Raw genomic sequence first — 57,671 nt, 5'->3', positions numbered from 1 at the left:
ATCGACGTCGCGGTCGAGGCGGGCGAGGGGTTCGCGGCGGCCGGCGGCCGCGCGGGGGTCGTCGTGCTGCACACGGCGCTCACGGACGCGCTCCGCGACGAGGGGCTCGGCCGGGAGATCCTCTCGCGGGTGCAGGGGATGCGGAAGGAGCTCGACCTCGGCTTCACCGAGCGGATCCGGCTCGCGCTCGACGGCGGCGAGCGGGCCCGCAAGGTCGCCGAGGCGGCGCGCGAGATGCTCATGCAGGAGGCGCTCGCCGCCGAGCTCGTCCTGGGCGCGGCGCCCGCGGCGTGGGGGCAGGCCGAGCGGCGCGAGGTCAACGTCGACGGCGAGGCGCTCGCGATAGCGCTCGCGCGGACGGCGTGAGGGTACGTGGACGAGCTCTCGCCATGAGCCAGCCATGATCACCAAGGTCTTCGCCAGAAACTACCGCAGCATCGGCGAGGTGGAGCTGCCGCTCGCGGAGCTCACGACGCTCGTCGGGCCGAACGCCTCGGGGAAGAGCAACATCGTGGACGCGGTGCGGTTCCTCGCCGATTGTCTACGGGCGCCGCTCGGCTTCGCGATGACCATGCATCAGCGGCAGGGGTTCGGATCGCTCCTGCATCAGGGCGACACGGCGTCGTTGGGGCTGACCGTCGGTGCGGAGGTATGCACTGACGGCGGCTTGGGCGTCTGGGCCTTCACGCTCCAGCCGGCAGGCGGCGACGGCGGTTTCGAAGTGAAGAGCGAGCGAGCCGCGTGGGTGCAAGGAGGAGCACCTGGCACGTGGGCAGGTCAGGAGCTGGAGAGACTGCTGCGCTTGGAGGACGTGCCCGATCTACAGGAGGCCTTGAGGAGCCAGCACGGCTCCGGTTTTGTTCGGTTCGGAGGACTTCATGTCAGCAAGGTCGGCGACATCGTCGGGCTGCTCTCCCCGCCCACCCAGACGGCGCTGGCGCTGCCTCAAGTCTCGCACGAGGCTTTGAGGCCGCTCGCAGACGAGCTCAGTCGGGTGGCGATGTACTCGCTGTTTCCTAACGAGCTGCGCCCGCCGCGTGCGCCGAATCCCGAGAGGCCGATGATGGCGAACGGCGAGAACTGGGCCTGGACGCTCTCGTCTCTGGACAAGGAACGCTGGGGTGACGAGCTTCTTTGTTCCTTGAGCCGCATCGCCGGGGATGTCGACGACTACCGTGTCATTCGTGCCGGGGGGTTCTTGATCCCAGAGTTCCGCCACGGCGTCGACGCGTCGGGCGATGGGCGCTGGCGCGGCGCCGCGCAGGAGTCGGACGGGACGCTGCGCGTAGCGGCGATCCTCACGGCTCTCTTCCAGGAGCCGCCGTTGTCGCTCGTCGGCGTCGAGGAGCCGGAGCTAGCCGTCCACCCTGGCGCCCTTCCGGTGCTCTTCGATTTTCTGAGCGAGGCCTCACGCCGCAGCCAGATCCTCCTCACGACGCACAGCCCTGATCTCCTCGATCTGCTGCCTGTCGATAGTCTTCGCGTCGTGGAGCGGCGAGGCGGTGCGACCACCGTTTCGCGCGTGGACGAGCGGCAGCGCGACCTCGTGCGCAAGCGCCTGATGTCCACCAGCGACCTCCTCCACGCCGAAGGCCTCCGCCCCGAAGGTTCTACGAGCGATGGCTAAGGCCTACTTGGTCGTAGAGGGCCACGGCGAGGTCGAGGCGGCGAGGAACCTGGTCATCCGGCTGTGGGCGGATCTCGGGCTGCCGCACGCCATCTGGGGAGCTCCCAAGCGCGGCAAGGCGCTCAACACCCGCGCCGGCGTGCTGCAGGCCTGCGAGCTCCTGCGCAGCGAGCGCGACTGCGCGTTCGCGCTGCTGCTCCGTGACGAGGACGACGGATGCCCAGCATCGGCCGGCCCCGAGACCGCGGCATGGATGGCGGCCGCGAGCCTTCCGTTCCCGGTCGCCGTGGTGCTGGCGCACCGGGAGTTCGAGGCGTGGTTCCTGCCGTGCATCCACCTCATGGCGGGACGGGAGATCCGGCCTGGCGTGCGCATCGCCGAGGGCACGACGTGCCCGGAAGATCCCGAGGGCATCCGCGACGTGAAGGGGTGGCTCTCGAAGCATTTCCCGAGAGGCAAGGCGTACAAACCAACGCTCGACCAGCTCAAGCTCACCCAGTGGATCGATTTCGGCGTGCTCCGCACCTCCGGGGCGCGGTCGTTCCGCACGCTCGAGAACGCGCTGCGGTTCCTCGCCGCGCCCGCCGCTCTCAAGGTCTACCCGCCTCCGCGGCCCTAGCACCCAACGCGCCGTACGAGCGCCCCGACCCGGGCGCTCGGCGCGTGGTCAGTACCGCTCGCCGTCGTTCTTCGGCGCCATCGGCCACGCCGGCGCGCTCTCGCCGTTGATCGTCGTGCCGCCGTTCATGAACGCGCCGGCCATGCGCAGGAAGCCGGCGGGGAAGTCGAGCGCCGGCGCCGAGAGCGCGTCGAGCGCGGCCACCTGATCGGGCGCGAGCTTGACCTCCAGGGAGGCGAGGTTGTCGTCGAGCTGCGCCAGCGTGCGCGCGCCGATGATGGTGGACGTGACGCCCGGCCGGGCCACCACCCAGGCGAGCGCCACGCGCGCCGGCGTGGTGTCGAGATCCCCGGCGATCTCGACGAGCTTGTCGACGATCGCGTACGCCTTGTCGCTGAGCGCGGAGAGCACGAACGGGCCGCGATCGGTCTTGTGCTTGCCGGCGTTTTCCCGCGTGTACTTCCCGGTGAGCACGCCGCTCTTGAGGGGCGACCAGGGCGTGACGCCGAGGCCCAGCTCGCGCGCCATGGGGATGAGCTCGCCCTCCACCGTGCGCTCGAGGAGCGAGTGCTCGATCTGCAGCGCGATGAACTGCGCCCACCCGCGGGAGCCCGCCAGGACGTGCGCCTGCGCCACCTTCCACGCCGGCGTGTCGGAGACGCCGACGTAGCGGACCTTGCCGGCCGCCACCAGATCGTCGAGGGCTCGCAGCGTCTCCTCGATGGGCGTGTGCTTGTCCCAGACGTGCATCCAGTAGAGATCGATGTAGTCGGTCTGCAGGCGGCGCAGCGACTGCTCGCACTGCGCGAAGATGGCCTTCCTCCCGGCGCCGCCGCCGTTGGGGTCGCCGAGGTAGAGGTTGGCTGTGAACTTGGTGGCGACCACCGCCCGGTCGCGCTTGCTCGGGTGGCGGCCGAGGTGATCGCCGATGATCTTCTCGGAGTGGCCCCTGGTGTAGGCGTTGGCGGTGTCGATGAAGTTGCCGCCGCGCGAGAGGAAGCGATCGAGGATCGCCTCGGACTCCTTCACGCTGGATCCGAAGCCGTGGTCTTCGCCGAAGGTCATGGCGCCGAGGCACAGGGGGCTGACGCGCAGGCCGGAGCGGCCGAGGGTGACGTAGTGATCGAGGTTCATCGTGGTCCTCCTGGGGCCCCGTCTGAAGAGCCCTCGCTGGACCGCACCGTGCGCCCGTGCCGGCGTGCAATCTTGGAGGAAACGGCCGGGACGGGGCCGGGTGGGTTGATGGCGGCCCGGAGCGAGCGCACGATCGCGTCGTGCTGGGATCGATCGAACAGAGCATCGCGCGGCGCGCCCCGCGCCCGGAGGTCGGCGCGCCGGCGTCGCGCGTGCTCCGCAATTTCGTCGTCGCCGTCCGCGCCAGCGCGCCGCCGATCACGCACCTCGACCTGCTGCCCGATGGCACGACGTCGCTGGTCTTTCGCCTGCTCGACGCGGACCGCGCCGACCTCGTCGTCCTCGGGCCCAAGACGCGCGCCGTGTACAAGCGCGTGCCGCGCTTCCTGCTCGCGGTGCAGGTGATCTTTCGACCCGGCGGCGCGTACCCCTTCTTCGGTGTGCCGATGGACGAGCTCGTCGATCGCATCGTCCCTGCGCGCGATCTCTGGGGCCGAGGCGCCGACGCCCTGCTCGAGCAGCTGGTGGCGGTCGGGACCGGCGTCACGCTGGACCCCGCGCGAGCTCGCCTGGCGGCGATCGAGCGCGCCCTCGAAGGCCGCATGCTCGGTCCCGACGTGTTCGAGCCCGCGTCGGCGGCCGTCGCGCGCGCTGCGCTCCGGAAGCTCTCGCTCGGAGGGGTCACCGTGGAAGAGACGGCGAGCGCGCTCCACGTCAGCCCGCGGAACCTGCGGCGCGCCTTCGTTGCGACCGTCGGCGTCTCGCCGAAGCAGTACGCGCGCATCGCCCGCTTCCAGCGCGTCGTCTCGAACGCGCAGGTCGCCCGCGGGTCGTGGTCGGAGATCGCCCTTGCGAGCGGGTACTGCGATCAGCCGCACCTGGTCAGGGAGTTCCGTGAGCTCGCGGGGCTCTCGCCGGTGGCGTTCATGAAGCGACGCTCGACCGGCGAGATCAGCGGCTCAGGCGGAAGCCGCGGGTGAACGCTCCAAGGGCTCCAGGGCGCTCGGTGAGAGCGCGCGGATCGCGGGGCGCCGGCGCGATTACGTGCCGGGCCTTACGATCCTGCGGGGGCGACCGCCTCGCATCGCGGGCCGGCGCTCCTTCCGCAAGGATCTTGTTGCGGACATCGCTGGCGAGGCGTTCGATGATCCTCGTCGGGTGGGGCGCATCGGAGAATTTCAGGACGGTACCGAGACCGACGGCCGCGTATCGCCGGCCCTTGACGGGCGATGGCCTGCCCGGACGGGAGGCTCTCTCCGTGGCGCGAAGGACGTAGCGTTCCAGGGACCTCTCCCACGCCGTCCGGGTGTCCCGGGAGCCCGACGTGACGTCCCTGGAGCTCGACGTGATGTCCCTGGAGCTCGGCGCCATGTCCCGAAAGCGGGGCGCCATGTCCCGGAAGCGCGCTGCGACGCACCCCGGGAGCGCGGCGGCGTGTCCCTGGAGGTCGTTCTGGGGTCCCCGGAGGTCGTTCGAGCGTCCCGGAGGGTCTCTCTAGCCACCCAGAACGTTTCTCTCGCGTCCCGGAGGGTCTCTCTAACGCCCCGGAATGTCTCTCCATCGTTCCGGAAGGTCTCTCCATCGTTTCGGAAGGTCTCTCCCGCGTCCCGGAAGGTCTCCCCGGCGCGCCTGGCCAGCGGTCTCCCAGCGCCGGCAGGGGGGTGGACGTCCTCGAACCGAGGCTCCGCGCCGCGATGATCACCCACGTCTACGTCAGCAACTACGGCAGCGTCGGGCCCGGGCTCGAGCTCACGCTCGGGTCGCTGACCGCGCTCGTCGGTCCGCCCGGCTCGGGGAAGGGCTGCCTGCTCGACGCTGTGCGGTTCCTCGCCGAGTGCGCCAACGGGGCGTTCGATCTGGCGGCGGCGAACCGGCGCGGCGGCGGCGCGCTGGCGAGCGCTCGCGGCGACGGCGCGCTCACCACGCTCGGGGTCGCGGTCTCCAGGACCGAGGGCCACGGGTTCTGGCTCGTGCAGCTCGCGCCGGGCGAGCGGGACGGCGAGGCGCGCGTCAAGAGCGAGACCGCCGCGTGGTGGCAGCGCAGCGCGCTCACGCGGCTCGTCAAGCCGGGGCTGCGCGAGGTCTTCGACGCCGGCAGCGACGCGCCCGAGGTCTCCTTCGATCGGCTGAAGGGCAGCCCGAAGGGGTTCTCGCGCAAGGACAAGGGGCGCAGCGGCACGCTCGCGTACCGCGGCGTCGCCCCCATCGCCGTGAGCGGCACGAAGCTCGTCCTGCCGCTGCTCTCCGATGGACCGCTCACCCCGATGCTCGACGAGCTGCGCCGGGCGGTCCTCTACTCCCTCGCGCCGCGCACGCTGCGCTCGCCCCAGAAGCTCAGCGCTTCCCGGCGCCTCAAGGCGAGCGGCGACAACTGGGGCTCGGTCCTCCGCGCGCTCGCGAAGGAGCGATGGCAGGAGCAGTTCCTCGCGGGGCTGTCCCAGGTGATCGGCGACGTCGACGGCGCCCGCGCGTCCTCGTCCGGCGGGTACCTGGTCCCGGAGCTGCGCCACGGCGTCGACGGCGACGGGCGCGAGCGCTGGCGGGCCGCCGCGGACGAGCCGGACGCCACGCTGCGGCTCGCCGCCATGGTCACGGCGCTCTCGCAGGAACCCCCGCTCGTGTTCGCGGGCTTCGAGCACCCGGACGCGGGCGTCGATCGCGCCGCGCTCCCCGCGCTCCTCGAGTACCTGCGCGGCGCGTCCGCCCAGCGCCAGCTCCTGCTCACGACCGAGAGCCCCGCGCTCCTCGACCTCCTGCCGCCCGACGCCGTCTACTCGGTGGAGCGCCGCGACGGCTCGACCGCCGCGTCGTCCATCGACGAGCCGCGGCGGAGGGCGCTCTGGGAGCGCCTCGGCGCCGCCCAAGGGTGAGCGCGCTCCGCCGTGCGGCGGGCGACGTCGAGCCGGACGCCGGGTGGCTCCCGCGCCGGCGCTAGCGTGCTGATGTCGGAGTACTCCCGGTAGCCGCCACCCTTGCGCCGCAGGCGGTCGTCGTCGCGATTGTGGGTGCGCCGCTCGTTGCGGGCGTTCAGGATCGGCCCGTCATGGCCGACCTGCGCGTTGCCTTCTGGAACGTCCAGAACCTCTACGAGCCGGGCACCCGGAAGAATGGCCCCACGGACGAGCCAGAGCTGGTCGCCAAGCTCGATGCCATCGCGCGGATCCTCGACGGTCTCTTCGCGGGCGCTGGGCCGGACCTCGTCGGGCTGGCCGAGGTTCACACCGAGCGGATCCTCGAGCTCCTGGAGCAACGGCTGCGTGACCGATACATCAGGCTCTTCGAGCCGTGTGCGGATCGCCGCTGGACAGGCCTCTCGGTGCTGGCGCGAGCCGATCGCTTCGCCAGGCTCGTCCCTACCGAAGCCTACCGCCCATGGGTCAACGCGATGCCGCGCTGGCTGATCGCGCAATGCACGCTTCGAGAAAAGTACGGTGGCGAGCCCATCCTGTTTGCGGTGAATCACTGGCGGAGTCGCGTCACCGACGCGGAGGGGAATGTTGCCGCAGAGGAGCGCCGCGAGACGGCTCGAGCGCTCGGAGACTGGCTCGCCCGAGCCAGCAACACGTGCGCGATCGTCCTTGGCGACTTCAACGCCGAGCCGTTCGAGGAGCCGTTCGGCGAAGGTGGCCTCCGCAGCGTACGGTATTTCCACCCGCGTCTGTGGAAAGCAGAAGCCCCTGCTTGTCTCTACAATACGGCGTGGCGCTTCCTCGCCGAGCCTGACTGGTGGGAGACCGTCGAGGCATGCGGCGAAGCGTACGAGGCACCGCGACCGAGGACGACGTTCAACGTATGGCCTCCCGTCCTCTTCGATCAGCTCCTCGTCTCCGGACGAGCCCTTCGCGGCGGCCCGATTACGCTCCGAGAGCGCAGCGTCGCGTACGCCGCCGATGACGAGACCACGAGCTTGACGCCGAGCGGCTACAGGAGACCGTTACCGTGGACATACACTGCGGGAAGCGGCTCGGGCGCGTCGGATCACTTCCCTCTCGTCGCGATATTTCGAATGAATGGAGGAACAGGCGATGACTGACGAGGAGTTGAAGACGAAGGTCGCGAGCGTGCTCAGCGACGAACGCGCGGCGCCTTCGAAGGCATACACCGACGTGTTGCACAAGCTCCGGGCCCTCGCGGCGGCGATCGAAGCTTCCTTGGTGCCGGAGATCATCGAGGTGCGCATAGAGCCTGGCTACCGGGTGAACGCCGGACAGCAATATACGTTCGTCGTCCGTGTTCCGAAAGCCGGCCTCCGTGACGTGTTGCTCCGGGTTTACGTTCCGGTCGACGGGTTCCCCGTCAGCCTCGACCTGTTCGATGGCGAGCAGCGCCGATGTACGAGCCTGGACGCGATCGAGACGGAGATCATCGGCTTCCTCCGTCATCCGGATGTGAAGCATCGCCTGCTCGCGCTGAAGGACATTGCAGCCTGAGACGCCGCGAACGCGCCGCCTCCCGCCGTCACGACGCGAGCCGCTCCCCCGGCGGCGCGAGCGGCGACGCGTCGTAGCGCGCGAGGAGATCCTCCGGATCGAGGTAGATCGCCGCGCACCCGGCCTCGAGGAGCTCCATCTCGGGGAAGCCTCCGCAGAGGAGCCCCACCGAGAGGAGGCCGAGCTTCGCCGCGGCCTCGGCGTCCGACGGCGCGTCGCCGACGAGCACGACCTCGCGAGGATCGACGCTGCCGAGCCGATCGAGCGCGGCCTCGAGGACGTCGGGGCGCGGCTTCGATCGGTCCGCGTCGTCGGCCGATACCGTCCACGAGACCAGATCGCCCACCCGGGCGAGCTCGACGCTCGCGTCGAGCTCGCCGCGCGGCGTCGGCGAGGCGAGCACGATCCGGCGCCCGTCGCGCGCGACGCGCTGGAGCAGCTCGCGCACACACGGGAACGCCCGGGCGCCCGGGAGGAGCTCGCGCCCGTAGATCTGGTCGCGCAGCGACGAGATGCCGGCGCCGATCCAGCCGAGCTCCTCGGGCGAGAGGAACGTCTGCAGCAGCTGGTCCGCGCCCTTGCCGACCTGGCTGCGCAGCTTCTCCCGCGGGACCTCGCGGCCGAACCGCCGGAAGGCCTGCTGCCAGGCGGCCGCGTGCAGATCGACGGTGTCGAGGATCGTGCCGTCGACACCGAAAATGACGGCGCTGACGCTGACCATGGCGCGACACGTGGCGCAGGGCGGGACGCACCGCCATCGGAGGGCTCCCGACGGCCCCATCGCGCCGCGCCGGCTGCGCTCGGCCGGAGTCGCGATAGACTGGCCGGGGAGGGCGAGCGGGCAGGGCGATGACGACATGAATGGGCGGCTGTCTGCACTCGCGATCCTCCTCGGCGGGCTCCTCGGCCCGGCCAGCGCCCGAGCGGCCGAGCCCGCGCTGGTCGCCGTCGATCTGGACGACGACGACGCCGACGGCGTGCCGGACGGCGAGCAGCATCGAGTGCCGCCCGCCCCGGAGCTCCTCGCGCTGCGCGCGCCGCGCGGGGCGAGCCAGGCGCCCGCGGCGATCCCGGCGGGCCTGCGGCTGCTCGTCGACGGCAGCCCGGTCAAGCCCGGCGCGGCGATCCCCGCGGGCGCCCGTCGGGTCGAGATCCAGGCGGTCCGCGCCGGGCGCAGCGAGATCGCGCTCTTCGGCGAGGCGCGGACGATCAGCGCGTTCGAGGTGCGCGCGATCGACGGCGCCGGGCGGCGCATCGACATGGCGCGCTCCCACGCCTCGCTGCAGCGGACGCCCCCGGACCGGCTCGGCGACGATCCGTTCGCGAACCTCGACGATCCCGACGCGATCCGGCTGCTCGTCATCGGCGCGCCCGAGGATCTGCCGCTCACCCTCGACGTCCACTCCGCCGCGCCGTCCGGCGGGGTGATCGATCGCCTGCCCGACGTGCCGCTCGGCCACGTGCGGTGCCCGGACGACGTGCCGCCGGGCCTCGTGTGCGGATCGACGCGCCCCCTGCGGGCGGTCGCGGACGACATCGATCGCAACCACCCGATGATCGTCGATCGCTCCGTGAAGGGCGAGGTCGGCGGGGCGCTCGTCGTCGCCCTGCCCGGCGGGCCGAAGGTCCAGATGATCCGCATCGCCGGCCCGCGCTCCTCGCCGCTCGGGCCGCTCGGGCGCACGCGCGCGCGCCTCCGGATCGTCATGGTGCGCCCCCGCGCCGGCGGCCCGCCGCCGATGGGCGGGGACGACGCGGGCGCGCTCGCCATCGCGCGCGCGGAGGTCGAGCGGGCGAACGCCCTGTGGGGCGCGTGCGGCGTGAGCTTCGGCCCGCCCGAGGCGCTCGACGTCACCTTCGTCGATCCGCCGCGCCCGCACCTGCTCGCGATCGGCTGCGACCACGGCCTGCCGGCCAGCGGCGGCGCGATCCGGGTGCGCGTCGACGGCCACGAGGTGACCGCGGCGATCGCGCCCCGCGCGCGCCCCGACGCGGCGGCCCGGGCCGTCGCCGCGGCGATCGGCGCGGCGGGGTTCTCGGTCCGCCTCTCCGACAACCCGGCCATCGGCGCGGGCGCCTACGGGACGACCGACGTGCTCGTGCGTCGGCCGGGCGGCGCGCTCGCGACCATCGAGGCGCCGGCGGCGGGCGCGCTGAGCACCGACGCGACGCTCACGGCGTGCATCGGCGCCGTGGACCTCGACGACGGCCTCCAGCACTTCAGCGACACGGACGCCATCGCGGGCACGGTCGAGGAGCGGGCGCTGCTCAAGGCGTTCGACGACGGCGACCCCGCGACCGTGGACGTCGTGATGGTCCCGAGCTTCGCGGGCGGCGGGCGGATCGGCGAGTCGTTCATCTTCGCCGACGGCGGGGCGATCCGGAACACGATCATCGAGGATCGCGCCGGCCTGCGCGCGGATCGCGCGTCGTTCGCGCTGGCGCACGAGCTCGGCCACGTGCTGCTCGACGAGCCGGGGCACCCGGACGATTTCGGGATCGACACGCCGACCCGGCTGATGGACGCCGACGCGGCCAACGCCTCGGCGTACGGGCCGCGCCGCCTCACCGTCGACGAGTGCGCGCGCGCGATCCGACAAAGCGGCGCCGCGGAGCCGCGTTTGGGCCGCCAGAGCGGCCCTGTGCCGCTGCTCGCGCCGTGGCCGCTCGCCCCGCTCGGTCGAGAGAGGTGAAAGGCCGCTTCGCGCTGTGGTAGGAGCGGGCCCATGCGGGTCCCCCAGCGGAGCGGCCTCTTCAGCGGCGTCGCAGCCCTCGCGTGCGCCTCGGTCCTGCTCGAGATCTCGCTCGCGCGGATCTACGCGGCGCTGTTCGGCGAGGCCCACGCGTTCCTCGCGCTCTCGCTGTCGCTCGTCGGCGCGGGCGTGGGCGGCGCGCTGCTCTACGTCGTCCCGTCGCTCGCCCGCCCGCCGGCGCTCTTCGCCCGCATGGCGATCCTCGCCTCGCTCGCGTCGGGCGCGACCCTCGCCGCGGTCATCCTGCTCGCGCACCGCGAGCCCCTGTCCGTCCCCGCGCCGGGGTCGCTCCCGTGGCTCGCGCTGTGCTATGCGGTCTCCACGGTCCCGTTCGCGCTCGCGGGCCTCGCGCTCGCGGCCGCGATCCGGCACGCGGCGCGCGAGATGCCCCGGCTCTACCTGCTCGATCTCGCCGGCGGCGCGCTCGGCGGGCTGGCCGCGGCCGGCGCGCTCCGCGCAGGCGCGCCCCGCGCCGCGCTCGCGGCGGCGATCTTCTTCGCCGTGGCGGGCATCTTCTTCTACCTGGGGTCGCGCTGCTGCGATGGCGAGGAGCGGGCGCCCGGCGGCCTCGTCGCCACGTTCGTGCTCGGCTCCTTCGTGCTGCTCGCGGGCGACGTCGGCGCCCCGTGGCTCCGGCTCGCAGGCATCCGCCGGGCGTCGCCCGACCGGACCGAGCTCGAGGCCTGGACCGAGCGCTCGCTGATCACCGTCGATCGACCGAAGGCCGGCGCGGCGCTGATGCGGCTCGGCGGCGCCGCGGCGAGCCCGATCCTCGACGCGAAGACGACGCCCCCGCCGCAGCCCGAGGACATGGCGTACGCGCTGCACAAGGACCAGGGCCCCGCGCTCGTCGTCGGCGCCGGGGGCGGGCGCGACGTGCGCGTCGCGCTCAAGGCCGGGCAGAAGGACGTGGTCGCCGTCGAGGGCGACCGCGGCGTCCTCGAGGTGATGCGCGGGAAGTACGCCGCGTTCAGCGGCAACCTGTTCGACAAGCCCGAGGTCCACCTCGTGGTGAGCGACGGGCGGAGCTTCGCCAGGCGCACGCCGCTGCTCTTCAGGAACATCGTGATCCCGTCGACCGACACGGTCGAGGCGTCGACGACCGGCGCGCTCGCGCTCTCGGAGAGCCGGCTCCTCACGCTCGAGGGCGTCGGGGACCTCTTCTCGCGCCTGCTGCCCGAGGGCACGCTCGTCCTGGTCCGCGCGGACGCGGACTTCGATCGGCTGCTCTCCCTCGCGGCCGCGGCGCTGCGCCGCGCGGGCGTCGCCGCGCCGAAGGACCACCTCTTCGCGTGCAGCGCCGCGCAGAAGACCGCGCTCCTCGCCCGGCGCACGCCGCTCGCGCGCGAGGACGTCGACGCCCTCCGCCGCCACTGCCGCAAGCACAGGTTCTCGGAGGTCCTCGCCCCCGACCGCCCGGCGACCCCTGTCCGCAGCCTGCTCGTCGCGGCGGCCGCGCCCTCGGCCTCCGCGGTGGCCGCGCGCGGCGCCGAGGGCGCGGCCGCCGAGGGCGCGGCCGCGGAGGCCGATCTGACGCCGCCCACCGACGACAGGCCGTTCTTCGCGTACACCGTCCCGGCGCGCCGCCTGCCCGCGGTGCTCGGCGACGTCGGGGCCCTCCGCGCCGGGCAAACGGCGCTCTTCGCGCTCGCGCTGCTGCTCGCCGTCGGCGCGGCGCTCTTCGCGCTCGGCGTGCTGCTCCCGGCGCTCGCCGCGCGCCGTCTGCGCGCGCGCCTCGCGCCGCACGACGCCGCGGCGCTCGCGTCGTCGTCGGCGTCGCCCGCCAGAGCGCTCGCGTTCTTCGCCGCGATCGGCGCGGGGTTTGCGCTCGTCGAGCTCGCCGTGCTCCGGCATGGTCTCCTCCTCCTCGACCTGCCCGCGCACGAGCTCCCCGCCGTCCTCGTGATCCTCCTTGTCTCGGCCGGCGTGGGCGGCTTCCTCACCGCCCGGGTGCCCCCGGGCGCCGCGACGGCGGTCTCCGGGAGGGTGGCGGAGGCGCTCGCCGTGGCCGCGGCGCTCTCGGCGGTGGGGCTCGTGCCGCTCGCGCGGTGGGGCCTCGGGCTCGGGGCCTTCCCGCGCGCGATCCTCGCCGTCGCGATCCTCGTCCCGTTCGGCGTGCTCGCGGGCTCGCTCGCGCCGCTCGGGGTCAAGATCGTGGACTCGGTCTCGCCGGCGCTGCTGCCGTGGTGCTGGGCGCTCTGCGCCCTCGCGGGCGCGACCGGGATGGCCCTCGGGGCGCTGTGCGCGCTGAACCTCGGCTACAGCGCCCTGCTGCTCGGCGCGGGCCTCGCTTACCTCCTCGCCGCGGCGACCGTGCCGCCCGCGGCCGGGGCGACCGCCGCGGGCGACGACGAGCGAGCGGCATCCTCCGGAGGCGCCGCCGCGAGCGATCCGCCGCCCCGGGATGTCCCTGGGGCGCAGCCCGAGGCCCTCGAGGCGGCGCCGATCGCCTGAGCGCCCGGCGTCGCCGGCGCCGCCGGCGTCACCGCCGCGCGGCCAGCAGGAGGTGCGCGAGCAGGCCCGCGATGTTGTGAGCGTCGTCGACGCCCCGGTGGTGCGTGCCCGCGAGCGGCAGGCCGGCGCGCTCCAGGGCCTCGGCCATCCCCACCTCGCGCGACAGCGCGTGCGTCACCGCGAACAGGCTCTTCACGTTGAGGTGGCTCGGGCCGAACGGGAGCGGCACGCCGCGCGACTGGCACTGCCGCTCGAACATGCGCCGGTCGTAGTCGCCGTAGCTCGCCCAGAGGCGATCCTGCGCCTTGAGCTCGCTCCGGAGCGTCGCGCACGCGTCCCTGAACGACACGCCCGCGTCGACATCCGCCTGCGTCAGCGTCGTGAGCGCCGTACAGAACGGGCTCACGCGCGAGCGCTCCGGGCGCACAAGGATCGAGCGCCGCTCCCGGCGCCGGCACGAGGCGACCTCCAGCGGGCACACGCCGATCTCGATGATCTCGTTCTCCTCGCCCGGCGGCGGGTCGCCGTCCCAGCAGGTCGATTCCACGTCGATCACGAGAATGAGATCAAGACGCTTCGCCACGTCGTCGTCCTCGGCATGTAGTGATGAGTGCGCTGCGAAGGTAACGGGGATCGGGACGCAATTTCCTTCAGGATTTTCCCGACCGTCCGGAAACGCCTTGGGCGGTTCGCTTCGTCCGGGCAAAAACTGAGTAGAAACGGGACATAAGCCGGAGGTGCACCCACACGTCGTTGGTCGTTTAGGCACCCAATCCGCTTGCTTGGCGGGCCTGGTCCATGGACACTCGTCAGGTAATTTCTGACGAGGTTCTCTGCGTGGATCCTGGCTCCCAACTGCGTTGCTCCTCCGGTTCGGCCAGGGAGAGGTCCATGATCGCTGAGGCGCTGCCTGACCCTGCCGACGCGGGCCGCGATCCCACCGAGGAGCGACAGCTGCCTCGTTCCGGGATCGTCCGCCACGCCGGCCGCGAGCGGGGGGCGTCGAAGGGGCTCCCGGCGGGGCGTGGCGCCGGGGCGGTAGGCGGGATCACCACGGGGGCCCCGGCGTGTGGGCGGCTGGCCGTCGACCCGCTCGTCGGTCGTACAGAGCACGGACTGCACATCGAGCGGCTCATCGCCGAGGGGGGGATGGGCGCTGTGTACGCGGCCCGCCGCGCCGCGACGGGGGAGCCGGTCGCCCTCAAGGCGCTCCGGCGCGTGCACGCGGGGGACTCCGGGATCGAGGGCCGGTTCGCCCGCGAGGTGCGGCTCGCCCGCCGCATCGACCACCCGAACGTCTGCCCCGTGCTCGGCGAGGGGCGCCTCGAGGACGGGCGGCCGTTCTTCGTGATGCCGCTCTTCGACGGCGTCACGCTGAGCGAGGAGGTCCGGCAGCGCGGGCCCTTGCCGATCGGCCGCGCGCTCGCCCTCGCGGATCAGATCCTCGCCGGCCTCGCGGCGATGCACGCGGCGAAGGTCGTCCACCGCGACCTCCAGCCCGGCAACGTCCTGCTCGTGCCCGGGGCGCGGGGCGCCGGGGCAGGGGAGGGCGCGACGACGGTCAAGCTCATCGATCTCGGCTTCGCGCACGAGCCCGGCGTCGACACGGGCGACGGCGTGACGCCGGACAGCCCCGGGTCGCTCGTCGGCACGCTGCTCTTCATGTCGCCGGAGCAGGCGATGCGGAGCCGCGCGATCACCGAGCGGAGCGACCTGTTCGCGGCCGCGCTGCTCATCTACTACGCGCTCTCGGGCAAGCTCCCCTTCCGGGGCCGGGGCGATCTCGACGTGCTCGTCGCGATCGTGCGGTCCGCGCCCGTGCCCCTCCGGCGGGAGCGCCGTGATGTCCCGCGCGTGCTCGACGAGGTGCTCGCGCGGGCCCTGTCCAAGCACCCCGACCACCGCTTCCCCAGCGCCTCGGCGATGCGCGACGCCCTCGCCGGCGTGCCGGTGTAGCCAAGGCAGCGCCCGCGCTCCGCGCGCCCCGGCGCCGGCCCGCTCCTTGCCACGACGGTGCCGCCTGCACCGCGCCGCCCGGCACCGCGATCCGGGGCTGTGCACGCGCTGCTCAAGCGCGGCGGCGCGAGGCGGTGAGCTTCACGCGAGGGGAACCCCATGGACGCACTCGATCTCTTGGAGCAGCAGCATCTCGAAGTCAGCGCCCTGATGGCGCGCATCGCCGCCGAGCCCAGCCCGGGCCTCCGGACATCGATGGTCGCGCAGCTCTCCCGGATGATCGATGCGCACGTACGCATCGAGGAGACGTACCTCTACCCGGTGTGTGCCGAGCGGATGGCCGGCGACAGGAAGCCGCTCCACGACGCGTACGAGAAGCACGGCCTCGCGCGCTTCGCGGCGGACAACCTGCTGCGCACGCGCGTGACCGATGTGCGCTTCGAGGCGCGGCTCCGGCTCCTGCGGGACATTTTCGCCCACCACGCCGACGAGGAGGAGGACGTCCTGTTCCCCAAGGCGAAGCGGGGCCTGACGGACGAGCAGCTCGACGTGATCGGCAGCGATCTGGAGCGCGCTTACGAGGTGCTGCTGCGCGTCGGCGTGCCCGCGGGCACCCCGCTCGCGCGCTCGCAGCGCGGCTGGCCCCGGCGCGGCGCCCACGCCGTGCGCGCCCTGCGCCCGGTCTCGCGGCGGAGGGGCGAAGCGCTCCGCGTCCGCGGTTGTTAGAGAGCGGGTGACCGCCGCGCTGCGCGGCATGGGGCGACGCGGTCGCGTTTTGCTCTAGACAGGGACGGGGCCGCCGAACGCGCCGAAGAAGCGCGCGATCCAGACGGTGAGCATCAGGATCGCGAGCGCGATGCCGAGCCGCGTGACCCACGCGCCCTGCATCCCCTCGGCGGCCGCGATGCGGCCGTCCTTCACGTAGATCGCCGCGTTGTACGCGAGCGCGGCGATCACGAGCGGCGCCATGACCGGGGAGAGGGGGTGGAGCCGCAGCGCGTCCGCGAGGTGGCCCTGCGCGAGGGCGAGCGTCGCGCGCGTGAGCCCGCAGCCGGGGCAGGGGTGGCGGGTGACGATCGCGAACGGGCAGAGCGGGGCGCCGCAGGCGACGAGGAGCCCGAGCACCGCCGCCACCGTGCCCAGTCGTGCGGCGCGGCCGCGCGCGTGCGCCGCGCTCCATCGGGACAGGGCCGACGGAGCGGGCGGACGGGCTTCGGTCGAGCTGGACGGCGACACGGCGGAGGACCGCGGCGCGGGTCAGGCGGCGTTCGGGTCCCAGACCTCGTTGAGGTCCTTCGCGAGCGCGTAGAGCGGGAGGAAGACGTAGAGCACGATGCCCTCGGCCTGCTGGTTGCGCGAGCCGGCCATCTGCTTGGCCCGGGTCACCTGCTCCGGCACCTTCACCCAGAGGAAGTAGTAGTTGAGGAACGGGATGAAGAGGTACCAGGGCTTGAACTCGGGGTCCTTCGTCGCCTGCTGGAGCTCGTTGAGCATCGCCCACATCTGCCAGATGGCGTAGAGGAAGCAGACCATCCCGATCACGCACACGGTGACCGGGTTGCGGGTCTCACCCTTCGCGCCCGGGGCCATCGAGCCGCCGCCGCCGTACACGCCCAGGTTGCTGGCCGCCTGGCCGAACTGGCCGGGCGCCGACATCTGAGCGCCGCCGGGCGACCCGCCGTAGCCGGGATCGCTCACGCCCGGAGGGCTGCCGTAGCTGCCGCCGGGCGAGCCGCCGTAGCCGCCGCCCGGAGGGCTGCCGTAGCCGCCAGCCGGCGGGCCGCCGTAGCCGCCGCCCGGAGGGCCGCCGTAGCTGCCGCCCGGAGGGCTGCCGTAGCCGCCGCCCATCGGGTCCTGGCCCGGAGGCGGACCGTACCCGCTGGCGCCGTGCTGCGGAGGCTGCCCGTACCCGGGAGGCGCGCCGCCAGGCGGCTGCCCGTAGCCGGGAGGCGCGCCGCCGGGCGGTTGCCCGTAGCCGGGAGGCTGCCCGTAACCGGGCGGCTGCCCGTAGCCGGGCGGCTGCCCGTAGCCGGGAGGCGCGCCGCCGAGGCCGCCCATCGGGTCCTGGCCCGGGGGCGGTCCGAAAGGATTCCCGGCCGGGCCGCCCTGCGGGGGCTGCCCGTAGCCGCCGGGCGGAGGAAACGCGCCGGCCGGCGCGCCTGCGCCCCCGGGCGGCTGGCCCGGGGCGCCGTATCCGGGCAGCTGGTCGATCGCCATGGTGCCCCCGAGCGGGTTGACGCCCTGGGGCTGCTGGCCGAACGGCGCATAACCGCCGGACGGGCTCGCGGCCGCGCCGCCGAAGGCCGGGCCAGACGGCTGCTGCCCGCCGGGGGGCGGAGAGCCGTAGCCCATCCCGGGAGGCGGCGGGGCAGGGGGAGGCCCCGCCGAAGCGCCGAGCCCCGCCGGCGGGACACCGACCACCGTGCCCGCGAGGCCCTGCGGCGGGCTCGGGATCGCGGCCATGCCCGGCGGCGCTCCGGCCGGAGGCGCCGGAGGCGGAGGCGCCCCCGGCCCGCGCGGACCCGCCGCGCCCGCCCCGGAGGACGGCTGACTCATCAGCATGGTGCCCTTGAACTTCGGCGCGGCCGCGCTCTTCAGGTTGTAGCCGCACTTCGTGCACGTGGACGCCGTTTCCGAGTTTTGCGTCCCACAATTCGGACAGAACACGCACCACCTCCGGCGGGGGGTTCGCTGCTACGGATATCCGCGCCCCTGCGCGTCGTAATGGGCGCCGAGGGTAGTTGAAGCGCGTTCCGGTTCTCAAGTGAAAGACGAAGAACGCTGCGGACTTCTCGGCAGGCTACGCGGTCTTCGTCAGAAAACCCAGGGAGTACCGCGTGGCCACGTGCTCCAGGAGGGGGCGGGGCGGGGGGCGCGGGACGGGGGCTGGCGGGGCGGGGCGGGTGGCCGCGTCTACGACCACGACCACGGCCACGACCACGGCCGCGGGCACGGCCACGGCCGCGGGCACGGCCACGGCCGCGGGCACGACCACGGCCGCGGGCACGGCCACGGCCACGGCCGCGGGCACGGCCACGGCTGCGGGCACGGCCACGACTGAGGGCACGAGCACCTCGGGGGGGAGCCGTCCGGTTTCTGGGCAGCGGTAGGCTTTGTGTGGTCCGCTTTATGTTTCCCCCCGGCGCGCCTTGACAGTGACCACCGTCGCTCACTAGCGTGCCCGCGCCTCGGGACGGCTCCGTACGACGGACAACCGAATGCCCGGCCGCCGGTGCGCGGGGCTGTCCGCCTCCGGCAGGCGCCTCCAGATCGGAGGCGCACGAGGTAGCGCCCGGTCTGCCGGGCGGACCCTCGCTGAAAGGGACCCGCGTTGCGGGGTCCCGACTGCATGTGGAAGCGGGCACGCCGCGAGCGCGGCGCGCCCAGGGAGCCAGCGGACCGTGCCAACAGCCGACATGACCGAACAATTTGCTCTGACCGCCGAGCGGCGAACCGAGTTCGAGAAGATCCTCGCGCGCTACCCGAACCGCCAGGCCGCGTGCATCCCCGTGCTCCACCTCTGCCAGGAACAGGAGGGGTGGGTCTCCGAGCGGGTGCTCCGCTGGGTCGCCGAGCAGCTCGGCCTCTCGGCGGCGCACGTCCAGGGGGTCGCGACCTTCTACACGCTCTTCAACAAGGAGCCCGTCGGCAAGCACCAGGTCTGGGTGTGCCGGACGCTGAGCTGCGCGCTGAACGGCGCGGACCAGGTGCTCCACCACTGCGAGAAGCGGCTCGGGATCCACGCCGGCGAGACCACGAAGGACGGGAGGATCACGCTGCGCACCGCAGAGTGCCTCGCCTCGTGCGGCACCGCCCCGATGATGCAGGTCGATCGCGACTACCACGAGGGCCTCACGCTCGAGAAGGTGGACGCGATCCTCGATCGGTTGACGAGGTGACGAGATGCTCCGGCTGACGCGCTATCTGACCAAGAACTACGACACGCCCGACGGCCACAAGCTCGCCGTCTACGAGAAGGGCGGCGGCTACCAGCAGGCGAAGCGCGCCCTCGGGATGACGCGCGAGGCGCTCGTCGAGGAGATGAAGGCGGCGAACATCCGGGGCCGCGGCGGCGCGGGCTTCGCGATGGGCGTGAAGTGGAGCTTCATGCCGTGGCCCCCGAAGCCCGAGCGGCCGCACTACCTCGTCATCAACGCGGACGAGGGCGAGCCCGGGACCTTCAAGGACCGCACCCTGATGGAGAAGAACCCTCACGCCGTCGTCGAGGGGTGCATCATCGGGTGCTTCGGGATCGGCGCCCACGCCGCGTACATCTACGTGCGCGACGAGCTGCACCTCTCGAAGGCGCGGCTCTGGGGCGCCATCGAGGAGGCGCGCGCGAAGGGCTACCTCGGCAAGCGCCCGTTCGGGATCGACTACCCCGTCGAGGTCTACGTCCACACCGGCGCCGGCGCCTACATCTGCGGCGAGGAGACGTCGCTGCTCAACTCGCTCGAGGGCAAGCGCGGCGAGCCGCGGCTCAAGCCGCCGTTCCCCGCCCAGTTCGGCGCGTTCGGGATGCCGACGACCGTGAACAACCTGGAGACGATCGCGGCCGTGCCCACGGCGCTCGAGCTCGGGGGGGAGAACTTCTCGAAGCTCTCCTCGCTGCACCACCTGAAGGACGGCGGCTGCCGGCTCTTCGGCGTGAGCGGCCACGTGAACAACCCCGGGATCTTCGAGGCGGCCGTCGGCGTCACGCTCCGCGACCTCATCTACGAGTACGGCGGCGGCGTGAAGCACGGGAAGCTCCTCGCGGTCATCCCGGGCGGCTCGTCGTGCCCGATCCTGCGCGCCGACGAGGTCGTCAACGCGCCGAGCGACAAGTCGCCGCTCCACCCGTGGCACGGCCAGAGCGTGCTCGACGTGCCGCTCGGCGTGGACACGTTCCGCGCGCTCGGGACGATGCTCGGGACCTGCTGCGCCATCGTGCTCAGCGACAAGGCGTGCCCCGTCCTCGCGATGCACAACCTGATGCGCTTCTACCGCCACGAGTCGTGCGGCCAGTGCACGCCGTGCCGCGAGGGCAGCGCGTGGATCCACCGGATCCTCGACCGCATCGTGCACGGCGAGGGGACGATCGAGGAGCTCGATCGGCTGCACGAGATCGCCGACAACATCATGGGCAACACCATCTGCGCCTTCGGCGAGGGCACGGCGATGCCCGCGCTCGGCTTCCTCCGGAAGTTCCGCAAGGAGTTCGAGGCGTACATCCAGACCAAGGGCCGCTCGTCGACAGGGGTGCTCACGCCGTGAAAATCTTCGAGTTCGCCTTCTTCGGGCTGGCGTCGCTGCTCGTCCTGCTCGGCGGCCTGGCCACGGTCGCGGCCAGGAACCCGATCCGCGGCGCGATGGGCCTGCTCACGTCGATCGTCGGCATCGCGGGGCTCTACCTGATGCTCTCGGCGGAGTTCCTCGCCGCGATCCAGATCCTCGTGTACGCGGGCGCGATCGTCATCCTCTTCCTCTTCGTGATCATGCTCCTCGGCCCGTCGGCGACGTCGCCGCGCGACGCCCGCACCGCGGTGCCGCGCTACGTGGGCGCCGGCGTCCTCGGGGCGAGCAGCATCGGCGCGCTCGCCCTGGTCGCGAGCGCGTCGAAGCCCGGGGTCGCGGCCATCCCGGCCGCCCCCGAGTCGCTCGGGACCATCGAGGCGCTCGGGCACGAGCTCTTCACGAAGGGGATCGTGCCGTTCGAGCTCTCGGGCGCGCTGCTCCTCGTCGCCGTGATCGGCGCCGTCGCCGTCGCCCGCGGCAAGCAGGTCGACCCGACGCTGCTGCCCGCCGGCGAAGGCTCGGACACCGCGTCGCCGGAGCCGGAGGGGGCCGCGCAGCCGGGCGCCCTCGCGGGGCACGCCACCCTGTCGGCGAAGGAGCCGCACTCATGATGTCCGTCCCCATCGAGTACTACCTCGTCGTCGCGGCGGTGCTGTTCGTGATCGGGTCGATCGGCTTCCTGCTGCGCAGGAACCTCCTGGTCCTCCTGATGAGCATCGAGCTGATGCTCAACGCCGTGAACCTCACGCTCGTCGCGTACAACCGGGTGCACCCGCACGATCACGCCGGGCAGATCTTCACCTTCTTCGTCATCGCCATCGCGGCGGCGGAAGCCGCAGTCGGTCTCGCGATCGTGCTCTCGTTCTACCGCATCCGGAAGACGATGCGCTCGGACGACGCCGATCTCCTGAGGAGTTAGCGTGGAAGCCCTGAGAGTCTTATTCCCCGCGTCCGAGTTCGCGCTGCTCGCGGTCATTCTCGGCCTGCCGGCGCTCGGCGCGTTCGTGAACGGCCTCTTCGGCAAGCGGCTCGGCAAGGACGCGGTCCGGCTGATGGCGCTCGCCGCGCTCGGCGGCGCCTTCCTGGCGGCCGTCACGACGTTCCTGATGCTGCCGCACGAGGGCGGCAAGCTCACCTGGACGGCCTGGCGCTGGTTCTCGATCACCGGCCGGATGGGCCAGTCGATCGCGATCGACGCCGCCTTCAGCGTCGACGGGCTGAGCGGGACGATGATCCTCGTCGTCACCGGCGTCGGCTTCCTCATCCACCTCTACTCGTCCGCGTACATGCGCGAGGACCCGGGGTACTACCGGTTCTTCGCGTACCTGAACCTGTTCATCTTCTCGATGCTCGTCCTGATCATGGGCGACAACCTCGCCGTCCTCTTCGTGGGATGGGAGGGCGTCGGCATGTGCAGCTACCTGCTCATCGGGTTCTGGTTCAAGGACGACAAGAACGCGAGCGCGGGCAAGAAGGCGTTCGTCGTGAACCGCATCGGCGACTTCGGCCTCCTCGTGGCGATGGCGATGCTCGCCTACTACACGGGCACGCTGAACTTCGACGGCATCGCGGCGAACGCGGGCAACCTGCTCTCCGCGGTGAAGATCTGGCCGATCGGCAACATGTCGGTCGACACCGTGCCGGGCTTCCTGAGCTTCCTCATCCCGTCGCAGCCGGTGCTCGTCTACGCGGGGACGCTGGCCGCGCTCGCGCTGTTCCTCGGCTGCGCCGGCAAGAGCGCGCAGATCCCGCTCTACGTCTGGCTGCCCGACGCGATGGCCGGCCCGACGCCGGTCTCCGCCCTGATCCACGCCGCGACGATGGTGACCGCGGGCGTCTACCTCGTGGCGCGGCTCTCGGCGGTGTTCGTGCTGTCGCCGTTCGCGATGGCGGTCGTCGCGGTGACCGGCGTGGCCACGGCGCTGTTCGCGGCCTCGATCGGGCTCTTCCAGAACGACCTGAAGAAGGTGCTCGCCTACTCCACGGTGAGCCAGCTCGGGTTCATGTTCATCGGCGTGGGCGTCGGCGCGTTCGCGGCCGGCTTCTTCCACGTGCTCACGCACGCCTTCTTCAAGGCCTGCCTCTTCCTCGGCGCCGGCTCGGTGATCCACGCGATGCACGCCCGCATCCACGACACCGACCAGTCCCAGGACATGCGCAACATGGGCGGCCTGAAGAACCACATGCCGCTGACGCGCTGGACCTTCCTCCTCGCGTGCCTCTCGATCGCGGGCTTCCCCGGGTTCGCCGGGTTCTGGTCGAAGGACGAGATCCTGTGGCGCGCCTTCTCCGGCCGGATCGAGTCGGTCTCGACGCGCGGGCAGCCCGTGTGGCAGTGGCCCGAGTGGCTCGGCCCGGCGATCTACTGGGTCGGCATCCTGGCCGCGACGATGACCGCCTTCTACATGTTCCGCGCGTACTTCCAGACGTTCCACGGCGAGTTCCGCGGCTGGACGATCGTGCGCGGGTGGAAGGACCCGCACCCGCACGGCCACCACGACGATCACCACGGGCACGCGCACGGCGAGAAGCTCGAGGGCCCGGAGCCGCACGAGTCGCCGCTGCCGATGACGATCCCGCTGATCGTGCTCGGGGCGCTGTCGGTCTTCGCCGGCTTCCTCATGGCGGAGCCGCTCGTGCACCTCACCCACAACCACGCGTTCGCGCCGCTCGCGCACCTGCTCGAGCCGGTCTTCTCGCTGACGGAGCGGGCGGTGACGGTGCGCGAGGGGGTGGAGGGGCTGCTCTTCCCGATGATGCTGCCCGGCGTCGCGGCGTGCTTCACCGGCATCGGCCTGGCGATGCTCGTGTACTGGAACAAGCGCGGCGAGCCCGAGCGGCGCTTCGCCGAGGGCTTCCCTGGGCTCTACCGGCTCATCTACGACAAGTGGCGGATCGACGAGCTCTACAACGCCACGGTGGTGGGCATGGTCGACGCGATCGCCGACATCTTCACGATGGCCGACAAGTGGATCATCGACGGCATCATCGCGAAGCTCTCGGCCGCGCTGGTCGGGTTCTTCGGCACGGTGCTGCGCGCGCTCCAGACGGGCCGCGTGCAGGTCTACGCCGCGTCGATGGTCGTCGGCCTCGCCGGCGTCGGCTGGTTCCTCGTCAAGCCGCACGCGGACGCGAACGTCGACGACGCGGAGCTGCGCCGGTCCGGCGAGGTGAGGCTCTCGGCGGCGCCGGGGCTCGGCTACCGGTACCGCTGGGAGGCGCCCGGCCTGCCGGCGCGCGAGTTCTCCGAGGCGACCGACGTCACGGTGAAGCTCGAGCCCGGCGAGACGAAGGACGTCGTCCTCCGCGTGCGGAACGCCTTCGACCGCGAGGCGACCGAGACCTTCTCGTTCTCCAGGCCGGCGAGCCGCAAGACCCCCGCGGGTCCGACCACCCTGCTGGGCCCGGACGTGCCCGCGCTGCCCCCGGGGGCGACCCCGGCGGAGCAGATCCATGACCTGATCAAGCCGAGAGGCCTGCAATGAGCGCGCTCGACCTCGTAACGCAGTACTGGCCGGCGCTCGCTGCCGGCGTCGTGGGGGCGATCCTCCCGCCGGGCGGCGGGCAGGGCGCCGAAGACGCCCACGCCGGCGACGATCACCACGACGGCCACGGTGACGACCACCATGGCGACGACCACCACGGCGACGAGCACGGCGAGGCCCACGCCGCCGCGGGGTACACCCCGTGGCAGCGGGTCGGCCTCGGGCTCATCGCGGCGCTCACGGTGCTCTTCGTGCAGTGGCTCTGGCCGTCAGGCGCCGCGGCGGAAGCGACGGGTACGACCGACGAGTGGCCGTCGCTGCTCAACGTGCTCATCGGGCTGCCCTTCGTTGGCGCCGCCGCGGTGCTGTTCGTGCCGCGGCAGCTGCTCTCGCTGCTCCGGGGCTTCACGCTGGCCGTGCTCGGCGCGGGCTTCCTCGCGTCGCTGTGGCTGCTCACCGTGCCGATGACCGTGGGCTGGCACTTCCAGTCGATCAAGGAGTGGATCCCGGCGCTGGGCATCCGGTGGCACGTCGCCATCGACGGCATCAGCCTCTGGCTCGTCCTGCTGACGACGTTCATCGCGCCCATCGCGGCGTACGCGTCGTTCGGCTCGATCAAGAACCGGATCAAGGAGCTCTGCTTCTGCCTCCTGTTCCTGCAGGGGGCGATGCTCGGCGCGTTCGTCGCGCTCGACCTGTTCCTGTTCTTCCTCTTCTGGGAGCTGATGCTGGTGCCGATGTTCGTGATGATCGGCATCTGGGGCGGCGTCGAGAAGATCAAGGCGGCGATCAAGCTCTTCGTCTACACGATGGCGGGCTCGATGCTGATGCTCGCGGGCATCGTGTACCTCGTGTGGGCGAACCAGAAGCTCACGGGCGCCTACACGTTCGACTACCTCGCGCTGTCGCGCGTCGTGCTGCCCCGGGGCGCGCAGATGCTCTGCTTCTGGGCGTTCTCGATCGCGTTCTTCATCAAGGTGCCGATGTGGCCGGTGCACACGTGGCTGCCGGACGCCCACGTGCAGGCGCCGACCGGCGGCTCGGTGATCCTGGCCGCGGTGATGCTGAAGATCGGGACGTACGCGTACCTGCGCTTCTCGATGGGCCTCTTCCCGGGCCCGGCCTCGAGCCTCGCGGCCAACCTGGCCGGCATCGCGATCCTCGGCGGGGTGATCTACGGCGCGCTCGTCGCCTGGAAGCAGTCCGACGTGAAGCGCCTCGTGGCGTACTCGTCGGTCGCCCACCTGGGTTACGTGATGCTCGGGCTCTTCGGCGTCACGCCGAGCGGGATCCAGGGCGCGGTGCTCCAGATGGTGAACCACGGCGTCTCCACCGGCGCGCTCTTCCTCCTCGTCGGCGTGATCTACGACCGCCGCCACACCCGGGAGGTCGCGGAGTTCGGCGGCCTCGCCAAGGTGATGCCCGCCTACGCGACGCTCTTCCTGATCGTGACGTTCGCCTCCGTGGGCGTGCCCGGCACGAACGGGTTCATCGGCGAGTTCATGATCATCATGGGGACCTACGCGTCCGAGCGCCTCGGGACGTTCAGCGGGATCCACACGATCGGCGCCGCGGCGGGCGTCATCCTCGCCGCCGTCTACATGCTGAGCGTCGTGCAGAAGATGTTCTTCGGGCCGCTCACGAACCCGAAGAACAAGCACCTGCCCGACGTGACGCCCCGCGAGGGTCTCGCGCTCGCGCCCCTGATCCTCATGATCTTCGTGATCGGCCTGTTCCCTGCGATCTTCCTCGATCGGATGAAGGAGTCGGTCCTGTCTACTTACAACCAGTTCAAGGTCGTCTCCGGGCAGGCGATCCTCTTCGCGGACGAACGGAACGCGAAGCTCCTGCCCGAGGACACGTTCTCCCCCGCCTTCCTGAAGGGGGCGCCCTCGGTGGGATCCGGTCAGGGCGCTGCGGGGGCGGGTGAAGACGAGCAGGCTCGGCGCGATCGGGCGGCGGGCGGCGCGCTCGCGGCGCGCGCGGAGGAGGCGGCGCGATGATCCTCGGACCGTACATCGCGGTATCGCCGCTCATCGTCGTCTCGCTCGGCGGCGCGTTGCTGATGCTCGCGGAGGCGTTCTCGCACCGCCGCGAGGAGTCGCACGATCGCCGCTCCGGCCCGTCGTCCGACATGGCGCTCGGGACCGCGATCACGCTCCTCGCCGGGGCGATCTTCTCGGGCGCTGTCGGGTTCGTCGGCCCCGAGACGCTGGAGGGGTTCGACTCGCTCGCCCCGTACCTGGTCATGGACCGGTTCACGCTGTTCTTCTCCTTCGTGCTCTGCCTGGGCGGCGCGCTCGCGGCGCTGCTCGCCGGGGGGTACCTCCCGGAGCACCGGCTCGATCGCGGGGAGTTCTACCCGCTGCTGACCTTCTCGACGATCGGGGCGATCATCCTCGCCGGCGCGGGGGATCTGCTGACGCTCTTCCTCGGCCTGGAGACGATGTCGCTCGGGGCGTACGCGCTGACCGGGTTCCGCAGGACGTCGCCGCGGAGCACCGAGGCGGCGATCAAGTACTTCCTGCTCGGCTCGTTCGCGGCCGCGCTGCTGCTGTACGGCGGCGCGCTGATCTACGGGGCGACGGGGCACACCGACCTCGCGGGGATCGGCGAGGCCATCGCGGGCGCGAAGGGGGCCGCGGCGCCGAACCCGGCGCTGCTGCTCATCGGGGCGGCGCTGATGCTCGTCGGGCTCGCGTTCAAGGTGAGCGCGGTGCCGTTCCACATGTGGACGCCGGACGCGTACGAGGGCGCCCCGACGCCGGCCACGACGTTCATGGCGGTCGCCGTGAAGGGCGCGGCGTTCGCGACGCTCCTGCGGGTGCTGCTCGGGGCGTTCGGCAGCCCGGCGCTCTCGTCGTGGGCCGCGGGCTGGCCGCCGGCCGTGGCGGTGATGGCGCTGCTCACGATGACGGTCGCGAACCTCATCGCGGGCCGGCAGGAGTCGGTGAAGCGGATGCTCGCGTACTCGAGCATCGCGCACGCCGGGTACCTGCTCGTGGGCGTGGCGGCGACGGTGCGGGCGAGCGAGGACGCGCAGGCGAGCGTGATGTTCTACCTGCTCGCCTACACGGTCTCGACGGTCGGCGCCTTCGGGACGCTCATCCTCTGCGGCAGCCGCGGGGCCGAGGCGGTGAGCTACGAGGACCTCTCCGGGATCGGCAAGCGGCACCCGGTGGCGGCGCTCGCGTTCTCGCTCTTCCTGCTGTCGCTGGCCGGGGTGCCGCCGACGGCGGGCTTCTTCGGCAAGCTCTACATCGTCAAGGCGGCGATGGGCGCGGAGCTGTACACGCTGTCCGTGGCGCTGCTGCTCAACAGCGTTCTGTCGGCGTACTACTACCTGCGGGTGCTCGTTTACATGTACATGCGCGAGCCGGCGCCGGGCGCTCCGATCGCGCGGCCGATGCGCTCGGGCTACGTCAACGCGGCCCTGGTGGTGTCCGCGGTGCTCGTGATGGTCCTCGGCATCTGGCCGACGACCTCGCTCGGGATCGCAGTACGCGCGGTCCTCGCTTCTCGTTAGACCTCCTCCTCGATCACGTCTGGCGGTGGTTCCGTGGGGGGGCTCCTTGGCGAGCTGCCCGGCCCTCGGAGCCCCTGCTCGTCGCGCGGCGCGCGGTGGACCGAACTCGCGTGAGCCCAGGTTCCTCCGGCAAAGCCGGAGGAACCTGGGCAAGTCCGCTCAGACAACGGTCCACCGTGCGCCGCGCGACGAGCAGGGGCTCCGAGGGCCTACCGCTGTCATCTGGGGGGCACTGCGCCGCCAACTGATCTGGCAGTGGGGGGCGGCGCTCGCCGTGGGGGCGCGTTCTGGGCGATGAAACCGCGGTGCTGCGCGGGGCGCGCGAGTTGCTAAAGTCGGCGCCGATGCGAACCGGCGAGAAGCTGCAGAGAAGAGCGGGAGATGGAAGGATGCGAGCGGCGTGCGTCGCGCTGCTCGGGGCGCTCGGGTGTCAGGGAGGGAACGCGAGCGGCGGCGCGACCGCGGGGAGCGCTGCACCGGCGGGAAGCGCGGCGCCGGTGGCCGCGGGAAGTGCGGCGACGGGGAGCGCGGCGCCGGTGGCCGCAGGGGCCGCGGCGGCGGCGGGGAGCGCGAGCGCCGGCGCTGCGGGGAGCGCGCAGGCCGGGGCGGGCGCGGCGCACGAGATCTCGCTGACCTCCGAGGACGTCGCGAAGGTGATGAACCCGAAGCGACTGGCGCCGTACAGCGGGCCCACGGGGACGCTGAAAGGACGCGTCACCATCAAGGGCGACCCGCCGCCCGATACAGGGCTCAGCTTTCCGATCGGCAAGTGCGGCGAGGCCGCCGCGACCTACGGGCGGCTGTTCCGCGTGGGACAGCAGAACGGGGTCGCCGACGCGCTCGTCACCGTCGTCAACTACAGCGGCTACGTGCCGGAGCGCGAAGAGGCGGAGAAGGTGACCATCCACGGGTGCGCGTTCTCGAAGCGGACCGTGGTCATGTCCTATGGACAGCGGCTCGAGGTCGCGAACCTCGATCCCCTGGAGCCGTACATGCCGAACCTCGAGGGAGCCCCCTTCATGGCGGTCCTCGTCGCCGTGCCCCAGGGCGACCCGGTGAAGTTCTACCCGCCGCAGCCAGGCTACTACCACCTCGTGGACAAGCTGCCGAAGCCGTTCCTCAAGGCCGAGGTCTTCGTGCTCAAGTTCGCGACACACGACGTGACCGGGCTCGACGGCAAGTTCGAGATCAAGAACATCCCCGTGGGCAAGGTGCTCACCGCCGCCCTGCTGCCGGCCATCGATCAGGACGTGAAGAGGGAGATCGAGATCAAGGAGGGCGATAACACGCTCGATTTCGAGCTCAACTTCGACCTCAAGAAGTACAACGAGAAGCCGCACACCAAGCCTTCGCCTTGAGGTACACGGCCGGGGCACGCGCCCCCGCCGCCACGATCAGGGCGCGCCCACGAGCTCTCGGCGGACGCGCCGCTCGACCTCCTGGGACAGCGTGTCCGGGGCGCCGAGCGCGGGAGGCGGCGGGCCGAGCCAGGTGAGCGCGGCGTCGCGGCCTACGCGACGGAAGAGCAGCTCGGCGAAGAGGAGACGGGCGAGCCGCGAGGGGGCCGCCGTGGGGCCGCCCGCCGCCGTGGACAGGTCGAGGGCGTCGCAGGCCCGGGTCAGCGCGTCGAGATCGCCGCTCAGATCGGCCGCCACAGCGAGCGCCACGAGCGCCGAGGCGCTCGCCGGATCGGCCGCCGAGACGAGCTCGGCCTGCTCGCGGGCCTCGCCGAGGCGGCCCAGCGCGGCCGCGCGCACCGCGACCTCGGCGGGCGTCAGATCCGCGTCGCGCGCCAGGCGGCGGGCGCGGCGCAGCTGGCCCAGGACGAGCGCCTCGTCGACCTCGGCCAGGTGCCCGCCCGACGACACCCGCCGCCCCGGGACGCCTGCCCCCGGCGCAGCCAGCTCCCTCAGGCGACGCGCAGCCTGCTCGGCCACCGCGCGATCGCCCGCCTCGACGGCCGCCGCGTGCAGCGCGCGCCACGCCTCCGTCGACCACGGGCGCCGCACCACGAGCGCCCGCAAGGCGAGGCGCGCGTCGCCCGTTCGGCCCAGGCGCCGCAGGATCTCGGCCCGGAGCAGGGCGCCGTCGTCACGCTCCGGATCGAGCGAGATCGCCCGATCGATCCGCCCGAGCGCCGCATCGAGGCGCCCCGCGGAGAGATCGCAGCGCGCCTGCTCGCGGTAGGCCGGCTCGTAGTCGGGCTCGATCGCGCGGGCGCGCTCGAAGGCGGCGCCCGCCGCCTCCCCGCGCCCGAGCCGGCAGCGCACGGACCCGATACGGGTCCAGATGTCCGCGCTGTCGGGGTCTCCATCCTCCGCCAGCTCGTACGCCTCCAGCGCCGTCGCGAGATCGCCGCGCGCCTCGGCCTCGGCGCCGATCGCATACAGCGCATAGGCTTGCGCCGCGATGAAGCGACCCTCGATGATCTGGCCGTCGATCGAGCGCGCGACCCGGGGCGCGGCGCAGCCGGCCATGGACGTGAGCGCCGCGAGCGACGCGATCGCTGCGAGGAACACACGCGGCGCGCGCCGCGCGGCGGAGGGCGGCACGGCTACGCGCACGCGGCGATCTCGGCGAGGAGGCGATCGTTCTCCTCCGGGAGGCCGACGGTGATGCGGAGCCGGTGCGCGAGGCGTCCGCCCGCCGCGTGGAAGCTGCGCACGAGGACGCCGCGCGCGGCGAGCGCGTCGAAGACCTCGCCGGCAGGGCGGCGCGTGCCGATCCAGAGGAAGTTGGCGTGGCTCGGCGCGACCGTGAGGCCGAGCTCGGCGAGCCCGGCCGCGAGGCGCTCGCGCTCGGCCGTCACGGCGGCGGCGGCGCGGCGGAGCTCGCCGCCGAGCTCCCGCAGGGCGAAGGCGGCCGCGCGCTGCGACGGGGTGGGCAGGTTGTAGGGCTGGCGGACCTTGTCGAGCTCGGCCACGAGCTCCCGGGCGCCGATGAGCCAGCCGATCCGCAGCGACGCGAGGCCGATCTTCGAGAGCGTCCGCAGCACGGCGACGTTCGGGTGCTTGCGCAGGAGGGCGAGCTGGTCGCGCGGGGCGAAGTCGATGTACGCCTCGTCGACGATCACGAGGGCGTCCCTCGCCGCGGCGACGACCGCCTCGAGCCGGTCCTCCGACATGAGCGCGCCCGTAGGGTTGTTCGGCGAGGCGATGAAGACGATGTTGGGGCGCGCGAAATCGACGGCGCGCGCGAGGCCCGCCACGTCGAGATCCCAGCCGGCGTCGAGCGGGACCTCGACGACGCGCATCCCGCGCGCGCGCGCGCTCAGCTTGTACATGACGAAGGTGGGGCTGACCGTGACGACGCTCGGCGCGTCCGCGCCCTGCCGCGGGCGGCTGAGCGCGGTGAGCACGATCGAGATCACCTCGTCGGAGCCGACGCCGGCCACGATCTCGTCGGGATCGGCGCCGCAGTGGGCAGCGATGGCCTCGCGGAGATCGAGGGCGCGCGCGTCGGGGTAGCGGCCCCAGTCCTCGGGCGCCGCGGCCCGCGCGAGGGCCGCCCGCGCCTCGGCCGAGAGCAGCGGCGGGCTCTCGTTCGCGTCGAGGCGCACGGGGAAGTGCCCCGCGACCGGGGTGTAGGCGTGGAGCTCGGCGAGCTCCGGACGAAGCAGCGCAGGGAGGAAGTCGGGCAGCGGCATGGCTTGGTCCACGATCGTCGCGGGCGCGGCGATGAGAGAGGAGGAGAGCGGTATACTACCCGCCTCCTTCCAGGACCAGAGGACCTCATGCCCACGATGAGCCGCGCGACCGTGCTCGTGCCGTCGCTGTCGTCCCCCATCGCCCGAGACCAGACTCTGATCTTCTCGCCGGATTTCCCGCTGGAGGAGCGAGCGGGAGAGGCGTCCGCCGTGCCGCACGCCGCGGGCTCGCCCTGGTCGGTCGCGCGCGTCGGCGCCGCCGCAGAGGCGCTCCGGGAGGTGGCGCAGGAGAGCGCGCGGAGATTCGAGCCGCTCCCTGAGGGCGCGCTGCCGGAGAGCGCGCCCGGAGACGCCCTCGGGGCGTACGCGTTCTCGTTCGTGCGCCCGTCGTTCGCGGCGCCCTTCGCCAGCCGGCGTGAGGGCGTCCTCTTCGGCGAGCGCGTCCTGCCTGCGTTCGGGCTCTGGAACGACGTCGACGACGCGACGTGGGCGCGGGCCGCGGCGCAGCTGACGGTGCATCGCCACAGCGGCCCTGACGACTTCGTGATCGAGGTGGAGGCCAGGGGGGATGAGCGCGTGGTTGTCGCGCGGTGCCCGCACCCCGAGACGCTCGGGGCCGCCGTCGCGGAGGTCGTCGCGACGGCGCGGAGGCCGAGGGGCTGGCTCGGGAGATGGTTCGGCGTGAAGCCCTTCGACAGGCGCTGTGCGCTGAAGATCCCCCTGCTCGACCTGTGCGCGGCCCGTGTGCACGAAGAGCTCGTCGGCAAGCCGCTCGCGGGCGGGGAGGGGCGCCGGATCGGAGACGCCCGCCATACCGTCTGCTTCCGCCTCGGCGGGGACGCGCTCCCGCCGACCGAGCCCGGGCCGCTCACCCTCGGGCGCGGCGACATGTACGAGCGCTACTTCGTGTGCGACGGCCCGTTCCTCGTCGTCGTCCTGGGCGCGCCGCCGCAGGACGAGGTGCGGCTCGCAGCCTGGATCGGGTCGCCGGAGCCGTTGCAGGACCCGACCGCCGGCGCGCCCTGAGCGGCGGGGCGCCCGTCACTGCCCGAACGTGTACCAGCGCGGCTTGATGTCCTTGATCAGGTGCCCGCCGCCGCTGACGTGCAGGCCACCCGGGGCGTTGCCGGACCCGAGTCCCGTCGGCATCCCGCTGACCAGGCCGGAGGCGCCCGCGTTGCCCATCGCCCCGGCGGAGGCCACGCCGGGGACGCCCTTCGCTGTCGCGCCGGACGTGGTCGCGCCGGTCCGGTCCGCGACCGCCTGGGCGACGCTGCGGCCCATGAAGTTCGGCTTCGTCCCGCCGTTGCACGTGACGACCTCGACGCGCGCTCCGGGCATCTTCCCGTTGAACCCGGCGGCGTTCAGCTTGTCCGCGAGCTGCGCCCCCGAGATCTTCTTCCCCGCCCACTCGACGCTGCCCGGCCAGCCGTGGGTGTCGACGACGACATCGGTCTCCCCCTTGAGGCTGCCAGGCACGACCTGGTTCGGCTTGAGGATCGTCGCGCCCGGGTACTTCGCCGCGTACTGCGAGTAGTAGGCGTTGTGGAGCTTGGGATCGTTCGAGGCCGTGATGATCGTGAGCAGCCCGAGCGGGTCGATGAAGAGCGTCGGGTTCGGGACGAAGCCGATCTCCTGCAGCGAGCCCGAGACGCCGATGGGATCCGGCGAGATGAACACGCGCAGGTCGGGCGCGTAGTAGCGGTACCGGTTGTAGTGCAGGCCGGTGAGCTCATCGGCGCGCTGCCCGGCGAAGCGGAGCGCGCCCGGCTCGCCGCGCTCGTGGGCGACCTCGCCCCAGGTGGTCAGGTCGATCTCGGTGATCTCGCCGGCCGCGTCGAGGGTGAGCCACGGCGTCCCCGCGGCGTCGGTCGCCACGAGGCGGAAGCCCGCGCCGCCCTGCGACTCGAGCAGCGGCGTGTGACCTGACGCGTCGAAGACACGGCGCGTGACCTGCCCGCCCGAGGCGCGCTCCTCGACGATGCTGTCGCCGTCCCAGCCGAACCACGTGCTCCCCTGGCCGACGATCTCGGCCACGCGGCGGCCGAGCGCGTCGTAGATGTACTGGACCTTCAGCCCGTCGCCGCGCACGGCCTCGGTCAGGCGATCGTTCTCGTCGAAGGCGTACCGCCACGTGCGCTGTGGATCGGGCGCGTCCCGGCCCGAGAGCCGGCCAAGGCGATCCCAGGTCAGGACCTGATCGCCCGCCGCGCGCGGCCGTCCGCCGGCGCCGACCGATCCCTCGCCGCGCGCGATCGCCGTGCCGTGCGGCGAGTAGGAGAACGCCTCGGTCGCGCCGAGCCCGCGCACCTCCACGGGCCGCCCGTGCGCGTCGAGCTCGTAGCGGCGCTCGCCGCGCTCGCTGTCGATCACGGATGCCAGCGCCCCGGTCGGGTGCCAGCGGTAGGCGCGGGACCGGACGACCTCGCCCGGCGCGCCCTCCACCTGGATCTCCAGGGGGAAGCCCTCGGCGTTGCGCCGGGTCAGGATGGCGCCGGCGCCGCCATCACGCCGGCGGGCGCGCTCGCCGTCCTGCTCGTCGCGCTCGAAGACGAAGCGCTCGGCGGCGTCCGGATGGCCGACGCCCATCGCGGCGACCCGCCCGTACGTGTCGTGCTCCAGCGTCACGCGCCAGCCGGACGAGTACCGGCGCCCCACGAGCTGGCCGCCCTCGTCGTAGTCGTAGCTCGTGACGAACTTGAAGCCGCCGCACGTCTGCGTGTCCCGCAGGATCGCGCCGCGCTCGTCGTACGCGAGCTCCGTCGTGCAGGCGCCGTTCGTCGCGCGCGCGACGCGCCCCAGGGCGTCGTACTCGAAGCGCTCGACGAGGCCCGACGAGTACTCCCGCGCGACGACGTTGCCCGCGCCGTCGCGCGAGAGCCGCACGATCGACTCGTCGGGCCGGAGGATCGACACGAGCCGGTCCGCGCCGTCGTACTCGTAGCGGTACTGGAGCCCCGTGAACGTCGTCTCGCGGACGAGGTTGCCGGCGGCGTCGTACTCGAACGAGCGCCGCTCGCCCGCGGCGTTCTGCATCCAGCTCAGCCGGAGGAGCGCGTCGTAGCCCATGGTCCAGCGCGAGCCGTCCGGCAGCACCTGCTCGACGAGCGCGCTGGCCACGTAGCGGTACTGCGCGCGGCCGCCGCCGGGGTACGAGGTCGCCGTGCACAGCCCGAGCCCGTCGAAGGCGCGCTCGGTGCGCTGTCCGCTCGGCCCCACGGCGCTGACGATGTTGCCGGAGGAGTCGTACTCGAGCGACGTCGCCGCGCCGCCGGGCGACTCGATGCGCACGGGCATGCCGAGGAGATCGTAGACGTAGGTCCACACGCGCTCCCCCTGCGCGTAGCGGACGAGGTTGCCGTGCGCGTCGTACTCGAGCGTGTCGACGAGGCCGCTCGGGTACGTGATCTTCGTGTTCTTGCCGCGCGCGTCGTACTCGGCCGTCGTCTTGCCGCGCGCGTCCTCGATCTCGACGACGCGCCCCCGGCTGCGCCGCACGGTGGAGCGGTGGCCGTTCGGGGCGATGGTGGTGACGCCCTGTTGCTCTTCGTCCGCCTGGTACCGGACCGTGCCGCCGCCGTCGCTGATGGAGATCAGCTGCCCGGCGAGATCGTGGCGGCGCCGCTGCGTGGTCCCGGCGCCGTCGGTGACGGCGATGAGGCGCCCGACCCCGTCGTACGTGAACAGCATGGCGTAGCCGCGCGGGTCGACGTAGCGCTCGACGAGGCCCAGCGCGTTGCCCTGGTAGCGATGGACGTGGCCGAGCGCGTCCGTCACCGTCGTCTGGTGAGGCTCGGGCCCGTACGCGACGCGCGTGTGGAAGATGCCGCGGGGGCCGCCGGCCACGTGCGCCTCGGGGGCGCCGAGCGCGGCGAGGAGGTCGCCGCCGGGCAGCTCGCCCCACGTCTCGACGCAGCGCCGCTCGCCGCCCACGTCCTGGTACACGAAATGGAAGACGACCCCGTCGGGGCGCGTCTCCGAGCGCAGGTAGTGCTCGTCGTCGTAGCTGAACCGGGTCTCCGCGCCGCCCACGTCGATGACCCGGACGAGGTCGCCCCGCCCGTCGAGCTCGTAGGTCACGAGGCGCCGGCGGTGCTCATTGCCGCCTTCGTCGGCGACCGCGACGGACCAGATGCGCAGGTCCCCGTCGCGGGAGACCTCCGCGCGGCGGCCGACCGAGTCCGTGATGGCCACGATCTCGTCCTGATCCCAGTCGATCGTGGCCCTGTTGCCGAAGGCGTCGCGCAGCTCGGTGAGCGCGTACGCCCGCGGATCGGCGGTGGGCCGGAGGACCCGCGCGAGGTCGTCGTCCAGGTCGACGACGATCGCGTCCCCGTCGAGGTGCACCTTCCGGCCGTGGGGGAGGAGCAGCGTTTCACCGGCCCCGGGCAGCTGCATCTCGGTGCGGCGCTGCTGGTCGTCGACGAGGACGAGGCGATCGCCGTTGCGCTCGGCGCGCCAGGCGAGGCCGTGCGACCAGCCCCACCCGAGGCCGCAGCGGTGGCGCACGGCCGACGTGCTGTAGGTGCGGATCCACTGGACCCAGAGGAACCCGGTGAGCGTGAAGTCGGCTGACGGGATCGTGAACAGCGTCCCGGTCACGACATCGATGGGGTGGCCCGCGGCTGCCTGGCCCTCCGCGCCCGGCGGCGCAGGCGGGCTCGGCGGCCCGGCGCCGCCGTTGCCCCCGCCGCCGCCCCCGCCGCCGTTGCCGCCGCCTTGCGGGCTGCCGCCGCCCGGGCCCCCGGCGCCGCCGCCGCCGCCCCCGCCACCGCCGCCGCCCCCGCCTGCGCCGCTCGCGCTGGCGCCGGCGCCGACGGTGATGCTCTTGTTCATCTGGCCCATGCTGCCGGTGATGCCGGCCATGCCGAGCTCGATGATGACGTTCGGCGCGCCGAGCCACGGGAAGCAAGGCCCGCCGGTGTTGAGGCTGACCACCTCCTTGAGCGTGCCGGGCTCGTTGCCGTGGCACGCCTTCATGCAGCCGCCGACGGTGAGGACCTTCGCGCCCTCGATCTTCGTGCGCATGCACGGGTCGATGATCCCCTCGGAGACCGTGCCCATGGTGGGGTAGGGGATGGGCAAGGGGCTGGGTGCGGCCGGGGTCAGACACACGCTCACCGCCATACCGGTCATCTGGTGACCGGACTTCTCGGTGATGGTGTCCATGTGGAGGGCGGTGACCTTTCCCATGGTGACAGGATGGTCCCATGGTCCCGCGAGCGTGTGCAATCGCGGCAATCGCGAGCCCACCGTCCGGTAGCCCGGGAAAGCTACATGGCTCGGACGGCCTCGCCGGGAGCGCGGCTGACGTGCGGGAGAGGGGATGATCAGGCGGGAACGTCGGGCTCGTGCTTCTTCCTGGCGCTGGCGGCGCGGGCCCGCTCGGCGCGCCGCTCCTCTTCCGCCGCGTCCTCGTAAGGCGACAGGAGGCGGTCGCGGAGGAGCGCGTGCGTCTCGTCCTTGTCGTCGTCGTACTCGGCGTGGACCTGGACCAGGAGCGTGCCGTAGGCCTCGTGCCACGCCTCCACCGCCTTGATCGCCGGGTCCGCGCTCTTCGCCTCGGTGACGCCGAGCTTCTGGCCGTAGAGCGCCGTCCAGCGCCGGAGGCGATCGACCTCGGCCGCGAGCCCGAGGCGCTCCACCGCCGCCTTCACTTCCTTGCCGTCGAGCGCCTTGATCATCGCGCTCATGCGCACCCACTGCTGGGAGTACACGAGCTTGACGAAGCCCGTACCCGACGACAGCACCTCCGACCGCACCAGCGCGGCGTCGGCCCGGCGCGCGGCCTCGTCATCGCTCAGCGGCAGGATGTCGTCGTGGTCGAACGAGCGCTCGATGCCGTCGAGCTGGGCGCCGAAGGCGGAGATGCACCGGTCGGCGCCGCGATCGATCTCCGTCATGGTGGCGTCGGTGCTCCCGAGCGCCTCGACGGCCTCCGTGCGCGCGATGACGGACTGGACCGCTGCGTCGACCTTGGGGGCGAGCTTGATCTTCTTCGATTTCAGCGCCTCTCGGTGAGACGCGAGCCTTGTACCTGCGACGATGCACCCGCTCGGTGTGAGCCGGCGGGCGAGAAACGCGGCTTTTCCCATGCTGGAGGGGGTATCACGGTCGCGCGGCCGCGAAAGAGGCGGGCAGGATTCCGGCCATGGGAGGCAGCTTTGCGACGTGGGCGGCGGTGGCGATCCGGAGCGCGTCGGCGACGCGGCGGCGGTGACCCGGCGGGCGTCGGCGACGCGGCGCGGGTCTCCCGGCGGGCGTCGGCGACGCGGCGCGGGTCTCCCGGCGGGCGTCGGCGACGAGGCGCCGGCCTCCACACGGCCTGGGCCCGAGGCGCCGCTACGGCAACCAGCGGCCCACCTCCGCGATCGCAGAGGCAGCGCCGACGATCGCCGCCGAGCCGCCCAGCCTGCGCAGCAGCGGCGCGAAATCGGTGAGCCCGCCCCAGCCGATCAAGAGGTTCTCGAAGTCGTCTTCCCAGCAGTTCCCCAGCACACCGCAGAGCACGCACGCAGCGTCGTGCAGCGCCATCCACGGCGCACATGCGAGCACCGACCGCAGCGTGTCGCTGTCGCCATGCTGCCAGTAGGCGTCCATGACCTCGGCCACGGCTCGTTCGCGGAGCGCTTCGGGCAGGTGCGGCACGATCGCCGCGAAGGCAGTCACGCGGAGGACGCCCTCCGTCCTGTCCGCCAGGCGCAAGGCTTCTTCCGGCTCAAGCCCCGCACACGCGGCGGCAGCCTGGTCATAACGACCGGAGAGAAGAGACCCGAACTTGTTGGGCGCGGCGTCGCGCAGCCGGCGCGTGAGCTCCGGGTCGGCCTCTGTCGGGATATCGGAGAACGAGGGGATCGGACATGGCACGAGCTCGCCGGCCTCACCGAGCGCGGCCCGCGCCTCGTCCGCCCACGCCTGCACCGTCTCCCGTTGGGCCCCGGTCAAGGTGCCCGCCAGCGTGACGAGCGCCACCGCCCGCGCGCGCGCCGCACCGGTCGGCTTCGCGAGATCCACGCTCGGCTCCTTGTAGGGGTGGGCGCGATCGTCACGCGGCCCGTGCTGGCTTCCCTCCTTGGCGAACAGCGCACCCTCGACGACGGCGCACCGCGTGATGTGGTTCAACGCAGCTGCGCGCTCCGGTTCGGTGGATGCAGCGAACAGCGCGTCTTCCGCAGCCGTGCGCGCGCGGCGCGCGTCCGTGACGAACCCCACGAGCCCTCCAGGTCTTTCCATCCAGGTGGCGAGCCACGCTGGCGAGACCAGCTCCACGAAGGCAGACAGCGCAGGCGCTCGCCGCGTCATGTGCGCTCCCAGATACTCGACGAGGTAAGCTGGCCAGGTGAGCGCACCGCCCTCGGGGGGCCTGGCGGCGCGCAGGCTGGCCAGGCCTCGGGCGACGATGCCGTCTTCGAGCGACGCGATGTCTGCCGATGCAGCCCAGCGCGCGCGCGTCGCGTCGTCGCGGAAGCGGTAGGTCCCGTCGTCCGCGTGGACCACGAGGTCACGCGCCGGGCGCGGCGCGCGGTGGAGCGCCTCGATCGACGCGCTGGATAGCCCGAACGCCGCGATCAGGTCGTCCTTCGATACCGGCGCGAGCGCCGCCGCCAGGGCGTCGAGGCACCGCTCCGCCGCGCGCCCGTCATCTCCGCTCCCGGCCAGGGTGTCTCGCGCCTGCTGCACCGCCGCTTCTGCGGCGGCGGCGTCCCCTGGCACGTGCAGCACCGCGGAGCTCTCCTCGGTCCACAGGAGACGCTCGCGCCAGGCCGCGCTCTCCTCGGGGAGCCCTCCCATGCCCACAGATACGATAATCCGCGCGCCCTCGTCCGGTTCATGTAGAAACAGGATCCCTTTATTGGGGCCCCAATCGGCAGCGCGATCCATCCCGTCGATGATCACGAGCAGCACCGGCTCATCGGGATCGGGATCCGACGATAATGCGCCGGCTGAACGCAGCGCCATCCAAGTCGACCATCGCAGCTCGTTGGGACTTCGCGGGCGAGAGAACGCCGCCGACCATGAAGTCTTGAAGAGGGCGAACAATACCTTGAGCGCATCGCGCTCCACCGCGGTGCTGGAGCATGCGCTCACCGGGAGAAAAATCACCTCCGCGGCCTTGCGCTCCGCGACGGTAGATGCCCAACGCGCGAGCAGCGTCGTGCATCGCGACGGCTCCGCACCGATCACAAGCGCACATCGGGGGCCTTCCTGGAACCATCGGTCGAGTGCGGCCAGCCGCTCGGCGTCTTGTTCGGAGGCGGGCGGCGCCAGGGCCTCATCCTGGTGGGTTCGCCAGAACGCGGCCAGGCCCGCGTGCGACCGCGCGTAGCCGCCCTCCGGGCCACGCAGGCGATCGAGCGCGCGCAAGGAAGGTCCCTGTTTGCCGACCGCTGAATCCCTCATCGTTTCCTCCTCATCGCCTGTGCCAGGGCCCCCTCGGGGAACGGTTTGTACGTCGTTTCCCCGTCCCACGGCTTGATCTTGTCCGGCTTCAGCGGTGCATGTCCGATGATGCCCTTCTCGATCCCCATGTCGTTGAACATCTGCTTGCATGCAGCGCACGGGTTGGCGGCGAACCGAACGCCCTTGTCGTAGTGGTTCTTGGTGCCTTCGTAGGTCTCGATGGTGTAGCCCTCCTCATTGAACAGCTTCGCGATGTCCTCTTTCTTCGTGTTCGGTCCCATCTTGCGGGCGAGGCTCGTGAGCGCCGTCATCTCTGCGCAGGAGGTCCGATCGGGCAGCGGCACCGCCGGATGCTGTTCACCGACACCTCCGCCTTTTTTGAGGTTGTGTCCTTCAGCGACCACATTGCCCCGCGCGTCCTTGATGACGGAGTACATCAGCCCGTCGGGGTCGACGGCGGACGTGGGGCAGTTGGCGGCGTAGGCGAACGGGTTGAGCCCGCCCTCGATGCCGATGGGGTCGGGGCTGATGTACCGGCCCAGCTTCGGGTCGTAGGAGCGATGGCGGTTGTAGAACAGCCCGGTCTCCTCGTCGGCATACTGGCCGCGGAAGCGGATGGGCGTGCTCGTCGAGGCGCCGTCGGCCACGGCGGCCGCGCCCCACGGGGAGCGCAGGAGCTCGCAGCCGAGCCGGCCGTCGGGGCCCACGAGCGCCTCCGGGGCGCCGGAGTCGTCGTTCACGTAGTGCCACCACGGCGACACCGTGCGCACGCCGCCCTCCGTGCGCGCGTCGCGGTGCGCGAACGGGATGGTCGAGCCTTGCTCGAAGACGTAGGTGCGCTCCTCGACGACGGGCGCGCCGCCGCCCCCTGCGCTGCGCTTGATCTCGTGGACCAGCGCGCCGCCGTCCCACACGAAGCGCGTCGCCTCGAGGAGCGTGCGCCTGCCGTCCGCCTCGCGCCGCCACAGCCGCTTCGCCACCCGGCGAGCGAAGGGGTCGTACTCGAACGAGACCACCGTGCCGTCCGGCCGCTCCACGGCGTCGAGCCGGCCGGCGGCGGACCAGCGGTAGCGCGTCACCGCCTCTTCCCCCGAGGAGCGGCGCTCGCGTCGCGCGACGAGGCGCCCTTCGGCGTCCCAGACGTAGCGCTCGGCGCCGCAGCGCTCGATCCGGTCTCCCGGCCCGTACAGGCGCCCCGGCGCGCCAGGCGTGACGTCGTGCACGTTGCCTGTCTCGTCGTACCTGAACGAGGCCTCCTCTCGGCCCTCCCGCAAGACACGCGCGAGCTGGCCGATCGGATCGTAAGAGCACTGCGTGGTGCCCCGCCGCTGGTCCCAGCGCATCGCGAGGAGCCCGTCGCTCGTGTAACGGAACGCCTCGGCGCGGACGGTGGCCGGTGGCACCGGGCCGACCCATTCGGGCTGTCCTGGTCCGACCGCGGGCGCCGCCGCGCGCGCGATCACCCTGCGCTCCGACAACCGCCCCAGCGCGTCGTACGCGGCCTCGATCCTCGCCCCGCCCGGGAGCACGCGCGCGACCTCGCGGCCGAGGACGTCGTTCTGGGACACCGAGGCGACCTCGCCGTCGAGCGCGAGCTGGACCTGCCCGCGCGCGAAATTGTGGGTCCAGTGCGCCGCGTGCCCGAGCGACGTGCGGCGCCCGGCGACCTCGCCCGTGAGGCGGTAGTCGATCCGCACGTCGGCGCGCTCGCCCGCGACGTGCTGCTCTTCACACACGATCCAGCCGTTCGCGTTGCGCTGGAACACGAACAGCCCGGCAGGGCACGCCGCGGCCACGATGTCTCCGTTCTCGTCGTGCTCGAACGACTCCTCCGTCCCGTCGGCGAACACCCGCCGCACGAGCCGCCCGGCGGCGTCGCGCTCGTACTCCGTGCGCTCGCCCAGGCCGTTCCTCGACCACACGACGCGGCCCATCGCGTCGTGACCGTAGCGCGTGACGCGCCCGTCGAACGCGTGCTCCTCCACGATGAGCCCCGCCGGATTCCGCGTGAAGCGGTAGATCTCGCCGCGGGCGTTCTTGACGTAGGAGAGCCACCCTTCGCGGTTGTAGCGGAGCTCCACGACCTCGCCGTTCGGCTTCTCGATGCGCGAGAGCTTGTGGAAGCCGCCATAGGACAGGCGCGTGGTGCGACCCTCGGCGTCGGTGATTGCAACGATGTTACCGGCGCCGTCGTGGGCGTACCGCTCGATGGCCCCGTCAGGCGAGCGCACGGAGAGCAGGCGGCCGGCGTTCGAGTACGTGAACGCCGTCCTCCCCCCGCGCGCGTCGAGGATCTCGACGCACCGGCCCCACGCGTCGTACCTGGCCTGCGTGCGTGCCCCGAGCTCGTCGACGCGCTCGACCACGTTGCCGTGCGCGTCCCGCGCGAAGACGATCGTCCTGCCGTCGGGCCACTCCGCCCGGACAGGCTGCCCTCGCGCGTCGAAGCGCACGGTGCAGGTGGCGCCGAGCGGGTCGGTCCAGCTCAGCTCGTCGCCCGCGCGGTGCACGCGCGTCGAGGCGCCGTCAGGCCCGATCACCTCGAGGATCTCGCCCGCCGGATCGCGGCGGATCATGGTCACCCGCCCGAGCGGATCGACCACCCTCGTCTCACGCCCGAACAGGTCGCGCTCCCAGGTGGTGGTCGCCCCGAGCGCGTCCGTGAACGAGGTGAGGAAGCCGCGGTCGTCGTAGCTGCGCAGGAAGACGCCGAGCGGCGTCACCGCCTTGGCGACGAGGCCGTGCGCGTTGCCGAAATAGCGGTGCAATCCGACCGAATCCACGGCCTCGGAGTAACCGTCATCCCCGTACTCGAACTTCGTGTGGAGGACCCCTCGCGCTTTCGTCTCATGATCCGCAAGGACCGCGGGGACATCCTCCGCGAGGCTGATGTCCGTGGCGCCCGGAACCTCTCCCCAGGTCTTCACGCATCGGCTCGCCGCGTCGTAGCGGAAGAAGAAGGTGAGGCCGGTCGGGGCCGTGGTGGACGTCAGCAGGTTTCGCTCGTCGTACGCGTACGTCGTGAGCTCGCCATCGGCGTCCTCCGCGCCGGTCAGCCGCCCGTGCGCGTCGTACGAGTACCGGACGAGCGGGACCCACCTCGCCTGTTCGAGCGCGTTCTTCGCCTCCAGGGCGGCAATGTGGCCATCGCGCCCGCGGACGACGCGGACGACCCGTCCGACGGCGTCGGTCACCTGAACGAGATGGCCTCGCTCGTGGGTCAGGACGATGCGGTTGCCCCAGCGATCGGCGATCGCCGAGAGGCGGTAGGTCATGCCGTCGTCCGACGGCACCTGAACCTCGAAAATGAGGCGCGGACCGTCCGGTAGATCGAGCCGGAACCCGAGGCCCTCGCGGTGCAGGAGCCAGCCATGGGGGCCGAGCACGCCGGCGCCCGGTTCGAGCTTGCCGAAATCGTGCTCCACGCCGTCGGACGTGATGACGCGGACCGACCTCCGGCGCTCGATCACCTGCCACGCGAGCGAGAAGGTCCACCCCGGTCCGAGGCCGACGTCGCGGTCGCGCGACGTGCTGGAATACGTGCGCTCGATCCGGAGCGGCAGCGGGCTCGGAAGAAAGAGGTCGACGGCGGGCAGCGTGAACACGCGGCCGGTCACGACGTCGACCGGATCGCCACGCGACATGGTGCCGCTCGTACCGGGCCCGTGGTGGTTGGGGCAGCCGCCGCCGTCGGTCGAGCCGGTGCCGCACGACCCCGCGCTCTTCCCGCCGCCGTTCGCGTCACTGCCGCCGCCCTTCCCGTCGGCTCCCCGCGCGCCTGTCGAACCGCCGCCGCCTTTCCCCCCGGACCCGTCGCCGCCTCCTCCTCCGCCCATCACGAAGACTCCCGGATTCATGCCGGGGATCGCGGGGATGTTCGGCACAGGCGCTGTTCGCATGCGGCCATGCTCGACGGCGCGACGCGAAAGGGCAACGGCGTTTGCGACCGCATGGCTCGGACGGCTTCTCCGGGGGCGGCTGACGTGGGGGAGGAGGTGGATCAGACGGGAACGTCGGGCTCGCCCTTCTTCCGACGATGCACCCGCTTGGCGTGAGCCGCCGGGCGAGAAACGTGGCTTGTCCCATGATGGCTGGGTATTACGGCCGTGCGCTCGCGGAAGCGCGTGGCAGCTTTGCGGCCGTGGCGCCGTCGACGCGGTGCGCCCGAGGTCCTCCTCGCCCTCATCAGCGCCGCTGGTGCAGCGGCCGCATCATTCCCAGCCGCGTGTGCGCTCGAGCGCAGCACGCAACGCGCCGCACCGGCCCATGCGATCCACGCTTTCGGCGAACGATTTCCTCACGTCGTAGGCGAGCTGGGTGGGAAATCCGTTGGATGCGAGCTCCCTGTTGTATGCCTTCTTCAGGCACAGCGCTTGGTCGGGCGCGGGCAGGTCATCGAGCTCCGCACGCTTTCCCTCCCATGCCTCGATATCCTCGACGTGACGGCTCCCGTGCTCACGGCGGCAGATCTCGCTCGCGCGTCGAACGTTCTGGTAGAGCCAGGCCTCGATGCTCCGGAACGGGCAGACGAGAAGGAGACGCTCGATCTGCGGCACGGGCGCAGGCGGCTCGGCGTCGCCCTTGGCTCGCAGCCTGGTCCGAGGAGCGTTCGCGCGACCCTGCTCGGCGACCTGCGGCAGCAGCGTGCGGACCAGTTTATCGAACTTGTCGAGGTTCTCGCTGGTATTCCGCTCGGCCCACGGCCGATCCCCGTCGACATGGAAGACCACGAAGGTGTTGGGCATTAGCAGCATGCGTGCGATGTACTTGAGCAGCCGGACGCGTCGCTCGTGCTCGCGCGGGTTCTTCCCGTCGGTCTTCCAGACGTTGCCGCGCATCGCCTCCTCCTCGCTCGGCTCCCTCGGAAGGAAGTCGACCCGATGGCGCCCGTAACCGGGAACGACGAGCTCGAGCATCCGGCCGACGAGCGCCTCGACGGTCGCGCGACCGTCCTTGCCGCTGTCCTCCGTGAGGATCACGATCGAGAGGCGGGCCGCCTCCGGGCTCACCACAGCCCCCGCGACTGCAGGATCTCGCTCACGTGCTCGACGCCGACCTCGTAGGCGACGAAGAACTCCGCGGCGTCCTCGTCGCGCATGTTCGCCCACGCCCAGGCCGGTCTGCCGCCGCGCCGCTCGTCGCGACAGAGGACGAAGCTGCGGTGGACCTGCTCGGGCGAGGTGATGGGGATGTAGTCGAGCAGGAGCGGGTTCTGGCTCGTCAAGAACGCCTGACGCTCTCCGATGGCTTCGACGCACGCCGTGATCCAGTGGTGATGCAGGCCGTTCACCAGCTCGTCGGCGATGACGATGTCGTCGTTGCAGGCGAGGTAATAGAAGAAGGTGAGCAGGCGCTTCTGCCCGTAGCTCAGGCGCGTGTGGGTGATGAACTCGCCGCCCTCCCACCAGAACCGGAACACGAAGTTCCCGAGCTTCACGTCCTCGTAAGCTTCACCCCACGGGTGCCGTTCGGTCACGTCCACCTTCAGCTCGGCGGCGTCGAACCCCATAATCCCCTTGATGGTGGCAAGGAACTCCAGCTCAGGGTGCTTGAAGGTGTAGTCAGACCTTGACCGTTCATACAACGGCTCCAGTTGTCGGCGGAGGGCATTCGGTAGGAGAGGGGACTTGATTCTGGAGACCAGCACCCTCTCTTGACGAACGACGACCACGCGGTAAGTATCGCTCGATCCGGTGAGCCACGTGAATAGCTCCAGCGACTCGTCGAAGCGTCTCGCCGAGCTTGCACCAAGAACCGTGTTGTAAATGGGGGTTGGGATGAAGTCAGGATCCTGCATCATGTAGATCCAAAGAAATCCTGGGTTGAGGCATGAAAGCTCCCGACCCCCTCCGATCGGCTGGTCGTCTCCGATCGTAAGTCCACGCTCGCTGTCGTACCGAATGTGGCGGCGAGGTCCAGATGGCGAGTCGTCGAGCGTGACGTCTGCAGCAGATCGCCAATACTCCGACAAGTCGATTATGGCGCGGGGCTTCGCTTCTACTTGTAGAAGGCTCGTCTGATCTTTGTTGCTGATAGCGACGATCGCTGTCGCCTCTCCTGGGATCGTGAGCTCGTACTCGACGGCGAACTCTTCTCTGGCCAAGCTGCTGAAATCCGACCTCACCACCATCGAGATCAGCTCGAGCAGCGTCGTCTTTCCGGTCCCGTTCTGGCCGAGCAGCACGTTGAGCCCGTCCGAGAACCGGAGCTCCGTACCCGGCGCCACGCCCCGGAACTTCTCGATCCGCAGTCGCCTGAGCTTCAGCATCGCGCGCCGACGTTAGCCTGCCGCGCTGCGCCGTCAACCGCAGCGGCCCCAGCGCAGCGCGGCGCGCTCCCCCGAGTCGCCGAGCGATCGCGCCCGCCTGCGCCGCCGATCCGCGTCGGTCAACGCACCACGAGGCGCATCGGGGGGCGGCTGTGCTGGATGTGCTCGGCCTCGAGCTCCTCGAGCTCGAACGCCCTGTCCATGTCCATGTCGAGCTCAGCGAGCTCGCGCTGCGTGCTCTCGCCGTTGTCGAGATCGTCGAGATCGCGCATGAACCGGTCGATCTCCACGCACGTCGCCGGCGAATCCACGGGCGTCATCGACTGCTCGTGCATGAGCTGGATGAGCTCGAGGATGGTGGCGAGCTTCTGCGAGACGACCTCCAGCCCGTCGCGGGTCTGGCTCCAGCACTCGGCGCGGCGGTAGGCGATCGAGAGGCGCCGCTCGGACAGCCCGCGGGTCCGCCCCGCGGACGTGCTCCGGACCGCCTCGAGCGAGCGGATCGTGTCCATGAGCTCGCCGTGGTTGGTCATCGCGAGCGACTCCTGGCCGGCCTTGTGCGCGATCGCGAGGCGGATGTAGCTCATGATGAGGCGGCTCAGGCCGAAGCCCTCGTCGAGCAGGGGCGGGATCGCGCCGCCGCGGCGCCGGATGTTCTCGCGGGTGCGATCGATCAGCCGATCGAGCCGCGCGAGCTCCTGCTGGTGCCGGATGTCCATCTGCCGGATGAGCGACTCGCGCGCCCTCGACCAGGCCGCCCGATCCACCTCGTCGAGCTGCGCGTCGATGCTGCGCCGGAAGAACCCGCGCCAGGGGACGACGCACAGGATCACGAGCTCCGCCCCGAGCCCGAGCAGCAGGAGCAGCGGGCTCCAGCCGATGAAGCTCAGGAGGAGCGCGCTCCCCACGACGAGCAGGTTGTACGGGTGGACCAGCACCCGCCCCAGGTACGTGCTCGCGGTGCGCCTCCGCAGCGGTGCGACCTGGACGCCGAACGCGGCCAGCATCGCCCTCGACTCGGCCATGCTGGCGCCAAGCACATCCTCCAATCGGCAAAGCTCTCGATCGCACGTCGTCATGGAGCCCCCCTCCTCACCTGGTCCTGTGGTCCTCGTGCCACCTCACCCCGTTCACCACCCCCCGCGGCCGAACCGCGACCGACGGTCGGCGGTCCGGCGCGCCTGCGCGCGCCCCGCGCCGATGCGTCTCAGCGCGCTGTGAACGCAGGTCACGCCCGCCGAGCCCGCGCTGGCAGCCACCTGCCCGCGGAGCCCGCCTCGGAGGACCCGGCGCTCACCGCGCTCATCGGCCGTCCAGGCGGTATCACCATGAAAACTCAAGCTTTCACGGCGGCGCTGCAGCATCGCCAGCTCCACGAAGTCCATGCTTTCCCTGCTGTTCGCGTCCCGAAGGCCTCATGGGGGACCGCGGTGCGTCGCCCGAGCGCAGCGCCGCGGTCGATCCGGGAGCGAGCAGAGCGGGCTCCGTGCCAAGCGCTCCGGCACCGCGCGGCGCACGATCGGCGAGGGGGCGCGCTCAGGCGCGGAGCGGGCGGGCTGCGTCCAGCACGTGGACGCCGGGGGCGCCGAGCGACATCGGCACGCGCTCGAGGCCCGCTTCGCGCGCCGCGGCGAGCCATGCCGTCGAGGGCGGCGCGCCGCCGACGAAGAGGGAGACGTCGCCTCCGCCCGCGCCGCTCGGCGCGAGCGCTGCCCCTTCGGCGGCCGCGGCAGGGCGGAGGCGCCTGAGCGCGGGGGTGACGATCGGCGCGCCCGCGCGGTCGCCGAGCTCGCCGAGCGCGTCGACCTGGCGATCCAGCGCGGCCACAAGCGCGCGGGCGTCCGCGGCAAGGGCCGCGGCGCGCGCCCCCTCGGCGGCCGCGCCGAGCAGCGCGCGGTGCGCCTCCGGCTCGCGGGCGGCGAGCGCGCGCACGCGCTCGAGCATGGCGCTCGTGCGCGCCGACGCGTCGCTGGCGAAGACCTCGATCACGAGCCCGCCCGGCAGGGCGTGCGGCGCCACGTCGAGCTCGCCGCCCGGCCCGAGCCGGCAGCAGAGCACGCCGCCGTAGACGCTCGCCGCGACGTCGACGCCGCTGCCTCCGCCCTGCGCGCGCCGGTGCGCGGCGAGCGCGTCGAGGAAGAGCGCGCGGGGGTCCCACGCGGGCGCGCGCTGGTCCTCGCTGAACGCGCGCGCCGCCCGCGCTTCCGAGGCCGCCGCGGCGCGCGCGGCGAGCGTCGCGACGAGGATGGCGGCGCTCGAGCCGAGGCCCAGCTTGCGGCTCGCCTCGCGGGGCGGCGCGCCCGGGAAGGCCGGAGGCGGCTCAGGCTCCGCCGAGCGGAGCGCGGACGCATCGAACCACGCCGCCGCGTCGAGCGCGCCGGCGTCGATCGCTGCCTGGACCTCCTCGGTGACGAGCGCGGCGGGCCGCGCCGGGTCGGCGAGGACATACCGATCGACGGCGGCCACCAGCGCGGGCGCGCCCTCGAGCACGGCGTACGCGCCCGAGAGGACCAGCTTGCCAGGCGCGCGGACGATCACGCGCCCCCGGACGAGGGCGCGAGGCGGGCGCCGCCGCCGGGGACGGCCGTGATGGTGCGGAGGACGCCGGGGACGGCGAGCAGCGCCGCGCCCACGGCGGCCTGCGCCTCGGGCGTCGTGAAGACCTTCACGTGCGGGCCGGCGTCGATGGTGAAGAACGCCGGCGTCCCCTGGGCGCGGAGCCTCCGCACCGCCGCGATCACCTCGACGGTGGCGCCGGTCCAGTAGAGCAGGCCCGGCGAGGCGGCGATGCTCGAGGCGTGCATGCACAGGGCGCTCGCCTCGGCCGCGACGCCGAGCGCGGCGAGGTCGCGGTCGAGGACCGCGGCGCGGACCGCGTCGAAGAGCGGCGGCGCGGCGTCCACCCACGCGGGGAAGTACGGGCTCGTCATCGCGGTGTGCCGCATGCCGTCGCTGGAGCCCACGTCCTTCGGGCCCTCGCGCGTCACCGCGATCACGACCGCGAGCGGCCAGTGGTCCTCGGGCGCGAGCGGCGTCGCGGCGAGCGCCTCGTCCCCGGGGCGGCCGGCGCGGAGCTCGACGAAGCCGCCGAACGCGGAGCGCGCGGCCGATACCGAGGTCTTCCTGGCGAGATCGCTCACCAGCGCAGGCGCGGTGGGCAGGCCGGCGGCGGCGCTCGCGGCGAGCGCGAGCGCGGCGAAAGCCGACGCGCTCGAGGCGAGGCCCGCCGCGGTGGGGAAGTCGTTCCGGCTGACCACGCGGGCGCGCTCGCGCCGCCCCGAGGCCGCGCGGACCCGGTCGAGCAGCCCTGCGACCCGGCGCGTCGCCTCCGCGTCCGCCGGCAAGGCCGCGCCGCCGAGGTGGAGCTCGTCGCGATCGAGCGACGCGTCGAAGGCGACCTCGGTCGTCGTCGCCATCCCGGCGAGCGTCACCGAGAGGCTCGGCACGGCGGGCAGGTTGTGGCCATCGGCCCGCTTGCCCCAGTACTTCGCGAGGGCGATGTTCGGATGGGCGATCGCGGTCGCCCGGCTCACGACGGTCATGCTTGCTCCTGTGGCTCCGTCCTCGTCACGCCCGCCTTCACCCGGGTGACGAAGCCGCTGTACCCCGCGTCGCGCCAGGCGGCGAGCACGCGGTCCGCGGCGACGTTCGACGTCGCGCCTTCGCCTGGCGGCGGGAGCAGCGCGATGACCGAGCCGCCGCCGCCGGCGCCGGTGATCTTGGCGCCGAGCGCGCCGGCCTCGCGCGCGAGCTTGCACAGGGCCTCGATCGCCTCGGTCGAGACGAACATGCCGGCGAGGAGCATCTGGTTCAGGTCCATGAGGCGGCCGAGGCCGACCGCGTCGCCCGCCTCGATCGCGAGGGCCGCGTTCTCGACGAGCGCGGTGATGCCGGCGATGGACGTCGTGGCCAGCGTGGGCTTGCGCTCGAAGAGCCTCGCCACAAGCTCGACCATGCTGCGCGTGGACGACGACACGCCGGTCGAGCCCACGCAGAGCCACAGGTCGTCGCGCGGGGCGATGGAGGTCGCGCCGTGCGCCCGGGTGAAGCGGAAGCAGCCGCCGCGGGCCGCGGCCGTCGTGTCGATGCCCGACGGGTTGCCGTGGAACACGCGCTCCCAGGCGGCCGCGGCGTCGGTGACGGCGGCCGCTGTTTTGGACGCGGCCGCGGGCGCGCGCGCTAGCCCGGCAACCGACCGGGCGATCGCGACCCCGAGCGCCGCCGAGCTGCCCAGGCCGCCGCCGGGCGGCAGATCGCTCTCCGCCTCGACGCGCACCGGGCCGACGTCGGGCAGCGCCCCGAGGAGCGCCGCGAACGCCCGCGCCACGTCCTCCTCGGCCGGCGCCGCGCGGAGCTCGCGCCCGCCCAGCCGGAGCGCGCTCGCGCCCGAGCAGCGGGTCGCCCGCGCGCGGGCGCCGCGCTCGATGCCGGCGGCGAGCGCGGGCGCGCCGTACACGACGGCGTGCTCGCCGAGCAGGATGACCTTGCCGGACGCCTCGCCGAGCGCCTCGGTCATGCGCCGGTCCACCGGAGCGCGCTCGCGGCTCCGCACAGGATCAGCCGGGCCGACGCGCTCACCGGCAGCGAGCGCGCGAGGACCTCGGCCTCGCCGCACAGGGCGGAGAGCCGCTCCTCGACGGCGCGCCGCGCGCCGCACGCCTCGAGCGCGAGCGTCGCGGCCGCCACGGCGTCGTCGCTCGCGTCCTTGCGGCCGAGCGCGCGCTCGACGGCGCTCCGGCCCGCGGCGTCGAGGCGCCCCTCGGCCGAGGCGAGCACGGCGGTGCGCTTGCCGGCGCGCAGGTCGTTGCCGACCGGCTTGCCGGTCGCGGCGGCGCTCCCGAAGGTGCCGAGGAGGTCGTCGCGCAGCTGGAAGGCGATGCCCACGGGCGCCGCGAACCGCTCGAGCGCCGCCACGGTCTCGGCCGGCGCGCCGGCCAGCGTGGCGCCGAGCGCGAGCGGGCCCCGCACCGTGTAGCTGCCGGTCTTGAGCGCGTGCATCTGCTCGACGTCCTCGGCCCGGCCGACCACGTCGAGGTGCTGCCCGATCACGACGTCCTCGTGCATCTTGCAGAAGAGCCGGACGGCCGCGAGCGTCGTCTCCGGCGGCGCGTCCGCGCCCGCGAGCGTGCTCAGCGCGAAGCTCCAGGTGAGGTCGCCCGCGAGGATCGCGGACGAGGCCCCGAGGTGCGGATCGCCGAGCGTCTCGGTCAGCGCGACGTGGACGGTGCGATCTCCGCGCCGGACGGTGTCGCAGTCGATCCAGTCGTCCTGGATGAGCAGGTACGTCTGGAGCAGCTCGAGCGCGACGCCGGCGTCGATCGCGGGGCCGAGCGGCGCGTCCGGCGCGACGCCCTGGTACGCGGCGATGAGCAGCCCCGCGCGGAACCGCTTGCCGCCGCGCAGCGTGAGGCTCCGCGCCTCGGAGACCATGGCCGCGACCTCGCGGCCGTAGCGCTGCACGGAGGCAGCCTTGTCGCGCCAGCGCTGATCGAGCGCGGCCTCGACGCGGGGGCGGATGGAGGAGAGAAAGTCGAGGAACAGGCGCGCGCCGGGATCCTCCGTCCCTTCGAGCGTCCGATCGCCGGCGCCGGGCGCGCTCTCTCCGTCCTTCGTGTGCGCTGTCATGGAATGCGCGGCAGCCTAGGAGGCGGACGCGAGGCGGTCAATCTCGGCCGAGAGCGCGCGGAGCGCGGAGAGTCGCGCCGCGGAGCGGCGCGGCCGAGGTGGCTTGGGTCGTGCAATGCGTGGTGCTCGCGTCGCGGGCCGCGAGCGCCGCGCGGAGGCTCCCTGCGAGATCGCTCGTGCGGAGTTGCGCGCCGAGCCTCGCCGTCGCCGCAGGGAAAGGGAGACTTTGATGAAGAGATCACCGGATGGGGTGTTGGGCGTCTTTCTCCTCGTGACCCTCGGCGTCGCCGGGTGCAGCGGCCGCGACGCCCGCGAGGATCTCCCGGAGAGCGCCGATCGCGGCGTGTTCCGCGCGGCGTCGCCCGCTGCGGGGTCGCCTGGCAGGGAGGCGCGATCCCTGCCCGCATACCGCGTGATCGGCGGCGGCGCCGACGTCGCGCGGGCGTCGGCGCTCGCCGGCGCGCTCGGGCTCGCGGAGGATCCCGCGCGGGGAGGCGCCGCCGCGCTCGTGGCCGACGGCGCGATTCGCTACCTCGACGGCGCGCGATTCCAGCGCTTGCCCACGAGGAAGGCCGACGCGCCGCCCGCGCCTGGGTTCCGCGACGAGCGCGGCTTCGCCACGTCGGCGGGCGATGACGCCCTGGATTTCGAGGCGCTCGCGGCGCTGCAGGTCCTGCCGGAGCCGGACGCGGCGGCGCGGGCGTGGGCCGCGCTGGACGCCGCGGGCCTGCCGGTCGGGAGCGATCTCGCCGTCGGCCACTCGCTGCTCGAGGCGGTTGACGCGGAGGGGCGGTATGTGGCGCGGGCCGAGCTCGACACGCAGGTGAGCTTTCGCGACGAGCTCGAGGGGATCCGGCTGATCGGCCCCGGGGCCAAGGTCCGCGTGACGTTCGACGGCGAGGGCGCCGTGACCCACCTGATCTACGCGCGGCGCGAGCTCGAGCGAGGCGAGGACGTCGCGATCGTCCCGGCCTCCGAGGCCCCCGCGCTGTGCGCCGGCGCGCTGGGCAGCGGCGCGGTGATCGCGGCCGAGCCGGAGCTCGTCTATTACGCGCCGCCGCTGTCCCGCGAGGTACGGCGGATCCTGCCCCATTATGTGTGCAGCGCACGGCGGACGGTCGGCGGGGAGGTGGTGGACGTCCGCAAGCGGATCGTGCCGGCCGTCATAGACGCTCCGAGGGCCGAGATCTCGGTGCGTGTGGACGGCGCGACAGCGCTCGCGGAGGCGAGCGTCACCGGAGGTACTGCTCCGTACACGTACAGGTGGGTATCGTCGGCGCGCTCGCTCGACGGGCTCGACTCGGTCGGTGAAGGGGGAGAAGGCGTCTCGCAGGTGAAGGTGTCTGGCGTCTCTGGCCTTCGCGGGGAGACGGACACGCTCTCGCTCTATGTCACGGACGCCGACGGTCTTGTCGCGACAGCATCGCGGGGGCTCTCGTTCGGCCGCGCGGCGGCGGGGCTCGACGCGGCGCGCCCGCCGCTCCCGCCGCCGGTCGACGACGGCCGCGCGGTGGTGGGCGCCGAGTGGGTCGGGCTCTGCGGCGGCCTCGATCACTCGGCGGCGAACGTCGATGGGCTGTTGAAGGGCTTCCGGGAGGGAGGAATCGAGTCCCGCTTCAACTGGGGCGATCAGCGCGCGTGGGAGGTCGATTTCAAGGATCCGGCGCTGGGCGGCCAGGACGCGTCGTTCGCGGATTCGGTGGATCTCACGTTCTACACGGGGCACGCGAACGGCGTCGGGTTCATGTTCTGCAGCGCGATGAACGACCGGGTCCTCCATTTCAGCGACGCCCGCTGGGGCAACGCCAACCTGGAGTGGATGGTGGTGGCCGCCTGCGGCCCGCTCCAGGACGACGGCGGCGCGTGGCGCTACCGGTGGGCGGGCGCGTTCGACGGGCTGCACCTCCTGCTCGGCTATGCGACGGAGTCGTTCGACGACACGACCGAAGGATCGAAGTTCGCGCGCTACCTGCTCGACGACGAGAGCCCGGCGCCGGTGCGGCAGGCGTGGGTGACGACGGCGATCGAGGTCCAGCCGGACGACGAGGTGATCTACGCGGTGATGGGGGCGTACGGGCAGGGGTGGACGGTGCCCAACTACGATGACCATTTCTGGGGCAAGGGGCCGGTTGGGCCGGATCTGACGGGGGCAGCGAGGATCGGGTTCTGGCGGATCTCTGGGCCGACATAGCCCTGTTGCGGGAGGTTCGTCGCGGAAAGAGAGGAACCGCCAAGACGCCATAAGACGCCAAGAAACACAGAAAAATCTTGGCGTCTCGTGGGGTCTTGGCGGTTCCATTCTCTCGGGCCTCTCTGCCACTCCCGGCAGCGCGGCGCGGGCTCAGCTCAGTACCCGAGCCACTTCGCGTCGAGCTCGATCGAGCAGTGATCGACGAACCGAAACCCGACCCCACCCCCGTCCGCGCCCCCGCCGATCGTGTACACCGACTCGTTCGCCTGCGGCCGATGGTCTTTCGCGCTGAACGAGATGGGCCCCGCCGTCATCCCGTCGAGCACAACGTTCTGGAAGCCCTCGAGCGCGGCCTTCAGGTCCTCTCCGGTCGGGTGCGTGCGGCCGGCGTCGATGGCCCGCTCGACGGCCTCCCGCCACATGAGCGCCGCGGCGTGGCCCTGGACGTAGGGCTGGTCCTGGTACAGCTCCAGCGGGTGGCCGTCCTTCTCCCGGTAGGCCCTGTGGATGCGCAGCATCTCCGCCATCCCGCTCGAGTGCTGGGTGTCGCCGTAGACGGGCACCGGGAACAGCCCATAAAAGATCCCCGCGCAGTCGGCCCCGCAGACCGCCAGGGTCCTCTCGCCGATACCCCAGTTGTTCGCCATCACGCGCAGCTGCCAGCGGTGCTTCTCCGGCCCCGGGAACGCCTGCTGGATGAGCTTCTGCGCCGCGGCCGCGCCCTTCCCGACGAAGGACGAGGGGAGGACGCTGTTACCGGCCCAGAACCAGCTCGTCGGCACATACGACGGGTCCGCCCGCTTCTTCTCGATCTCGCGCTTCACGTAGCCGATCACCGCGTCGACGATTCGCCCCTCATCCTCGAGGGACGACGTCTGCGGGACGATCAGATCCTCGCCGAGCAGCATCCCGGGCAGCTCCTCCACGTAGGCTTTGCCCGCGGCGAGCGGATCGACGCAGTAAAGACACTTGTCTATCGTGTCGTGCACCATCGCGATGCGCCCGGGCGCGATCTTCCAGGCGGCCTTGATGCCGATGCGGATCGCGGTCGAGTAGTCCGTCGCCGGGAAGAAGATGTAGGGGTATCCAGGGCTCGTCTTGTGCTCCGTCGCGGCGGCGCTCTGGCCTAGCGCGTTGAACTCGGCATGGGACACGTCCGCCGAGATCGGCACCGGCGTGGCGAGCGAGCCGGCGTACGAACCGGGAATGATGAGCTTCTTCTCCTCCGTGAGCCTCGGGGCGACACGGGTGGTCGGCCCGGTGCCGAACACGAACAGCGTGGAGACCTCGCTCCACCCGGGCTGCTGCCGCCACGCCTCGATGACCTCCTCCGTCTTGGCGGGGTCGTACTGCGCGTCCTTCATGTCGACGTCGATGGGACAGCCCCGGAGCCCTCCCTGACTGTCGTTGAGGTGACGCAGGTAGTCGTAGACCCCGTAGTTGTACGGCGGCGAGATGTCGGTGGCCGTCCCTGTGTCGCCCGTCGTGATCCGGACGCGGAGCACCCCGGTGCAGCGAGCGCCGGCGTCCGGCTCGACGAGCACGGCCGCGGCGGAGCCGGCGGCTGGCGCCTGCCCACCAGGGCGGCGCGTCGAGAACGCCGCCGCCGCGACGAGCGCGGCCGCGCCGAGCGCCCCGATCCAGTAGCTGCGCTGCTGCGGCCCGGCGGCCGTGCGGGGGTTCGACCTGAGGCTCGTCGAGTCCGAGGCGGGGCGCCCGGGGCCCGGCGTCCCCGAGGTCCGCTGGCCGACGTCCTCGTCGAGGGCGATCACGGGCTGAATGCGCCTTCCTTCTGCGCCCTCGAAGTGGCTCACGCGAGAGGGGCGGGGCTCGGCGGGCGTGCTCGGGCGGTCCACGCCCTGCGCGCTCTGATCGAGGTACGCCTTGACCTGCCGCTGCATGCTCGCCCGGCGCTCCGCGAACGCCGCCAGCATGCTCGCGCCGATCTCGTCGGACCCGACGTCCTCGCCCGCCGCGCGCAGGTAGTCCTCGAGCGTCGCGCGCATCTCCTGCGCGGTCGCGAACCGCTTCGCCGGATCGCGGTCGAGCGCCCGCGCCACGATGGCGTCGAGGGCCGGCGGGATGTCCGGCCGGAGGAGCGAGGGCCGCGGGATCTCGTCCACGGCCGCCAGCTTCCAGAGCGCGCTCACGGCGTCGCCCCCGAAGAGCCGCTCCCGCGTGAGGAGCTCCCAGAGCACGATCCCCGCGACGAAGATGTCGGCCCGCCGATCGGTCGAACCGCTGCCGACGGCCTGCTCCGGCGCCATGTACGAGGTCTTGCCCTTCAGCTTCCCGGTCTCGGTGAGGTCGGCGTTGATCGACGCCTTCGCGATGCCGAAATCGAGCAGCTTCACCGCGCCGTCGTACGTGACGAAGATGTTGTGCGGGGAGACGTCGCGGTGGACGATGCCGAGCGGCGCGCCGTCGTAATCGCGGAGCTCGTGCGCGTAGTGGAGGCCGCTCAAGAGGTCGGCCACGATCCTGACCCAGACGCCGCGCGTGAAGCCCGCGGCGCCCGGCTCCCCCTCGGCCACCGCCCTCATGAGCGCGCTGAGCGGCTGGCCCTCCAGGTACTCCATCACGGTGAAGTAGCCGTCGTCGTCGTGATCGACCTCGTAGGTCTGGACGATGTTGGGATGGTTGAGGCGGGCGGACAGCTTCGCCTCGTCCAGGAACATGGCGACGACCTTCTCGCCGTCTCCGCCCACGCCGCGATGGCGCTTGACAACGACGAGCTTGTTGAAAGACCCCGGCCCCCGCGCGATCGCCAGGAACACGTCCCCCATCCCGCCCCGGCCGAGCTTCGCGATCAGCCGGTACTTGCCCAGGATCGCCGCCTGGGTCGGCTCCGCGTCCGAGGTGTCTTGACCCGTGCCCACCATGTTACCGGCCGTCCCCAGGGACGCGCGATGCTCCGAGCGGACTGGGTATGTGAGCAAAGCCGGTTATCCTTGTCAACGCCTCCGTGGGCTGGACCACGGCAGGGCGTCGGCGTCGTCCTCGTCTCCACCTCCATTTCCTCGTCGCGCTGCACGAGCCGGTCGTGCAGCGGGTCCTTGGACCCAGCGCTCAGGAGGGCGACGTCGCTCGGCTGGAGCGAATCTCGAGCGTGGGGACGTCGCTCTGAGCTCCCGCGACGGTCCCCTGCGCAACGGTCGCGCGGCCGACGATCTCGAAGATCTGCACGGGCCCCTTGGCGCCCACGAAGGCGCGCTGCCCGCGCGGCGCGCACTGAAAGCCGGCGGCCTTCGCGTGGACCTCTCCGCTCACGAGGATCTGATTCCGCTCGGCCGCGGTCTCCAGCTGGGCGGCGACGCTCACGACCTCGCCGAGCGCCGTGCAGTCGAGCCGGCGGCAGGCCCGCGAGCCGATCTCGGCGATGATGAGCTCGCCTGTCGCCACACCGATGGAGATGCCGGGGACGAAGGCTGATGCCTCCCCGGCGCGGCGCGCGAGCGTCTCGAGCTGCGCGCGCACGACCAAGCACGCATCGAGCGCGCGCGCGACGTGATTGGGGCCGCGGAAGAGGGCCATGACGCAGTCGCCCAGGAACCTGTCGATCGTCCCACCCCGCATCGAGAGCTCGAGCGCGATGACGTCGAGGTTCGCGTTCAGCATTCGCACCGTCTCCTCCGCGCGCTTGCCCCGGGCCGCGTCGTGGAAGCCGGCCAGATCGAGGAAGGCGACGGTGCCCTCCGCGACTTCGCACGCCCCGAATCCGTCGGGGCAGCGGAGCCGCTCGACGGCGAGCGGGCTCGCGAACGTGCGCAGGAGGTCGTTCTCCCGGCTCGATCGGCTGTTGTCGCGCAGCTCGCACACCTGCTTCAGCGTCTTCTCGATCGTGAGCTCGAGGTCCTTGAAATCGATCGGCTTCACCAGGAAATCGAACGCGCCCCGGTTCATCGCGGCGCGGATGTTCTGCATGTCGCCATAGGCGGACATGACCACCGCTCGCGCGTGCGGGGTCACATCGCCGATGTGGGGGAGCAGCGTGAGGCCATCCATGCGGGGCATGTTGATGTCGGTGAGGACGACATCCGTGTCGGGGTGGTTGCGGAGCTCGGCGAGCGCGCTCTCGCCGTCCTCGGCGAAGACGAAGTTGTAGATGCCCTCGCGGATCTGGCGACGAAAGCACTGCTTGATGAGGGCGGAGACGTCAGGCTCGTCGTCGGCGATCAGGATCTTGGCCGGGCGCCGCTCGTTGCCGGCGGCCAGCGCGGCGAACGCAGCGGCCATCTCGCGCGCCGACCGGAAGCGCTGGGTCGGATCCTTGGCCAGCG

At 72.3% G+C, this 57,671-nt stretch carries 42 protein-coding genes (2 of these 42 only partly in view); 21 read left to right on the top strand and 21 right to left on the bottom strand.

From position 1 onward, the window contains the following. The 3 genes in view from WMF19_RS24210 to WMF19_RS24200 are tightly spaced (at most 34 nt apart) and all read left to right on the top strand, a layout consistent with a single transcriptional unit that may run on beyond the window. Positions 1 to 366 carry the 3' end of a class I tRNA ligase family protein gene (locus WMF19_RS24210; protein WP_437901302.1) on the top strand. 3,546 nt of this gene lie to the left of the window's left edge, so the window shows 366 of its 3,912 coding nt (coding positions 3,547–3,912); the start codon falls outside the window, past its left edge; it ends in the stop codon at positions 364 to 366. 34 nt (positions 367 to 400) lie between these two features. Further along, positions 401 to 1,627, top strand: a complete 1,227-nt coding sequence (locus WMF19_RS24205) for an AAA family ATPase (protein WP_437901301.1) — start codon at positions 401 to 403, stop codon at positions 1,625 to 1,627. Next, a complete protein-coding gene (locus WMF19_RS24200; RefSeq protein WP_437901300.1) occupies positions 1,620 to 2,246 on the top strand; it encodes a DUF4276 family protein in 627 nt (208 codons plus the stop codon). The genes WMF19_RS24205 and WMF19_RS24200 overlap by 8 nt, the downstream gene beginning before the upstream one ends. A gap of 48 nt (positions 2,247 to 2,294) precedes the next feature. On the opposite strand, the gene WMF19_RS24195 is transcribed toward WMF19_RS24200, so the two are convergent. Further along, positions 2,295 to 3,380 (bottom strand): aldo/keto reductase, encoded by a 1,086-nt coding sequence (locus tag WMF19_RS24195; RefSeq protein WP_437901299.1) that lies wholly within the window; start codon positions 3,378 to 3,380, stop codon positions 2,295 to 2,297. A gap of 140 nt (positions 3,381 to 3,520) precedes the next feature. Here WMF19_RS24195 and WMF19_RS24190 point away from each other — a divergent pair, with 140 nt between their 5' ends. The 4 genes from WMF19_RS24190 (at position 3,521) to WMF19_RS24175 (ending at position 7,810) form a co-directional block, all read left to right on the top strand. Further along, positions 3,521 to 4,360 carry a helix-turn-helix domain-containing protein gene (locus WMF19_RS24190; protein ID WP_437901298.1) on the top strand — a complete coding sequence of 280 codons (840 nt, stop codon included), beginning with the start codon at positions 3,521 to 3,523 and terminating at the stop codon, positions 4,358 to 4,360. 714 nt (positions 4,361 to 5,074) lie between these two features. Next, positions 5,075 to 6,250: an AAA family ATPase gene (locus WMF19_RS24185; RefSeq protein ID WP_437901297.1), complete on the top strand. Its 1,176-nt coding sequence runs from the start codon at positions 5,075 to 5,077 to the stop codon at positions 6,248 to 6,250. A 173-nt stretch (positions 6,251 to 6,423) separates the two neighbouring features. After that, complete coding sequence (locus WMF19_RS24180) at positions 6,424 to 7,413, top strand: endonuclease/exonuclease/phosphatase family protein (RefSeq protein ID WP_437901296.1); 990 nt, start codon at positions 6,424 to 6,426, stop codon at positions 7,411 to 7,413. Then, positions 7,391 to 7,810, top strand: a complete 420-nt coding sequence (locus WMF19_RS24175) for a hypothetical protein (RefSeq protein WP_437901295.1) — start codon at positions 7,391 to 7,393, stop codon at positions 7,808 to 7,810. The genes WMF19_RS24180 and WMF19_RS24175 overlap by 23 nt, the downstream gene beginning before the upstream one ends. Before the next feature lie 28 nt (positions 7,811 to 7,838). Here WMF19_RS24175 and WMF19_RS24170 read toward each other — a convergent pair whose 3' ends face one another. Next, positions 7,839 to 8,531, bottom strand: coding sequence for an HAD family hydrolase (locus tag WMF19_RS24170; protein ID WP_437901294.1), 693 nt, complete (start codon positions 8,529 to 8,531; stop codon positions 7,839 to 7,841). Here WMF19_RS24170 and WMF19_RS24165 point away from each other — a divergent pair. Then, positions 8,530 to 10,503, top strand: a complete 1,974-nt coding sequence (locus WMF19_RS24165; RefSeq protein WP_437901293.1) for a hypothetical protein — start codon at positions 8,530 to 8,532, stop codon at positions 10,501 to 10,503. The genes WMF19_RS24170 and WMF19_RS24165 overlap by 2 nt on opposite strands. A gap of 33 nt (positions 10,504 to 10,536) precedes the next feature. Next, positions 10,537 to 13,017 (top strand): hypothetical protein, encoded by a 2,481-nt coding sequence (locus tag WMF19_RS24160; protein WP_437901292.1) that lies wholly within the window; start codon positions 10,537 to 10,539, stop codon positions 13,015 to 13,017. A 28-nt stretch (positions 13,018 to 13,045) separates the two neighbouring features. On the opposite strand, the gene WMF19_RS24155 is transcribed toward WMF19_RS24160, so the two are convergent. Beyond that, a complete protein-coding gene (locus WMF19_RS24155) occupies positions 13,046 to 13,600 on the bottom strand; it encodes an exonuclease domain-containing protein (protein ID WP_437330892.1) in 555 nt (184 codons plus the stop codon). A gap of 308 nt (positions 13,601 to 13,908) precedes the next feature. Here WMF19_RS24155 and WMF19_RS24150 point away from each other — a divergent pair, with 308 nt between their 5' ends. Both WMF19_RS24150 and WMF19_RS24145 read left to right on the top strand, forming a co-directional pair. Next, entirely contained in the window at positions 13,909 to 14,973 is a 1,065-nt protein-coding gene (locus WMF19_RS24150; protein ID WP_437901291.1) for a serine/threonine-protein kinase, read from the top strand. A gap of 159 nt (positions 14,974 to 15,132) precedes the next feature. Further along, positions 15,133 to 15,699, top strand: a complete 567-nt coding sequence (locus tag WMF19_RS24145; RefSeq protein ID WP_437330890.1) for a hemerythrin domain-containing protein — start codon at positions 15,133 to 15,135, stop codon at positions 15,697 to 15,699. Positions 15,700 to 15,753: 54 nt separating this feature from the next. Here WMF19_RS24145 and WMF19_RS24140 read toward each other — a convergent pair whose 3' ends face one another. The 3 genes from WMF19_RS24140 to WMF19_RS24130 all read right to left on the bottom strand — a co-directional run bounded on the left by WMF19_RS24140 (position 15,754) and on the right by WMF19_RS24130 (position 18,040). Further along, positions 15,754 to 16,107, bottom strand: a complete 354-nt coding sequence (locus WMF19_RS24140; RefSeq protein ID WP_437901290.1) for a DUF2752 domain-containing protein — start codon at positions 16,105 to 16,107, stop codon at positions 15,754 to 15,756. 123 nt (positions 16,108 to 16,230) lie between these two features. Next, complete coding sequence (locus WMF19_RS24135) at positions 16,231 to 17,640, bottom strand: zinc ribbon domain-containing protein (RefSeq protein WP_437901289.1); 1,410 nt, start codon at positions 17,638 to 17,640, stop codon at positions 16,231 to 16,233. A gap of 133 nt (positions 17,641 to 17,773) precedes the next feature. After that, complete coding sequence (locus tag WMF19_RS24130) at positions 17,774 to 18,040, bottom strand: hypothetical protein (protein WP_437901288.1); 267 nt, start codon at positions 18,038 to 18,040, stop codon at positions 17,774 to 17,776. 349 nt (positions 18,041 to 18,389) lie between these two features. On the opposite strand from WMF19_RS24130, the gene nuoE reads away from it, so the two are divergent. The 8 genes from nuoE (at position 18,390) to WMF19_RS24090 (ending at position 28,619) form a co-directional block, all read left to right on the top strand. Beyond that, entirely contained in the window at positions 18,390 to 18,872 is a 483-nt protein-coding gene (nuoE, locus tag WMF19_RS24125; protein ID WP_437330887.1) for an NADH-quinone oxidoreductase subunit NuoE, read from the top strand. Between the two features lie 4 nt (positions 18,873 to 18,876). Next, positions 18,877 to 20,229 carry an NADH-quinone oxidoreductase subunit NuoF gene (gene nuoF, locus WMF19_RS24120; protein WP_437554936.1) on the top strand — a complete coding sequence of 451 codons (1,353 nt, stop codon included), beginning with the start codon at positions 18,877 to 18,879 and terminating at the stop codon, positions 20,227 to 20,229. Further along, a complete protein-coding gene (locus tag WMF19_RS24115) occupies positions 20,226 to 20,861 on the top strand; it encodes an NADH-quinone oxidoreductase subunit J family protein (protein ID WP_437901287.1) in 636 nt (211 codons plus the stop codon). The genes nuoF and WMF19_RS24115 overlap by 4 nt, the downstream gene beginning before the upstream one ends. Beyond that, the gene (gene nuoK, locus WMF19_RS24110) at positions 20,858 to 21,169 is read left to right on the top strand and encodes an NADH-quinone oxidoreductase subunit NuoK (RefSeq protein ID WP_437901286.1); all 312 of its coding nucleotides are present in this window, start codon (positions 20,858 to 20,860) and stop codon (positions 21,167 to 21,169) included. Before WMF19_RS24115 ends, nuoK begins: the two co-directional genes overlap by 4 nt. Position 21,170: 1 nt before the next feature. Continuing rightward, a complete protein-coding gene (nuoL, locus tag WMF19_RS24105; RefSeq protein WP_437901285.1) occupies positions 21,171 to 23,735 on the top strand; it encodes an NADH-quinone oxidoreductase subunit L in 2,565 nt (854 codons plus the stop codon). Then, positions 23,732 to 25,738 (top strand): complex I subunit 4 family protein, encoded by a 2,007-nt coding sequence (locus WMF19_RS24100; RefSeq protein ID WP_437901284.1) that lies wholly within the window; start codon positions 23,732 to 23,734, stop codon positions 25,736 to 25,738. The genes nuoL and WMF19_RS24100 overlap by 4 nt, the downstream gene beginning before the upstream one ends. Then, positions 25,735 to 27,261 carry an NADH-quinone oxidoreductase subunit N gene (locus tag WMF19_RS24095; RefSeq protein WP_437901283.1) on the top strand — a complete coding sequence of 509 codons (1,527 nt, stop codon included), beginning with the start codon at positions 25,735 to 25,737 and terminating at the stop codon, positions 27,259 to 27,261. Before WMF19_RS24100 ends, WMF19_RS24095 begins: the two co-directional genes overlap by 4 nt. Before the next feature lie 389 nt (positions 27,262 to 27,650). Then, complete coding sequence (locus WMF19_RS24090; protein WP_437901282.1) at positions 27,651 to 28,619, top strand: hypothetical protein; 969 nt, start codon at positions 27,651 to 27,653, stop codon at positions 28,617 to 28,619. A 36-nt stretch (positions 28,620 to 28,655) separates the two neighbouring features. Here WMF19_RS24090 and WMF19_RS24085 read toward each other — a convergent pair whose 3' ends face one another. Beyond that, complete coding sequence (locus WMF19_RS24085; RefSeq protein ID WP_437901281.1) at positions 28,656 to 29,825, bottom strand: tetratricopeptide repeat protein; 1,170 nt, start codon at positions 29,823 to 29,825, stop codon at positions 28,656 to 28,658. Continuing rightward, entirely contained in the window at positions 29,816 to 30,907 is a 1,092-nt protein-coding gene (hisC, locus tag WMF19_RS24080) for a histidinol-phosphate transaminase (protein WP_437901280.1), read from the bottom strand. The genes WMF19_RS24085 and hisC overlap by 10 nt, the downstream gene beginning before the upstream one ends. Positions 30,908 to 30,994: 87 nt before the next feature. On the opposite strand from hisC, the gene WMF19_RS24075 reads away from it, so the two are divergent. Then, on the top strand, positions 30,995 to 31,933 hold the full coding sequence (locus WMF19_RS24075) for a hypothetical protein (protein WP_437901278.1): 939 nt from the start codon (positions 30,995 to 30,997) through the stop codon (positions 31,931 to 31,933). A 15-nt stretch (positions 31,934 to 31,948) separates the two neighbouring features. Here the strand turns inward: WMF19_RS24075 and WMF19_RS24070 are convergent, their stop codons facing one another. The 11 genes from WMF19_RS24070 to WMF19_RS24020 all read right to left on the bottom strand — a co-directional run bounded on the left by WMF19_RS24070 (position 31,949) and on the right by WMF19_RS24020 (position 51,200). Next, on the bottom strand, positions 31,949 to 36,100 hold the full coding sequence (locus WMF19_RS24070; protein ID WP_437901276.1) for a PAAR-like domain-containing protein: 4,152 nt from the start codon (positions 36,098 to 36,100) through the stop codon (positions 31,949 to 31,951). A 137-nt stretch (positions 36,101 to 36,237) separates the two neighbouring features. Then, positions 36,238 to 37,002, bottom strand: coding sequence for a phosphoenolpyruvate--protein phosphotransferase (locus WMF19_RS24065; protein WP_437901274.1), 765 nt, complete (start codon positions 37,000 to 37,002; stop codon positions 36,238 to 36,240). Between the two features lie 247 nt (positions 37,003 to 37,249). After that, positions 37,250 to 39,307 carry a hypothetical protein gene (locus tag WMF19_RS24060; RefSeq protein ID WP_437901272.1) on the bottom strand — a complete coding sequence of 686 codons (2,058 nt, stop codon included), beginning with the start codon at positions 39,305 to 39,307 and terminating at the stop codon, positions 37,250 to 37,252. Continuing rightward, positions 39,304 to 43,206, bottom strand: a complete 3,903-nt coding sequence (locus tag WMF19_RS24055) for an RHS repeat-associated core domain-containing protein (protein WP_437901271.1) — start codon at positions 43,204 to 43,206, stop codon at positions 39,304 to 39,306. The genes WMF19_RS24060 and WMF19_RS24055 overlap by 4 nt, the downstream gene beginning before the upstream one ends. Before the next feature lie 312 nt (positions 43,207 to 43,518). Next, entirely contained in the window at positions 43,519 to 44,316 is a 798-nt protein-coding gene (locus WMF19_RS24050) for a hypothetical protein (RefSeq protein ID WP_437901270.1), read from the bottom strand. Continuing rightward, the gene (locus tag WMF19_RS24045) at positions 44,313 to 45,575 is read right to left on the bottom strand and encodes an AAA family ATPase (protein WP_437901268.1); all 1,263 of its coding nucleotides are present in this window, start codon (positions 45,573 to 45,575) and stop codon (positions 44,313 to 44,315) included. The genes WMF19_RS24050 and WMF19_RS24045 overlap by 4 nt, the downstream gene beginning before the upstream one ends. Positions 45,576 to 45,694: 119 nt before the next feature. Next, positions 45,695 to 46,600 (bottom strand): hypothetical protein, encoded by a 906-nt coding sequence (locus WMF19_RS24040; RefSeq protein WP_437901267.1) that lies wholly within the window; start codon positions 46,598 to 46,600, stop codon positions 45,695 to 45,697. Between the two features lie 511 nt (positions 46,601 to 47,111). Beyond that, positions 47,112 to 48,113, bottom strand: coding sequence for a hypothetical protein (locus tag WMF19_RS24035; RefSeq protein WP_437901266.1), 1,002 nt, complete (start codon positions 48,111 to 48,113; stop codon positions 47,112 to 47,114). Continuing rightward, entirely contained in the window at positions 48,110 to 49,117 is a 1,008-nt protein-coding gene (gene mvaD / locus WMF19_RS24030) for a diphosphomevalonate decarboxylase (RefSeq protein WP_437901264.1), read from the bottom strand. The genes WMF19_RS24035 and mvaD overlap by 4 nt, the downstream gene beginning before the upstream one ends. After that, a complete protein-coding gene (gene mvk / locus WMF19_RS24025) occupies positions 49,114 to 50,091 on the bottom strand; it encodes a mevalonate kinase (RefSeq protein ID WP_437901262.1) in 978 nt (325 codons plus the stop codon). The genes mvaD and mvk overlap by 4 nt, the downstream gene beginning before the upstream one ends. Continuing rightward, positions 50,088 to 51,200 carry a polyprenyl synthetase family protein gene (locus WMF19_RS24020; protein ID WP_437901260.1) on the bottom strand — a complete coding sequence of 371 codons (1,113 nt, stop codon included), beginning with the start codon at positions 51,198 to 51,200 and terminating at the stop codon, positions 50,088 to 50,090. Before WMF19_RS24020 ends, mvk begins: the two co-directional genes overlap by 4 nt. A gap of 229 nt (positions 51,201 to 51,429) precedes the next feature. Here WMF19_RS24020 and WMF19_RS24015 point away from each other — a divergent pair, with 229 nt between their 5' ends. Then, positions 51,430 to 53,391, top strand: coding sequence for a DUF6345 domain-containing protein (locus tag WMF19_RS24015; protein WP_437901258.1), 1,962 nt, complete (start codon positions 51,430 to 51,432; stop codon positions 53,389 to 53,391). Positions 53,392 to 53,546: 155 nt separating this feature from the next. On the opposite strand, the gene WMF19_RS24010 is transcribed toward WMF19_RS24015, so the two are convergent. After that, positions 53,547 to 56,330 carry a protein kinase domain-containing protein gene (locus WMF19_RS24010; protein ID WP_437901256.1) on the bottom strand — a complete coding sequence of 928 codons (2,784 nt, stop codon included), beginning with the start codon at positions 56,328 to 56,330 and terminating at the stop codon, positions 53,547 to 53,549. 130 nt (positions 56,331 to 56,460) lie between these two features. After that, on the bottom strand, positions 56,461 to 57,671 hold the 3' portion of the coding sequence (locus WMF19_RS24005) for a protein kinase domain-containing protein (RefSeq protein ID WP_437901254.1). It continues 769 nt past the right edge of the window; 1,211 of the gene's 1,980 nt are visible here — the last part of the coding sequence; its start codon lies beyond the right edge, outside the window — the gene reads right to left on this strand; its stop codon occupies positions 56,461 to 56,463.

This window comes from Sorangium sp. So ce124 (assembly GCF_051525235.1).
Classification (GTDB): Bacteria; Myxococcota_A; Polyangia; order Polyangiales; family Polyangiaceae; genus Sorangium; species Sorangium atrum.
Note: the sequence above shows the minus strand (reverse complement) of the source record. Positions and strands in the feature narration are given on the sequence as shown.

Bases quoted from the DNA above. Each gene is read 5' to 3' on its own strand.
- WMF19_RS24205 (WP_437901301.1), top strand. From the start codon at position 401: ATGATCACCAAGGTCTTCGCCAGAAACTACCGCAGCATCGGCGAGGTG.
- WMF19_RS24200 (WP_437901300.1), top strand. From the start codon at position 1,620: ATGGCTAAGGCCTACTTGGTCGTAGAGGGCCACGGCGAGGTCGAGGCG.
- WMF19_RS24195 (WP_437901299.1), bottom strand. From the start codon at position 3,380: ATGAACCTCGATCACTACGTCACCCTCGGCCGCTCCGGCCTGCGCGTC.
- WMF19_RS24185 (WP_437901297.1), top strand. From the start codon at position 5,075: ATGATCACCCACGTCTACGTCAGCAACTACGGCAGCGTCGGGCCCGGG.
- WMF19_RS24180 (WP_437901296.1), top strand. From the start codon at position 6,424: ATGGCCGACCTGCGCGTTGCCTTCTGGAACGTCCAGAACCTCTACGAG.
- WMF19_RS24175 (WP_437901295.1), top strand. From the start codon at position 7,391: ATGGAGGAACAGGCGATGACTGACGAGGAGTTGAAGACGAAGGTCGCG.
- WMF19_RS24165 (WP_437901293.1), top strand. From the start codon at position 8,530: ATGGCGCGACACGTGGCGCAGGGCGGGACGCACCGCCATCGGAGGGCT.
- WMF19_RS24170 (WP_437901294.1), bottom strand. From the start codon at position 8,531: ATGGTCAGCGTCAGCGCCGTCATTTTCGGTGTCGACGGCACGATCCTC.
- WMF19_RS24160 (WP_437901292.1), top strand. From the start codon at position 10,537: ATGCGGGTCCCCCAGCGGAGCGGCCTCTTCAGCGGCGTCGCAGCCCTC.
- WMF19_RS24150 (WP_437901291.1), top strand. From the start codon at position 13,909: ATGATCGCTGAGGCGCTGCCTGACCCTGCCGACGCGGGCCGCGATCCC.
- WMF19_RS24145 (WP_437330890.1), top strand. From the start codon at position 15,133: ATGGACGCACTCGATCTCTTGGAGCAGCAGCATCTCGAAGTCAGCGCC.
- nuoE (WP_437330887.1), top strand. From the start codon at position 18,390: ATGACCGAACAATTTGCTCTGACCGCCGAGCGGCGAACCGAGTTCGAG.
- nuoF (WP_437554936.1), top strand. From the start codon at position 18,877: ATGCTCCGGCTGACGCGCTATCTGACCAAGAACTACGACACGCCCGAC.
- nuoK (WP_437901286.1), top strand. From the start codon at position 20,858: ATGATGTCCGTCCCCATCGAGTACTACCTCGTCGTCGCGGCGGTGCTG.
- WMF19_RS24100 (WP_437901284.1), top strand. From the start codon at position 23,732: ATGAGCGCGCTCGACCTCGTAACGCAGTACTGGCCGGCGCTCGCTGCC.
- WMF19_RS24095 (WP_437901283.1), top strand. From the start codon at position 25,735: ATGATCCTCGGACCGTACATCGCGGTATCGCCGCTCATCGTCGTCTCG.
- WMF19_RS24090 (WP_437901282.1), top strand. From the start codon at position 27,651: ATGCGAGCGGCGTGCGTCGCGCTGCTCGGGGCGCTCGGGTGTCAGGGA.
- hisC (WP_437901280.1), bottom strand. From the start codon at position 30,907: ATGCCGCTGCCCGACTTCCTCCCTGCGCTGCTTCGTCCGGAGCTCGCC.
- WMF19_RS24075 (WP_437901278.1), top strand. From the start codon at position 30,995: ATGCCCACGATGAGCCGCGCGACCGTGCTCGTGCCGTCGCTGTCGTCC.
- WMF19_RS24070 (WP_437901276.1), bottom strand. From the start codon at position 36,100: ATGGGAAAGGTCACCGCCCTCCACATGGACACCATCACCGAGAAGTCC.
- WMF19_RS24065 (WP_437901274.1), bottom strand. From the start codon at position 37,002: ATGGGAAAAGCCGCGTTTCTCGCCCGCCGGCTCACACCGAGCGGGTGC.
- WMF19_RS24060 (WP_437901272.1), bottom strand. From the start codon at position 39,307: ATGAGGGATTCAGCGGTCGGCAAACAGGGACCTTCCTTGCGCGCGCTC.
- WMF19_RS24055 (WP_437901271.1), bottom strand. From the start codon at position 43,206: ATGCGAACAGCGCCTGTGCCGAACATCCCCGCGATCCCCGGCATGAAT.
- WMF19_RS24045 (WP_437901268.1), bottom strand. From the start codon at position 45,575: ATGCTGAAGCTCAGGCGACTGCGGATCGAGAAGTTCCGGGGCGTGGCG.
- WMF19_RS24040 (WP_437901267.1), bottom strand. From the start codon at position 46,600: ATGGCCGAGTCGAGGGCGATGCTGGCCGCGTTCGGCGTCCAGGTCGCA.
- mvaD (WP_437901264.1), bottom strand. From the start codon at position 49,117: ATGACCGTCGTGAGCCGGGCGACCGCGATCGCCCATCCGAACATCGCC.
- mvk (WP_437901262.1), bottom strand. From the start codon at position 50,091: ATGACCGAGGCGCTCGGCGAGGCGTCCGGCAAGGTCATCCTGCTCGGC.
- WMF19_RS24020 (WP_437901260.1), bottom strand. From the start codon at position 51,200: ATGACAGCGCACACGAAGGACGGAGAGAGCGCGCCCGGCGCCGGCGAT.
- WMF19_RS24015 (WP_437901258.1), top strand. From the start codon at position 51,430: ATGAAGAGATCACCGGATGGGGTGTTGGGCGTCTTTCTCCTCGTGACC.